The 51,863-nt window shown below is 62.4% G+C and carries 55 protein-coding genes and 1 tRNA gene; 24 read left to right on the top strand and 32 right to left on the bottom strand.

From position 1 onward, the window contains the following. Positions 1-141: 141 nt before the first annotated feature. Complete coding sequence (locus AC0L2Y_RS29025; protein ID WP_236376965.1) at positions 142-429, bottom strand: GIY-YIG nuclease family protein; 288 nt, start codon at positions 427-429, stop codon at positions 142-144. 232 nt (positions 430-661) lie between these two features. Beyond that, positions 662-1,393, bottom strand: coding sequence for a hypothetical protein (locus tag AC0L2Y_RS29020; protein WP_473561202.1), 732 nt, complete (start codon positions 1,391-1,393; stop codon positions 662-664). A gap of 120 nt (positions 1,394-1,513) precedes the next feature. Here AC0L2Y_RS29020 and AC0L2Y_RS29015 point away from each other — a divergent pair, with 120 nt between their 5' ends. Together AC0L2Y_RS29015 and AC0L2Y_RS29010 are read left to right on the top strand one after the other, a co-directional pair. Continuing rightward, the gene (locus AC0L2Y_RS29015; RefSeq protein WP_352668269.1) at positions 1,514-1,858 is read left to right on the top strand and encodes a DUF6949 family protein; all 345 of its coding nucleotides are present in this window, start codon (positions 1,514-1,516) and stop codon (positions 1,856-1,858) included. Between the two features lie 18 nt (positions 1,859-1,876). Then, complete coding sequence (locus tag AC0L2Y_RS29010; RefSeq protein ID WP_352492550.1) at positions 1,877-2,404, top strand: gamma carbonic anhydrase family protein; 528 nt, start codon at positions 1,877-1,879, stop codon at positions 2,402-2,404. 57 nt (positions 2,405-2,461) lie between these two features. On the opposite strand, the gene AC0L2Y_RS29005 is transcribed toward AC0L2Y_RS29010, so the two are convergent. Next, a complete protein-coding gene (locus tag AC0L2Y_RS29005) occupies positions 2,462-3,208 on the bottom strand; it encodes an SDR family oxidoreductase (protein ID WP_473561201.1) in 747 nt (248 codons plus the stop codon). A gap of 30 nt (positions 3,209-3,238) precedes the next feature. Next, on the bottom strand, positions 3,239-4,426 hold the full coding sequence (locus tag AC0L2Y_RS29000; RefSeq protein ID WP_473561199.1) for an MFS transporter: 1,188 nt from the start codon (positions 4,424-4,426) through the stop codon (positions 3,239-3,241). A 96-nt stretch (positions 4,427-4,522) separates the two neighbouring features. Between AC0L2Y_RS29000 and AC0L2Y_RS28995 the strand changes: the two genes are divergently transcribed. Continuing rightward, positions 4,523-5,419: a LysR family transcriptional regulator gene (locus AC0L2Y_RS28995; protein WP_473561198.1), complete on the top strand. Its 897-nt coding sequence runs from the start codon at positions 4,523-4,525 to the stop codon at positions 5,417-5,419. A 213-nt stretch (positions 5,420-5,632) separates the two neighbouring features. Here AC0L2Y_RS28995 and AC0L2Y_RS28990 read toward each other — a convergent pair whose 3' ends face one another. From AC0L2Y_RS28990 to AC0L2Y_RS28980, 3 genes are all read right to left on the bottom strand, one after another. Further along, positions 5,633-6,232, bottom strand: coding sequence for a transglutaminase-like cysteine peptidase (locus tag AC0L2Y_RS28990; RefSeq protein WP_352492566.1), 600 nt, complete (start codon positions 6,230-6,232; stop codon positions 5,633-5,635). Positions 6,233-6,491: 259 nt separating this feature from the next. Then, the gene (locus AC0L2Y_RS28985; protein WP_473561205.1) at positions 6,492-7,109 is read right to left on the bottom strand and encodes a PilZ domain-containing protein; all 618 of its coding nucleotides are present in this window, start codon (positions 7,107-7,109) and stop codon (positions 6,492-6,494) included. A gap of 117 nt (positions 7,110-7,226) precedes the next feature. Then, positions 7,227-7,865 carry a PAS domain-containing protein gene (locus AC0L2Y_RS28980; RefSeq protein ID WP_352492545.1) on the bottom strand — a complete coding sequence of 213 codons (639 nt, stop codon included), beginning with the start codon at positions 7,863-7,865 and terminating at the stop codon, positions 7,227-7,229. Between the two features lie 392 nt (positions 7,866-8,257). Here AC0L2Y_RS28980 and AC0L2Y_RS28975 point away from each other — a divergent pair, with 392 nt between their 5' ends. From AC0L2Y_RS28975 to AC0L2Y_RS28960, 4 genes are all read left to right on the top strand, one after another. Beyond that, on the top strand, positions 8,258-9,028 hold the full coding sequence (locus AC0L2Y_RS28975; RefSeq protein ID WP_473561197.1) for a rhomboid family intramembrane serine protease: 771 nt from the start codon (positions 8,258-8,260) through the stop codon (positions 9,026-9,028). A 101-nt stretch (positions 9,029-9,129) separates the two neighbouring features. Beyond that, positions 9,130-9,561, top strand: a complete 432-nt coding sequence (locus AC0L2Y_RS28970) for a CBS domain-containing protein (RefSeq protein ID WP_473561196.1) — start codon at positions 9,130-9,132, stop codon at positions 9,559-9,561. Positions 9,562-9,752: 191 nt separating this feature from the next. Next, positions 9,753-11,252: an Asp-tRNA(Asn)/Glu-tRNA(Gln) amidotransferase subunit GatB gene (gene gatB / locus AC0L2Y_RS28965; RefSeq protein ID WP_473561195.1), complete on the top strand. Its 1,500-nt coding sequence runs from the start codon at positions 9,753-9,755 to the stop codon at positions 11,250-11,252. A gap of 1 nt (position 11,253) precedes the next feature. Beyond that, positions 11,254-11,742 (top strand): GNAT family N-acetyltransferase, encoded by a 489-nt coding sequence (locus AC0L2Y_RS28960; protein WP_473561194.1) that lies wholly within the window; start codon positions 11,254-11,256, stop codon positions 11,740-11,742. A gap of 16 nt (positions 11,743-11,758) precedes the next feature. Here the strand turns inward: AC0L2Y_RS28960 and AC0L2Y_RS28955 are convergent, their stop codons facing one another. From AC0L2Y_RS28955 to AC0L2Y_RS28935, 5 genes are all read right to left on the bottom strand, one after another. Next, the gene (locus tag AC0L2Y_RS28955) at positions 11,759-12,100 is read right to left on the bottom strand and encodes a hypothetical protein (protein ID WP_473561193.1); all 342 of its coding nucleotides are present in this window, start codon (positions 12,098-12,100) and stop codon (positions 11,759-11,761) included. Positions 12,101-12,251: 151 nt separating this feature from the next. Then, positions 12,252-13,460: a hypothetical protein gene (locus AC0L2Y_RS28950; RefSeq protein WP_473561192.1), complete on the bottom strand. Its 1,209-nt coding sequence runs from the start codon at positions 13,458-13,460 to the stop codon at positions 12,252-12,254. A gap of 148 nt (positions 13,461-13,608) precedes the next feature. Beyond that, positions 13,609-13,908: a hypothetical protein gene (locus AC0L2Y_RS28945; protein ID WP_352484548.1), complete on the bottom strand. Its 300-nt coding sequence runs from the start codon at positions 13,906-13,908 to the stop codon at positions 13,609-13,611. Between the two features lie 94 nt (positions 13,909-14,002). Then, positions 14,003-15,403 (bottom strand): ArnT family glycosyltransferase, encoded by a 1,401-nt coding sequence (locus AC0L2Y_RS28940; RefSeq protein WP_473561191.1) that lies wholly within the window; start codon positions 15,401-15,403, stop codon positions 14,003-14,005. 211 nt (positions 15,404-15,614) lie between these two features. Then, the gene (locus tag AC0L2Y_RS28935) at positions 15,615-16,775 is read right to left on the bottom strand and encodes a helix-turn-helix transcriptional regulator (protein WP_352492537.1); all 1,161 of its coding nucleotides are present in this window, start codon (positions 16,773-16,775) and stop codon (positions 15,615-15,617) included. A 255-nt stretch (positions 16,776-17,030) separates the two neighbouring features. Between AC0L2Y_RS28935 and AC0L2Y_RS28930 the strand changes: the two genes are divergently transcribed. The 3 genes from AC0L2Y_RS28930 (at position 17,031) to AC0L2Y_RS28920 (ending at position 18,504) form a co-directional block, all read left to right on the top strand. Further along, positions 17,031-17,429 carry an NADH:ubiquinone oxidoreductase subunit NDUFA12 gene (locus AC0L2Y_RS28930; protein ID WP_023674818.1) on the top strand — a complete coding sequence of 133 codons (399 nt, stop codon included), beginning with the start codon at positions 17,031-17,033 and terminating at the stop codon, positions 17,427-17,429. 153 nt (positions 17,430-17,582) lie between these two features. Next, a complete protein-coding gene (locus tag AC0L2Y_RS28925) occupies positions 17,583-18,065 on the top strand; it encodes a DUF2155 domain-containing protein (protein WP_473561190.1) in 483 nt (160 codons plus the stop codon). Positions 18,066-18,153: 88 nt separating this feature from the next. Continuing rightward, positions 18,154-18,504: a hypothetical protein gene (locus AC0L2Y_RS28920; protein ID WP_473561204.1), complete on the top strand. Its 351-nt coding sequence runs from the start codon at positions 18,154-18,156 to the stop codon at positions 18,502-18,504. A 100-nt stretch (positions 18,505-18,604) separates the two neighbouring features. Here the strand turns inward: AC0L2Y_RS28920 and aat are convergent, their stop codons facing one another. The 6 genes from aat to AC0L2Y_RS28890 form a co-directional block, all read right to left on the bottom strand. Beyond that, the gene (gene aat / locus AC0L2Y_RS28915) at positions 18,605-19,222 is read right to left on the bottom strand and encodes a leucyl/phenylalanyl-tRNA--protein transferase (protein ID WP_352668240.1); all 618 of its coding nucleotides are present in this window, start codon (positions 19,220-19,222) and stop codon (positions 18,605-18,607) included. Positions 19,223-19,237: 15 nt separating this feature from the next. After that, positions 19,238-20,581: an acetyl-CoA carboxylase biotin carboxylase subunit gene (accC, locus tag AC0L2Y_RS28910; protein ID WP_352492533.1), complete on the bottom strand. Its 1,344-nt coding sequence runs from the start codon at positions 20,579-20,581 to the stop codon at positions 19,238-19,240. A 19-nt stretch (positions 20,582-20,600) separates the two neighbouring features. Then, a complete protein-coding gene (gene accB, locus AC0L2Y_RS28905) occupies positions 20,601-21,047 on the bottom strand; it encodes an acetyl-CoA carboxylase biotin carboxyl carrier protein (RefSeq protein ID WP_473561188.1) in 447 nt (148 codons plus the stop codon). 26 nt (positions 21,048-21,073) lie between these two features. Next, positions 21,074-21,508, bottom strand: a complete 435-nt coding sequence (gene aroQ / locus AC0L2Y_RS28900; protein ID WP_031211260.1) for a type II 3-dehydroquinate dehydratase — start codon at positions 21,506-21,508, stop codon at positions 21,074-21,076. A 163-nt stretch (positions 21,509-21,671) separates the two neighbouring features. Continuing rightward, complete coding sequence (locus AC0L2Y_RS28895; protein ID WP_473561187.1) at positions 21,672-22,475, bottom strand: DsbA family protein; 804 nt, start codon at positions 22,473-22,475, stop codon at positions 21,672-21,674. A 70-nt stretch (positions 22,476-22,545) separates the two neighbouring features. Next, the gene (locus tag AC0L2Y_RS28890; protein WP_473561186.1) at positions 22,546-23,940 is read right to left on the bottom strand and encodes a M48 family metalloprotease; all 1,395 of its coding nucleotides are present in this window, start codon (positions 23,938-23,940) and stop codon (positions 22,546-22,548) included. Positions 23,941-24,085: 145 nt separating this feature from the next. Between AC0L2Y_RS28890 and AC0L2Y_RS28885 the strand changes: the two genes are divergently transcribed. Together AC0L2Y_RS28885 and AC0L2Y_RS28880 are read left to right on the top strand one after the other, a co-directional pair. After that, positions 24,086-25,234: a pyridoxal phosphate-dependent aminotransferase gene (locus tag AC0L2Y_RS28885; protein WP_352508565.1), complete on the top strand. Its 1,149-nt coding sequence runs from the start codon at positions 24,086-24,088 to the stop codon at positions 25,232-25,234. 11 nt (positions 25,235-25,245) lie between these two features. Beyond that, the gene (locus AC0L2Y_RS28880; protein ID WP_473561184.1) at positions 25,246-26,193 is read left to right on the top strand and encodes a glutaminase; all 948 of its coding nucleotides are present in this window, start codon (positions 25,246-25,248) and stop codon (positions 26,191-26,193) included. A 96-nt stretch (positions 26,194-26,289) separates the two neighbouring features. On the opposite strand, the gene AC0L2Y_RS28875 is transcribed toward AC0L2Y_RS28880, so the two are convergent. Further along, complete coding sequence (locus AC0L2Y_RS28875; protein ID WP_473561183.1) at positions 26,290-29,274, bottom strand: Rne/Rng family ribonuclease; 2,985 nt, start codon at positions 29,272-29,274, stop codon at positions 26,290-26,292. Positions 29,275-29,941: 667 nt separating this feature from the next. Here AC0L2Y_RS28875 and AC0L2Y_RS28870 point away from each other — a divergent pair. The 7 genes from AC0L2Y_RS28870 (at position 29,942) to AC0L2Y_RS28840 (ending at position 37,418) form a co-directional block, all read left to right on the top strand. Continuing rightward, positions 29,942-31,204: an N-acetylmuramoyl-L-alanine amidase gene (locus tag AC0L2Y_RS28870; protein ID WP_352668225.1), complete on the top strand. Its 1,263-nt coding sequence runs from the start codon at positions 29,942-29,944 to the stop codon at positions 31,202-31,204. Between the two features lie 214 nt (positions 31,205-31,418). Further along, a complete protein-coding gene (locus AC0L2Y_RS28865; RefSeq protein WP_473561181.1) occupies positions 31,419-33,875 on the top strand; it encodes a penicillin-binding protein 1A in 2,457 nt (818 codons plus the stop codon). A 167-nt stretch (positions 33,876-34,042) separates the two neighbouring features. Continuing rightward, positions 34,043-35,174, top strand: a protein-coding gene (gene prfB / locus AC0L2Y_RS28860) for a peptide chain release factor 2 (RefSeq protein ID WP_352451084.1) whose coding sequence is annotated in 2 segments (ribosomal slippage) — positions 34,043-34,108 and positions 34,110-35,174 — 1,131 coding nt in all. Because the reading frame shifts where the segments join, the coding sequence is not laid out codon by codon here. 81 nt (positions 35,175-35,255) lie between these two features. Next, positions 35,256-35,567, top strand: coding sequence for a hypothetical protein (locus AC0L2Y_RS28855; RefSeq protein ID WP_352492522.1), 312 nt, complete (start codon positions 35,256-35,258; stop codon positions 35,565-35,567). 77 nt (positions 35,568-35,644) lie between these two features. Next, positions 35,645-36,031, top strand: a complete 387-nt coding sequence (locus AC0L2Y_RS28850) for a hypothetical protein (RefSeq protein WP_031212810.1) — start codon at positions 35,645-35,647, stop codon at positions 36,029-36,031. Between the two features lie 196 nt (positions 36,032-36,227). Next, complete coding sequence (locus AC0L2Y_RS28845) at positions 36,228-36,596, top strand: GFA family protein (protein ID WP_023679923.1); 369 nt, start codon at positions 36,228-36,230, stop codon at positions 36,594-36,596. 174 nt (positions 36,597-36,770) lie between these two features. Beyond that, the gene (locus AC0L2Y_RS28840; RefSeq protein WP_254817106.1) at positions 36,771-37,418 is read left to right on the top strand and encodes a YiaD family glycine zipper/OmpA-like lipoprotein; all 648 of its coding nucleotides are present in this window, start codon (positions 36,771-36,773) and stop codon (positions 37,416-37,418) included. Between the two features lie 82 nt (positions 37,419-37,500). Here the strand turns inward: AC0L2Y_RS28840 and AC0L2Y_RS28835 are convergent, their stop codons facing one another. Together AC0L2Y_RS28835 and AC0L2Y_RS28830 are read right to left on the bottom strand one after the other, a co-directional pair. Next, the gene (locus AC0L2Y_RS28835; protein WP_473561180.1) at positions 37,501-37,773 is read right to left on the bottom strand and encodes a DUF2798 domain-containing protein; all 273 of its coding nucleotides are present in this window, start codon (positions 37,771-37,773) and stop codon (positions 37,501-37,503) included. Between the two features lie 44 nt (positions 37,774-37,817). Beyond that, positions 37,818-38,702 (bottom strand): NmrA family NAD(P)-binding protein, encoded by an 885-nt coding sequence (locus tag AC0L2Y_RS28830; RefSeq protein ID WP_473561178.1) that lies wholly within the window; start codon positions 38,700-38,702, stop codon positions 37,818-37,820. Positions 38,703-38,823: 121 nt separating this feature from the next. Here AC0L2Y_RS28830 and AC0L2Y_RS28825 point away from each other — a divergent pair, with 121 nt between their 5' ends. Next, the gene (locus AC0L2Y_RS28825) at positions 38,824-39,717 is read left to right on the top strand and encodes a LysR family transcriptional regulator (RefSeq protein ID WP_473561176.1); all 894 of its coding nucleotides are present in this window, start codon (positions 38,824-38,826) and stop codon (positions 39,715-39,717) included. 89 nt (positions 39,718-39,806) lie between these two features. On the opposite strand, the gene AC0L2Y_RS28820 is transcribed toward AC0L2Y_RS28825, so the two are convergent. From AC0L2Y_RS28820 to AC0L2Y_RS28790, 7 genes are all read right to left on the bottom strand, one after another. Continuing rightward, positions 39,807-41,378 (bottom strand): DEAD/DEAH box helicase, encoded by a 1,572-nt coding sequence (locus AC0L2Y_RS28820; protein ID WP_473561174.1) that lies wholly within the window; start codon positions 41,376-41,378, stop codon positions 39,807-39,809. A 190-nt stretch (positions 41,379-41,568) separates the two neighbouring features. Next, positions 41,569-42,342 (bottom strand): NAD kinase, encoded by a 774-nt coding sequence (locus tag AC0L2Y_RS28815; protein WP_023679915.1) that lies wholly within the window; start codon positions 42,340-42,342, stop codon positions 41,569-41,571. 461 nt (positions 42,343-42,803) lie between these two features. Next, positions 42,804-43,562, bottom strand: coding sequence for an MBL fold metallo-hydrolase (locus tag AC0L2Y_RS28810; RefSeq protein ID WP_473561173.1), 759 nt, complete (start codon positions 43,560-43,562; stop codon positions 42,804-42,806). Between the two features lie 2 nt (positions 43,563-43,564). Then, on the bottom strand, positions 43,565-44,629 hold the full coding sequence (locus AC0L2Y_RS28805; protein WP_473561172.1) for an ABC transporter ATP-binding protein: 1,065 nt from the start codon (positions 44,627-44,629) through the stop codon (positions 43,565-43,567). Next, positions 44,626-45,408, bottom strand: a complete 783-nt coding sequence (locus AC0L2Y_RS28800) for an ABC transporter permease (protein WP_352492513.1) — start codon at positions 45,406-45,408, stop codon at positions 44,626-44,628. The genes AC0L2Y_RS28805 and AC0L2Y_RS28800 overlap by 4 nt, the downstream gene beginning before the upstream one ends. A 2-nt stretch (positions 45,409-45,410) precedes the next feature. Then, a complete protein-coding gene (locus tag AC0L2Y_RS28795) occupies positions 45,411-46,256 on the bottom strand; it encodes an ABC transporter permease (RefSeq protein ID WP_473561170.1) in 846 nt (281 codons plus the stop codon). 13 nt (positions 46,257-46,269) lie between these two features. Further along, complete coding sequence (locus tag AC0L2Y_RS28790; RefSeq protein ID WP_473561168.1) at positions 46,270-47,376, bottom strand: polyamine ABC transporter substrate-binding protein; 1,107 nt, start codon at positions 47,374-47,376, stop codon at positions 46,270-46,272. A gap of 91 nt (positions 47,377-47,467) precedes the next feature. Between AC0L2Y_RS28790 and AC0L2Y_RS28785 the strand changes: the two genes are divergently transcribed. Next, positions 47,468-48,082 carry a TetR/AcrR family transcriptional regulator gene (locus tag AC0L2Y_RS28785; protein WP_473561167.1) on the top strand — a complete coding sequence of 205 codons (615 nt, stop codon included), beginning with the start codon at positions 47,468-47,470 and terminating at the stop codon, positions 48,080-48,082. A gap of 50 nt (positions 48,083-48,132) precedes the next feature. Here AC0L2Y_RS28785 and AC0L2Y_RS28780 read toward each other — a convergent pair whose 3' ends face one another. After that, a complete protein-coding gene (locus AC0L2Y_RS28780) occupies positions 48,133-48,333 on the bottom strand; it encodes a DUF2905 domain-containing protein (protein ID WP_023679908.1) in 201 nt (66 codons plus the stop codon). Positions 48,334-48,473: 140 nt separating this feature from the next. Here AC0L2Y_RS28780 and AC0L2Y_RS28775 point away from each other — a divergent pair, with 140 nt between their 5' ends. Then, positions 48,474-49,040 carry a DUF2569 family protein gene (locus tag AC0L2Y_RS28775; protein WP_473561166.1) on the top strand — a complete coding sequence of 189 codons (567 nt, stop codon included), beginning with the start codon at positions 48,474-48,476 and terminating at the stop codon, positions 49,038-49,040. 64 nt (positions 49,041-49,104) lie between these two features. On the opposite strand, the gene AC0L2Y_RS28770 is transcribed toward AC0L2Y_RS28775, so the two are convergent. The 3 genes from AC0L2Y_RS28770 to AC0L2Y_RS28760 form a co-directional block, all read right to left on the bottom strand. Next, the gene (locus AC0L2Y_RS28770; protein ID WP_473561165.1) at positions 49,105-49,743 is read right to left on the bottom strand and encodes a cupin domain-containing protein; all 639 of its coding nucleotides are present in this window, start codon (positions 49,741-49,743) and stop codon (positions 49,105-49,107) included. A gap of 133 nt (positions 49,744-49,876) precedes the next feature. Then, the gene (locus tag AC0L2Y_RS28765) at positions 49,877-50,074 is read right to left on the bottom strand and encodes a hypothetical protein (RefSeq protein ID WP_352492506.1); all 198 of its coding nucleotides are present in this window, start codon (positions 50,072-50,074) and stop codon (positions 49,877-49,879) included. 676 nt (positions 50,075-50,750) lie between these two features. Next, positions 50,751-50,826 (bottom strand) — tRNA-Thr (locus AC0L2Y_RS28760). Positions 50,827-50,984: 158 nt separating this feature from the next. Between AC0L2Y_RS28760 and AC0L2Y_RS28755 the strand changes: the two genes are divergently transcribed. Together AC0L2Y_RS28755 and AC0L2Y_RS28750 are read left to right on the top strand one after the other, a co-directional pair. After that, positions 50,985-51,152, top strand: a complete 168-nt coding sequence (locus AC0L2Y_RS28755) for a hypothetical protein (protein ID WP_352492505.1) — start codon at positions 50,985-50,987, stop codon at positions 51,150-51,152. A 189-nt stretch (positions 51,153-51,341) separates the two neighbouring features. Beyond that, entirely contained in the window at positions 51,342-51,641 is a 300-nt protein-coding gene (locus tag AC0L2Y_RS28750; RefSeq protein WP_473561163.1) for a BA14K family protein, read from the top strand. Positions 51,642-51,863 lie beyond the last annotated feature (222 nt).

The following is a 51,863-nucleotide window of genomic DNA, read 5'->3' as shown; positions in this document are numbered from 1 at the left end:
CCTTCGATTGAAGTTCTATACGACCTCAATCTGGCACATCGATGCCGCTTCGGGGGCCGTCCACCCCATCATGCCGTTACCCCGCGGCAGTGCTCCGCTCTGACCAGAATCGAATGCTTCTTGGCACCGGCTGGGCGTCCTCTACCAACCTGTTCCGCGAAAAAGTTCGAACCACTCAGGGTTGGTCTTCTCGATCAGTTCGATCTTCCACTGGCGTGGCCAGCGCTTCAGCGACTTCTCGCGCTGGATGGCGTCGCGAATGTCGAAATGTTCCTCGTACCAGACCAGACGCTGTACGCCGTAGCGGCTGGTGAAGCGCGAGCCTTCGCCAGATTTGTGCTCCGGCATGCGGCGGCCGAGGTCGTTGGTGACACCGATGTAGATCGTGCCGCGCTTCTGGCTTGCAGTCATGTAGGCATAGCCGGTCATGGTTGAAGGGTAGCTTGCGCCGGCGCCGACGCAAGTGCCGTTCTGAACCGCTGCATTCCTCGGCTGAGGTAACGGCATGGATCCTAGGGTCTCCGCGACGTCGCTTCGCTCCTGCTCCGCCCTAGGATGACGAAGGCGTGGTGGGCCTACAGCTAATCGCAAACCCTGGAGATTGATAGCCCGATTGGCGGGGCTCCAGCCCACAGCCCTTCAGGCCGGTCAAAGGATCAAGCTACCCCCCAGTCTTCAGCACACGCGCCGCCTCGCCCGAAATCGCCGCGTCGAGCACCTGCCAGTCGCCGAGGAATTCCCGGGGGAAGCGGTAGGTGAGGCTGAGATTGTCGCCGACCAGGATGTCGCGTTCGCAGGGCGCTAGCGATTCGTCCGCGCTCGGGCCGCTCAGGCAGCGTGCAACGAACGGATCCTTGCCGGGGCGGTTTGCGACCGCCAGCACTTCGTTGAGATAGCCTGATTTTTCGCTGAAGGCGTAAAGCAGCATGCCGCCAGGGCCGGGCGTACCCGGCTTGGCGATCAGCGCGCTGTAAATCGGCGCGAAGCGGCCGCTCATATCGCGCGACATCATCTGCGGCTCGAACGACAGGAAGACGATGTCCTTGCTGGGTCCGGTGTGGTTGAAGTCGTTGCGGGCAGCCTCGCTGTAGCCGTCCATCTCGGGATAGCGCAGATAGAGGTCGAGCCGCGAGGCGATGCCGTCGCGCCGGGCCTGGGCAAAGCGGATGACATTGGCCGGCACGGCGATGATGTTGTTGCCGATGACGACCTCGTGGACCGTGGTGTCGTCGGTGTATCCGGCCATGGCGATCGAGCGGCCGAACCATTTGCCGCCGAGGCTGATCGCCACCGAAAGCAGCGCCAGCGTCGCGAACGCATAAAACACCCGCTTCATCAGCGTCGAATCGACGACGCTGAGTTGCGGGCCCTCTGTGGCGGCTGCCTGCTTCATCGTGACCCTCGTTTACCGTCCCGTCGGGTGTACCTGAGCGGCACATCTCGGCACGGCACGGCTCTTGCTTCGCAGCTTTTGCAGGCGACTGTGCGATTTCATGGTAAACGGAGGGTAAAGATGGGTCCGGTCGAACAAATCATATTCAGTTTCATGGCTGGGCTGACGGCTTGCGGCCTGGTCGGATCGGCGATGGAGCTGGTCGCCGGCCGCAAGCTTGCCTTCGTCCAGCCCTATGTGTCGTCGAAGCACATGCTGCGCTCGCTCGCCGCGACGGCTTGCGCCGGGCCGCTGATGTTCGCCAACGAGGCGCTGGACGCTTGGCGCGAGCGTCGCATCTCGGTGCTGGGGCTGATCTCCTGCGGTTGTACGGCGACCATCTGGGCGCTGGCGCTGGGCATGGTGGTGATCGCCATTGCGTCCTGGGCGGCTTCGCTTCTAGGGTCTGGCAGCTTGTCGGTGTGAGACGATCTGGAGACAGCAATGCCGATCTACGCGATTGACGGAAAAGCGCCCGCCTTCGAGGACGCCGACAGCAATTGGATCGCGCCCGACGCCACCCTGATCGGCAATATCAGGATCGGCCGCAATGCCGGCTTCTGGTTCGGCGTCGTTGTCCGCTGCGACGACGAGCCGATCGTCATCGGCGCCGACACCAACGTGCAGGAGCACACAATCATGCACACCGATGCCGGCTTTCCGCTGACCGTCGGCCAAGGCTGCACGATCGGCCACCGTGCCCTGCTGCATGGCTGCACGATCGGCGACAACAGCCTGATCGGCATGGGCGCCATCGTGCTGAACGGCGCGAAGATCGGCAACAACTCGCTGGTCGGCGCCGGTGCGCTGGTCACCGAAGGCAAGAAATTTCCCGACAATTCGCTGATCGTCGGCTCGCCCGCGCGCGTCGTCAGGATGCTCGACGAGGCCGCAATCGCCAGGCTGCGCGCCTCGGCCGCGCATTATGTGGCCAACGGCAGGCGGTTCAGGGCGGGGCTGAAGAAGGTCTAGCCGACCCAGAATGGTGGAGCCGGGCCTTAGGATACCGAAAGCATAGCTCCTTCCAAGTCAAACCGGCTGGGCGGTAGGACGGAACAAGATCTCGTTGATATCGACGTCGTCGGGCTCGTTGATCGCGAAGGCGACCGTGCGGGCAAACGTATCTGGCCCCACGGCGATCTTGCTCACGAAGTCCCTGGTGCCCTGCTGGATATCCTGCTCGCTGATATGCTCGAGCAATTCTGTGCTGACAGCGCCCGGCGAGATCACGGTGGTGCGGATATTGTAGGGTTTGACCTCTTTCCGCAGACCCTCGGACAGCGCACGCACGGCGAACTTGGTGGCGCAATAGACCGCGGCACCCGGGTCGACCACATGGCCGTATACGGACGAGACATTGATGATGTGCCCCGATCGCTGCTCCTTCATGTACGGAAGCGCGGCCGCGATGCCGTAAAGGACGCCCTTGATGTTGACGTCGATCATCCGGTCCCATTCGTCGACCTTGAGCCGTTCGAGCGGGGCCAACGGCATGAGGCCCGCATTGTTCAGCATCACGTCGATGCGGCCGAATTCCCGGGCCGCTGTGTTCACCAGGTTCTGGACCTGGCCGGCGTCGGTGACGTCCGTAGTGACGGCCTTGGCTTTGAACCCAGCGGCGGTCAGTTCCTGGACAAGCGCGTCGATGCGGTGTGACCGGCGTGCACCCAGGACCACTGAAGCGCCTCGTGCGGCAAGATGGCGTGCCGTCGCTTCACCGAGGCCACTGCTGGCACCGGTGATGACGACGACCTTGTTTTCGATTCCTTCGGACATGAGATTCTCCTAGACAAGAATTGAAAGAGTTCAGGTGCGGGGCCCGGCCGAGGCGGCGAGCAAGGCCGAGCCCGTGAGCAGGACGGCGGCGAGAAGGAAGGCGCTCCACCAGCCGGCCACGTCGAACAGCAGGCCTCCTGCGATAGCGCCGCCCGCGATCGCGAACTGGATCAGGGCGACCTGCAGTCCGCCGCCGGCCTCCAGGTCTTCGGGGATAAGGGTGGTCATCCAGGTGTTCCACGCCACCGGGATCGGGGTCGCGAACGTTCCCCAAAGAACCAGCAGGCCGGCTGTGGCGCGTGCAAACGGTCCAAAGGCAATCAGCAGTAGAGCGAAGACCGCGAGTGCACTCGGCAGCCCGATCAGCACGGCTGTGAGGTGCCGCCGGAGTATGAGGCCGATGACCGACAGTCCCGCCACGCCACCGAGGCCGACGCCCAACAGAGCCATTGAGAGGGTGTTGACCTCGAGGCCCGTCACGTTTTCCAGAAACGGCCGCAGATAGATCGAGAGCGCGTTCTGCCCGATGAAAGCGAGCCCGGTCGCGCCCATGCCGATGGCGAATCTGCGATTCCGCAGCAGGCCGAACATGCTCGACACCGAGGCGGCCTCCATCGGCGGCATCTTCGGGAGAACGGCCAACTGCCACACGAGCGCCGCAAGGCCGATGGGGACAGTGACGAAAAAGGTTGCCCGCCATCCGATCAGCGATCCGAGGAAGCTGCCGACGGGCGCGGCGATCACCAATGCGAAGGCAGTGCCGCCCTGGAGCAAGGCAATGGCCTTGGGCAGGTCGGGTCCCGCGGCCAGGCGGGCCAGAATGGCCGTCGACAGTGACCAGAAACCACCGATCGCGATGCCGACCAGCGCCCGCCCGGCCAGGAAGACCAGGAAGTTGGGAGCAAGCGCCACCGCCAGGCTCGATGCGGCCAGCACTGCCGTATAGAGCAGAACCACCGTCCGTCGATCGACGTTTCGCAACAGCGAGTTGCCGAAGAGGCTGGTAACCACGGCGAAGAATCCGGATACCGCGATTGCCTGGCCGGCCTGACCCTCGGAGGCGGCCAGATCCTGAGCGATCGGGGTGAGCAGGCTCACCGGCAGGAACTCCAGTCCGACCAAAAGGAAGGTCAGCAGCGACAGGCAGACCACCGCAGACCATGGGGTCGTCGTGCTGTCAGCAGCGGCGGCTTCGTTCAGCGCGAGTTCAATGGTCATAAGGCAGTCTCCTGTCCGTTGCCGAACTAAGTAGTCGGGTTGGCCAAATGCGACTAGCGGGTATAATTTTGATGTGGTTGTGAATGAGGCTCATCAATGCCACGCGACGAGTTCGCCGAAATGCGCGCGTTCCTGGAGATCACCCGGACGCGGAGCTTCACCCGAGCAGCCGCCAAGCTCGGCGTCACTCCTTCGGCTCTTAGCCACACCATCAAGTCGCTGGAGTCGCGGCTTGGCGTTCGTCTTCTGTCTCGCACCACGCGCGACGTCGCCCCGACGGCGGCCGGTCAACGCCTCAAGGAAGGCATCGAACCGCACTTCGAAGGCATTGCGGCTGAGGTCAGCGCTCTCGGCGTCCTTCGCGACAGGCCGTCCGGCAACATTCGCCTGGTGTGCACCGACGATTCGGTCGACATTGTCTTCCGCGCCCGGCTGCCAAAGTTCCTGAGCGACTTCCCCGATATCAATGTCGAGCTGGTGGTCGACAACGCCTTCACCAACATCGTCGAGCGCCAGTTCGACGCCGGTGTGCGGCTGGGCGAGTCCATTGCCCGGGATATGGTAGCCGTGCGCATCGGAGCCGACGTGACCTACACTGTGGTCGGCTCACCCCGTTACTTCGCCCACCGGTCACCGCCTGAGACACCGCAGGAGCTGACCGACCATAACTGCATCAACTACCGGCTGCCGACGTCAGGATCGGTCTATGCCTGGGAATTGCGGGAAGGAGCGCGCGAGTTCAGTGCTCGGGTCGAGGGGCAACTGACGCTTAACAACATGGGGCCGGCGATCCAGGCCGCGCTTGACGGTGTGGGTTTGGCCTATCTGCCGCGCGAACTCGTCCTTCCACACATTGAGAGTGGCCTTCTCCAGGAAGTCCTGACCAAATGGTGCCCGACGTTCCAGGGTTACCACCTGTACTATCCAAGCCGACGGCATCCCTCTCCGGCGTTTTCCGCCTTTGTCGACGCGTTCCGTGTCAGGGGCAAGTAACGGCGTTTCGGCGACGAACGGCAGCTCGTATCCCACAAACGATCGTGAGACAGCTTGGATGACGAGGCGCAATTGGAGACAAAGCGGAGATAACTGTACCGAGATGTGTTCCGCCGGAAATGGTGGAGCCGGCCCGGGGACGGGGCCGGCTCCTTAAACCCGGTCGTTGGGGACGGGGAGGGTGGGGACTCGACCGGGTTTTGCGTCGCGTCCTCAGCGGACGCTGGCGACCGCGTCGGAGCGGCCGTCGTTGATGGTCACCCAGGCACCGGAATTCCGCTCGGACTGGCGCTTCAGGTAGGTGTAGCCGGTATTGGTCCAGGACAGCACCTTGGGCTGGAGATTGTCGAGGATGAACTCGCCAAGGCTGGTGCGCACGGTCAGCACCGCATGGCCGTCGCCATTGCGCTGGCGCACCACCGTCATCAGCAGATCGCCGGCCGGCACGCCGATGCTCATCAGCTCGCGGCGCTTTTCCAGCGCATAGTCCTCGCAGTCGCCGAAGCCGCTATTGGGAAAGGACCAGACTTCCTCCTTGCCCCACATTTCCATGTCGGTGCGCGGCGCGACCTTGCTGTTGACCGAATTGTTGATCCTGACGATCGTCGCCCACAGCTTGCGGGTGAGCTCGACGGGTGCCCGGCCAGGCGTCCTCTGATTGCATTCCTGCGGAAGCTGCTGGCACAATTCGTAGTGACCGACCGGCTGCGTGGTGCGGCCGCCGGTGTGCATGAAGGCCGGCTCCGCCGCGTTTACAGTCCCCCAGCCGAAAAGCTGCATCGCTATTGCCGCCAGCAACAGCTTGCCCCTCATCCTGTTCATTATTCAGTCTCCCCGTTTGAGGAGACAATGACACGGCTGGATTTATTTGACGCAAAAGCGCGAAGTAGACATTAAGTAAAACGCCCATAGAATAAACATAAAATTTGACGCAATTGAGTATAGAATTGTTTAAGGATTCTAGCCGGGTGCGTTCCCATGCTTCGTCGCGCCGTTCGAACAGCTAGGATGGTAGGACAGAGGGGGCGCGAAGGATCGCAAGCCTCTTCCCGATGGCGCTAAGGCTTCTGCGTCAGCCGCGCGGTGAGCTGAATTCGGTATCGAGCGTTTCCGGCCGCTGGATGACGGCGAACTCGATGGCGACGCCATCTTCGAAATGACGCACTATCTGGCCGCGCATGGTGCCCAGCGTCACCTGGACGCCGATGGCCGGCTTGATGTCGATCTCGATCGCCGCGCCCGACAGCGACAGGTCGATGATGCGGCACTGGTACTGGCGTCCGTCGGCAAGCTGCAGCACGCTCGTCGGGTTGCGCGGTGCGACGCGTTCATGGCGGCGGTCTTCCGGCAGGTCGAGCTCGTGCTTGTTGGCAAGCCAGGTCAGTTGCGCGGCGAGCTTGTCCCTCTTGCGGTCGGACGCGATGACGGTCATCGCAAAGCCATCCTGCAGGGTGCGGGTGATGACGCCTTCGATGCGGCCGATGTGATCGATATAGGCAATGACCTTTTCGCCAGCCAGGCCGGCGCGCTCGGTGCGCAGCGCAACGTTGCCGGGCGACATGTCGACCACCTGGCAGGGATGTTCGGTGCGGTCTTCCAGCATGAAGCGTCCGTAAATTTTCACGCGGACGCGCTGAAAGTTACGCCTTTCAGCTTGGGACGGCGCATGGTCGACCGCCGCTGACCTCATCACTGCCATACCCCATTCGGCATTCCGCGCATGGATGCGGGGAATTTCAGCGGAAAACTACAACAAAGCAGGTTAACAAAGGGGAAAGCCCGGCGCTGTTGCTTTAAGCTTTGGGCATCATTCCTCGCGTCCGCCGTCGAAGACGACCAGGTGACGGATGCGGCGGGCCTGGCCGAGCGCCGAAATCGTCTCGGGCGGGTCGAATTCCGACGGGGCGAGCGAGGGAACCTCTATCGCCGGCCGGTTCTTCAGGAACATCGGCTCCTTGTCGGGATCGACGACACGGATCGAATCGATCAACGCGTCGAGAACCGGGTCGGCACCCAGCCAGAAGGGTTTTTCGACGGCGCTTATCACGCCGAGGCAGCGCGGGCTCTCGACCCCGCCGTCGAGCGGCAGCGCGAGCAGCTCGAACCTGTTGGACCGGCCGTTGCGGCTGAAACCCTCATAGGTGATGAGCATCACCGATTTCAGGTCGAAGACGCCGTCGGTCAGCTTCGAGATCAGCCGCTGGTCCTTCTCGCGCCACAGCGAAGGGAATGAAAACCCCTTGAGTTCGCGACCATAGACCGCGCAGAGCCTGGTGCCGGCCAGCCGGAACACCGCTTCGCCGCGCGTGTCCTTTTCCAGGATGAACGTGTCGGCCAGCAGCGACTTGATATCCGCGGGTTCGACTTCCGAGCGCTTCGGGGCAGGGCGTCCGTCACGCAACCGGTTCCAATAATGGAACAGCGTGATCGATCCGGTCTGGTTCATGCTAATGCTGCTCCGCGCATTCTGTCTTCTGATGTCCCATCGGTGAACAGAAGGGCGCCCTCCGAAGACCTACATGCGTTGCGGAGCAGGATGCGTGCCAGCGTCGTTAATACTTGTTCACGGGTCGGGGCGGTTAAGGTTAACAACTGGTTTACGTTGCGCGCCTGCCAGCCCTGTGGCACACCAAAACCACTCCAGAAGCGGTCGTTTTGCGACGATCGGCAGCACTTCAGTCAAGAGTTCAGGGGGAGCAAGGGGGCTCGACCAGCCGTTCAAGGGAAACCTTGGACGGCTTCTTTTTTGATTCGGGCCTGCTGATTCGCCGTTTGTGATTCGGTTGGCCGTGATCTACATGCTCGCGAAGTCCAATCCAGCGACTGAGTGCAAGCCATATGAGCGACCCAGAAAGCCCACCGGAGATCGAGCAGGGCGAGGGCGGGCCTGTCGCCCGCGAGCCGGAGCAGCGCCGCGAGCCGGTGTTCAACCTGCCGCCCGTGGTGCTGGCGGTGATCGGCATCTGCGTCGCGGTTCATCTGATCCGGGTCTATTGGCTGACTGACGACCAGGACTTCGAACTGCTTGTCAGGGCTGCCTTTGTGCCGATCCGCTATTCCGGCCGCTTCGACCTGGATTTCTTTGCGTTTTCAAGCCCTTTCACCTACGCCTTCCTGCATGGCGGCTTTGCCCATCTTGCCATCAACATGGTGTGGCTCGCGGCCTTCGGCTCACCGCTGGCGAACCGCTTCGGCGCGCTGCGCTTCAGCCTGTTCTTCGCCGCGACCGGACTGGCGGCGGTGGCATTGTTCTGGGCCATGCATCCGCTTGGCGAGGCGCCGCTGGTCGGCGCGTCCGGCGCGATTTCCGGCATGATGGGCGCGGCGGCACGCTACGGCTTCCGCATCGATCGCTCGTCGGGCAAGGCCGCCTTCACCGGCCAGCCTTTGCCGATGGCGGCGGTGCTGCGCTCGCGCGGTGTCGTCACCTTTCTCGCCATGTGGATGGTGATCAACCTCGCGACCGGCCTCTTCGGCCTGGCGCCCGGCATTGACGGCCAGATCGCCTGGGAAGCCCATATTGGCGGCTTTCTTGCCGGCTTCTTCGGCCTGCGGTTTTTTGATCGGCGAGAGCAGGCACCCCGGCAGGTGGACGAGCCGGAGACCTGAGACCTCCGCACTTGAAAAGCAACCGATCGCGGCGCACCATGTTCATCCCAGGGAAAGCCGGCCAGGGCAGGAGCCGGCAAGGAAATGCAGAGGAGGACGCCATGACTGTTAAGGCAATTCTCGAGGCAAAAGGCCACGACGTGGTGACGCTCGGGCCGAACGAAAAGCTCAGCGAAGCCATCCGCATGCTTTCCGAACACAGGATCGGCGCGCTGGTCATCACCAACGGCGATCACAAGATCGTCGGCATTCTTTCCGAGCGCGATGTGGTGCGGGTCCTCGCCAAAGAGGGGGCCGCGGCGCTCGACCTCGCCATCCGCTCGGCGATGACGCCCAAGGTGAAGATCTGCAATGAGAGCCACACCGTCAACGAGGTCATGGAGATCATGACCAAGGGCCGCTTCCGCCATCTGCCGGTGGAAAAGAACGGGCTGCTCGACGGCATCGTGTCGATCGGCGACGTAGTCAAGCGGCGCATCGAGGATGTCGAGCGCGAGGCCGAGGAGATCAGGGCCTACATCGCCACGGCATGAGGCGACGGCGGCCGGGTTGCCGGCCATTGAATTTTTTCAAGCCGCTATAGCAGTCCATCGCGGCAGGTGCGGGCCTGTGCCGCGTCGGCGCCTGCGGCTTTGCGCTTGTCTCTTTTGGCGGTTTGCACTAGCGAAGTTGCACATCAAAATATGCGTTCTCGCATATCCGCAATTTCAATATGCAGGCCCTTATGAGCATCATCGATACCCGCACGCCCGACGCCAAGCGCCTGGTTCCCGGCGCCACCGGCGACTGGGAGATCATCATTGGCCTCGAGGTCCACGCGCAGGTGACCTCACAGGCAAAGCTGTTTTCCGGCGCCTCGACCATTTTCGGCGCCGCGCCCAATGCCAATGTCAGCCTGGTCGACGCGGCGATGCCCGGCATGCTGCCGGTCATCAACGAGGAATGTGTCAAGCAGGCGATCCGTACCGGGCTGGGCCTGAAGGCTGAGATCAACCACAAATCGGTCTTCGACAGGAAAAACTATTTCTATCCCGACCTGCCGCAGGGCTACCAGATCTCGCAGTTCAAGCAGCCGATCGTCGGCGAGGGCAAGGTGATCGTCTCGGTCGGCCCTGACCGGCAGGGCGAGTTCGAGGACATCGAGGTCGGCATCGAGCGCCTGCACCTTGAGCAGGACGCCGGCAAGTCGATGCACGACCAGCATGCGACGATGTCCTATGTCGATCTCAACCGCTCCGGCGTGGCGCTGATGGAGATCGTCTCCAAGCCGGATATGCGCTCCGCCGATGAAGCCAAGGCCTATGTCACCAAGCTGCGCACTATCGTGCGCTATCTCGGTACGTGCGACGGCAATATGGACGAAGGCTCGCTGCGCGCAGACGTCAACGTCTCGGTGCGCCGGCCCGGCGGCGAATTCGGCACGCGCTGCGAGATCAAGAACGTCAACTCGATCCGTTTCATCGGCCAGGCCATCGACTATGAGGCGCGCCGCCAGATTGCAATCCTCGAGGACGGCGGCAGGATCGAGCAGGAAACGCGGCTGTTCGACCCCAACAAGGGCGAGACGCGCTCGATGCGCTCCAAGGAAGAAGCGCACGACTATCGCTATTTCCCCGATCCCGACCTTCTGCCGCTGGAATTCGACCAGGCCTATGTCGACGCGCTGGCAAAGGACCTGCCGGAACTTCCGGACGCCAAGAAGGCGCGGCTGATCACCTCGCTCGGCCTGTCGACCTACGATGCCTCGATCCTGGTTTCTGAAAAGGCGATTGCCGATTATTTCGAGAAGGTGGCGGCCGGGCGCGACGGCAAGCTCGCCGCCAACTGGGTCATCAACGACCTCCTGGGGGCCTTGAACAAAGCCGGCAAGGATATTGAAAATGCTCCTGTTTCGCCAGACCAGCTTGGCGCGGTCATCGACCTGATCAAGGAAGGCACCATCTCCGGCAAGATCGCCAAGGATCTGTTCGAGATCGTCTGGAACGAGGGCGGCGATCCGCGCCAGCTGGTCGAAAGCCGCGGCATGAAGCAGGTCACCGATACCGGCGCCATTGAAAAGGCGGTGGACGAGGTGGTCGCGGCCAACCCGGACAAGGTCGAGCAGGCGCGCGCCAAGCCGACCATGGCCGGCTGGTTCGTCGGCCAGGTGATGAAGGCGACCGGCGGCAAGGCCAATCCGCAGGCGGTCAACGAGCTGGTCAAGGCCAGGCTCGGGATCGAGTAGGATGTTCGTCCGTACCGCCAGCGAGCGCGATCTTGCGGCGGTGCGCGCATTGCTGGTCGAGACATGGCATGCCACCTATGACGCCATCTACGGCGCGGTGCGGGTCACTGAAATCACCGATGAATGGCATTCGATCGCCGCGCTCAAAGCACGGCTGACGCGGCCGAATTCGGAGTTCCTGCTCGCCGACGACGGCAAGAGCATCGGCGGCATGGCCTTCGCCGCCGCCACCACGGATCCCGGGATCGTCATGCTGAACCAGCTTTACGTGCATCCGGCCTGGCAGAGACAAGGCATCGGCCAAGCCCTGCTGGACGAGATCGAGGCCAGCTTTCCGGAGGCCCGGACGCTGCGCGTCGAGGTCGAGGAAGCGAATGCTCCGGCCATCGCCTTTTACCGCTCGAGAGGTTTCTTGCCCGCCGGCAACACGGCCGATTGCGGCGGCGCGTCAGGATTGCCGGCGCTGGTTTTGGAGAAGGCGATCGGCTAGCTCGTTCGCCTGGCGCTCAGTTGCGTTTCACGGGCAGGTTGGAGCAGCCGGCAGCGAGAAACTCGCACGGCAGGCTGCCGCCGCCACCCGACGTGTGCGGGGGCGTGGCGGCTTCGATCTTTTCGACCTCGTAATATTTCGAGGTGACGCCCCATTTTTTGATGCCCTGGCACGTCGAGCGCACGCCAACCTCCGTCGCCTTTGCCGCCGTCTTGTAATAGGTGGTGATCCGGCAGGATTGGCTGACCGGCAGCGCGTTCGCCGGGCTCGTGACCGGCGGCAGGAAGTTCGGGAAGGCAAGCAGCGAGATTGCCGCAATGATCCGGACGGCGGGCATGGTTTGGGGAAGGTGCAGCATCGTTCGTCTCTATCGATGGCGTCGCTCGCTAGTGGCGCAGCGGCGCGTTTGTTCCCGCAAGATCAGGCCATGAAGCCGGCGCTGCCGCATCGGCCGCGCGGGGGATGGCGGCAGCGGTCTGAACCGCCGCCGTCATCCGCAAGCGGCCGCGTCAGGGCGTTTTCGGCTTGATGAGCGTCTTTATCGGAACGCCTACTTTTGGAGGCCGGACCGTGCTGGTTCCACCATCGACTGCCAGCCCACCGCTGTTGAGATAGCGTACCGTATAGTGCAGCTCATAGCCGGGAACTCGGATCCATGTAGGCTTGGGATTGAACTGGTCCGGAGGCCTCGAATACCACTTCGGGATCTGCATGATCTTGGAACCGGCACCGAATCCCGCAGTCTTGGCCGCTACTGCGAAGGCGCTGTCTCTGGGATCGTTCGGCGGCTGGTCGACATTGCCGATGACGACCAGCGAATCGTATTTTCGCGCGTCGAGCCTGAGTGCGGGAAGGTTCAGCGCAGCCATGTCGCCTTCGCGCATCGTCAGCGCCTTCTGAAGGCCGTCCTCATTGGCGTAGACGTTGAGGTTTATGGCCTCGGATTCCGCGTAGACGACATTGTTGTGGAAGTCGCGGGCTGCCAGACGTGTGAGGCTGTCGAAGGTCACTTCAACCGTCGGCTTGGCTATAGCGTCCGTCACTATCAGGTTGCGCCGCGGCACCGTCCAGAAGATGAGATCATCGCCGGTGGCCTGCGTGCCGGCATCGGAGCCGTCCATGGCCGAGCATTTCGAATTTGGAACGGGCGTCGTCACCGGCAGAGGTGCCGAAAACGAGCTGCGTACCTGGGCGTCGATGTAATTGCCGACGTTGAAAACGTCTTCGAGGATGTTGCCGCCCTCGAAGCTCGCCGGGCCGGGTTGCGAGCGGATGATGACCTGGCTGGAATCGGTCTGCCAGCCGCTGCAGAAGACGTTGACGTCTATGGGAATGCCGATGTGGCGGTCGGAGGTCACCGGGATCGAGACTTTGATGGTCAGGATGTAAGGAACCTTGACGAACCAGCTGTTCGGCTGGTTCAGCATCTGCGTCGCAAAGCGCGACGGCCGCCATTGCTTCAGCGATTCGATCGATGCGCGTGACGATCGTCCCTGGGCGGCGAGCTGTGCGTTGGTGGCGTCGACCTTGGCTTGCGCCAGGTTGCGGACGGTGTTGGTGATCAGGAACACGCCGAGTTCGGCTTTGCAGGGCCTGTTCGATTGTACGGGGTTGCATAGGGCAAGTGCCGCACTGGGAACCGGCGGCCCCGAAGGCGGCGGCTGGGCGGCCGCGGTGGCCGCCATCAGGCAGAAGAACAGCATCGTGCAGGTTTTCAACATGGTATCCTCGCTCTGTCGCTGGAAACCACCCTCCGGCTAGACAGCAGCATTTCTTCGATGGCGGTTCATCGCCCGCACGGGGGATGAACCGCGAAACATCGGGCGGGCCTAGCGCGTCAAGCCGCCGTCCTTTCCGATTGGATGGCTATTGCTTCACGACGCCTTTGGTTGTCGCCTTCGGCGCGACGACCTTGGGCTTGGGGGTTTTCGGACCGGGGTCGACTACCAATGCGGCCGTGCAGGAGCATTTGCCCGAACCGCAGTTCAGGTCGCCCTTGCACATTTTGGAATGCCGCATGTCGGTGCAGTCGGCGGTCCCTGAGCAGGAGCAACTGCCTTGCCCGATCGTTCCGGACTGACATTTGAAGCTCCATGCCGGATCGGCGGCAAGGCCGGCCACAGCGAGCGATAAGACGAAAAGCGTCGTCGAGATAAGCTTGCGCATGAATACCTCCCGGTTCTATCGAGCGATGGAACCACGAAGCAGCAACGCCTTCATCTCCCGTGCGGGGGACGAACTCGCGTACCGGTGACGATCGTCAATGCTGTCCCTTCAGCACGACGAGATAACCGCGTTCGACGCGGAGCCGGAACGCGATTTGCCCTGCAGTGCCCGGATCCTTGGAAACCTTGTCGATGACATAGCCGCTGGGATGCGAGCCAAGCCATTCTTCCGGTTTGTCGGTGGTTTCGAATGGCTTTTGCAGCCGGGCCAGGAAGCCGACTTCGCCTTGATAGTCGAAAGCCACGGCCCAGTCCGCATCCTTTCGCTCGTCGATGAAGTTAGCGAGCGGCGTCAGGTCATAGCGTTTGAACGCGGTTGCCGATGCCACCGCGTGGCCGATGCCGAAAATGACAAGCATGACAATGGCCGAGCTCTTCAGCCTGGCGAGCGGGATCTCCGCCATGAAATAGCCGAACAGGATGACCACGAACGGCAACATCGGCACGACGTAGTGGGGCTGTTTGCCGGATATCGCGCTGAACACCAGAAACACGGCAACGAACGAGAACGATAGCAGGCGCAAGGCGCGCAGGTCCGGCGACTTCGTCTCGATCAGGCTGCGTATCCGCGTGCGCAGCTTCAACCGCCAGACCTCGGGTATGAAGATCCACGGTATGAACATGACGGGCAGCAGCAGCAGATAGAAATAGAATGGCCGGCCGTGCGAATTGCGCAAATTGCCGGTGACACGCCCCGCCGACTGGTTCCAGACGAGATCATAGACGAAATTGCCTTTTGTCAGGATGGTCGCCGGCACCAGCCAGATCGCCACCGGAATCAGCGCGGCGAGCACTGCCAGGCCCACTCCAGCGAGGAAGTTCGGTGTCGTCAGTCCCGCCCGCCGGTCGCGCCAGAACGGGTAGAACAGGATGGGCGCGCCGATATGGATCAGCATCACCGGGCCTTTCGTCAGCACGCCCATGCCGATGAACAGCCCGGCCAGAACGGCCTGCCAGCGGTTGCCGCTGCGGCCAAAGGCAATCAGCGACAACAGCGCGGCGAGCACGAAGACCGTCAGCAACAAGTCGAACAGGATCAGCGTCGAATAGATGACGAACACGCTGCTTCCGGCGACCAGCCAGGGGATGCGCCGGGCGATGTCGTCGCGGCCCGGAAATAGGGTCTTTGCCAACGCCGTCGTCAGCCAGATGACGAGCGAGGAGGCGGCGAAGATGACCAGCATCGCCGCCGGCCGGCTGGCGCCGAAAACGGTCCAGACAAGGTCGATAAGCCAAAACAGCAGTGGCGGCTTTTGCAGATAGGGCGCGAAATTCATCGTCGGGACGAAGATCTGTCCGCTCAGATACATTTCCCAGGTGACGCTTAGATATCGCGTTTCGTCGACGGGCAGCAGTGGCCGGAAAGCGACCGCGATTGCGATCAGCCCAAGCAGAAAGAGGTAGGGGAGCAGCCGCTCGGTAGATGTCGGTGTCAAAGATTGAGATCCGCGCCAGAAACCATTTTCATTCCAGCCGAGCGTAGTGCCGCGTTTCTGGACCGCGAACGACCGCACCATGATTTTGGCCGAATTGCAACGATGCCGGTTTCGTTTCGCAGATTTTGCGGACGATGGTCTCAAGGGCTTGGAAAAAACTTGCCGGCCGAGTCTTTTGGACCGCTGCCGGTCCGGGAAACCCCGCGCAAAATCAACTGGAGCGCAAGGGCGGCGACAATTCGCGCATCAAAAGTTCGAGCTCGCGTTGATCGCCGGTACCTGTCTTGTCGAAGATCGTCGCCAACTGCGACTTGACGGTGCCGTCGGAGACGCCGCCGGCGGCGGCGATTTCCTTTCGCGTTAGGCCGGCGGCAACGTGACCGGCGACGCGCCTTTCTGCCGCGGTCAGTCCGAACAGCGCCGCAATGGCGTCAAGCGCCGGGATTGGTGCCGAACCGGCCGCCGCGATGAAGATCGCTGCGGCGGCGCGCTGCGCGATGCGCGCCGAGATTTCACGCCGCGCCAGCGGCATCACATGGGCCACCGCCGGAACGGCCGTCTTGGCCAGGGGAATATTGATGCCGCAAGGTCCGAGCGCGAATTCGTCGCGCGTGCCGAGCTGGACGGCGCGGCCGATCGCGGCATTGGCATTGGCGTAGGTGAAGGAAAGCTGGCCGCGCACGCAAGCGACCGAAATGTTTTCGGCGAGCAACGCTTCGGCTGACGGATTGGCGAAGATGATGGTCATGTCTTCGGCGACGATCAGCACCGGATGGTCGAGGCTTTCGATGATGGAGCGAAAGATTTCGGCCTTGCGCCGCTCGGCCTCGAACAGGTCGCCGATGGTCACCGCGCGCCGCACATGCGGGGCCAGCAGGCCGACAAGATCGAGATCCTCGCGGGAAATCTGGCGCCTGTCCTTGTCGGTGACCACCATCAACGTGCCGATCCGGGTCGGCCGCTTCATCAACGCCACCCAGAAGAAATCGTCCAGCCGGTTGGGTTGTACCCATTCGCGCACGATGCGGCTTTCGAGCCATCTCTGTCGCGTATCCGGGCCTTGCAGGGCGTAGATCGAATCGACGGTGAACGGCACGTCGATCTCCATCTTGGGAACCGCCGCATAGAACGGCACTTGCGAGCCATAGTCATGCTTCAACGGCTCAAGAACTGCGGGATCGCCGCAGGACACCGAAAACCGCGCGGAGCTGCTGATCGTGTCGATGACGGCGAGCATGGCAAGCTGGCCTTCCGCCAGGTTGCAGATGGCCTCGAGTGTCGCCTGCCAGCGGTCGACGTCGGCAATCGAATCGTAGATCGCCTCAACGACCTGCGGCAATGCGCGACCGGCCGTGCCCGCCAGCGATGACATGAGCCCCTCTCATTTGCCGTCCTTGAGGCAACGAAGCTTCAACTCTTAGAATAACGCTGCGTAAGGTTGCCAACAACCCATTTCATCTGCTTCGGGCGGACGCGAAAATCGCATGATCGTTTCGCTTTCCCGCCAGCCATTTGCTCGCCGGTTGCGGCAAGACGCTTGCCTTCGCAATGCCGTGACGCCATAAGCAGGAACAGGCGCCGCAGCCGCCGCGAGGACTTGCTTCAAGGACTTGCCACGAGGATTTGGATGAAAACTTTCCTTCTGCAGTTTTTCACCTGGTGGAACAGCCAGACATTGGGAACGCGCTTCCACACCTGGCGGCACGGCAAGAAGGTCGGGCAGGACGAGGTCGGCAACGTCTACTATGAGGGCGGCGTCGATTCGGAAGGCCGCACCCGCCGCTGGGTCATCTACCGCGACTATTCGGAAGCCTCGGCGATTCCGCCCGGCTGGCATGGCTGGATCCATCACCGTGTCGACGTTGCGCCGCCAAGCGAAGACTACAAGCCACGCGACTGGCAAAAGCCGCATGTGCCGAACCTCACCGGCAGCCCCGCGGCCTATCGGCCGAAGGGCTCGGTGCTAACCAACCAGCATCGTCCGCAGGTGACGGGCGACTACGACGCCTGGACGCCTGGTTCGTGATCGATCGCTGCGACACGCGCGGTCTCCACTGGCGCGGTCCCCACGGGGCGGTCCTTTGTCGCCACAATTGCTGTTTAGCTGTTTGCTGATCCGACAGCAGCAACTAGCCTTGGCGTTAAGAGAATCACCCGGGCGCAAACCACCGGACCTTGCATGAGCATGTTCAGCCGATTTTTGACGGGCGGATTAACCGCGGTCGTTCTCGCTTCTATGGTGGCGCTTGCTGCTGCGCAGGAGTTGGCGCCGCCTGCGCCGGACGCGTCGGTGGCGCCTGCAGCACCCGCACTATCCGAGCGCATCACCAATCCCGTCGCTGAATTCGCCGGCATCGACAAGATCACCGGCCGTATCATCACCTTCGATGTCTATATCGACGAGACGGTGCAGTTCGGCGCTTTGCAGGTGACGCCGCGCATCTGCTATTCACGGCCCGAAAACGAAGAGCCGAAGACGGATTCGTTCGTCGAGGTCGACGAGATCACGCTCGACCGGAAAATACGCCGTATCTTCACCGGCTGGATGTTTGCTGAAAGCCCCGGGATCAACGCCGTCGAGCATGCCGTCTATGATATCTGGCTGAAGGGCTGCAAGCAGAAGTCCGACGTGCCGGCACCCGCCGCCCCCAAAACCAACTAGAATCTGTCAGCGTGCGGCGGATACCGCGTCTTGCGGAACCGCCGTGTTGCCCGAGCGTTGGTGCCACTCTACGGAGGAGGTTGCCATGATGACGGCCAACAAGAACGAACTTCTCGACATCGAAAGGGGATTCTGGAGCGGCGGCGCCGACTATTTCAAGGCCAATGCCGATAGCGAATGCCTGGTGGCCTTCCCGCAGATGGCGCGGGTGATGAGCAATGCCGATCTGGCCGCAACTGCCACGGACCCGAACCGCTGGCGCGATCTCGACATCGACCTCAAGGGCATCATCGAGCCGGGCAGCGACATCGTCATGCTGACCTACGAGGCGCGTGCGACCCGGCAAGATGGCGAAGCCTATGCGGCGCTGGTCAGCACCGGCTATGTCCACCGCGTCAATGGCTGGAAGATGATGTTCCACGCACAGACGCCGCTGTGACGGCAGCAAAACGCTGACCGGCCGCTAGAGCAATTTCAGGAAAAGTGTGAACGGTTTCCGTCCGGGATTGCGTTTCTTCGAAACGATGAACCATTCCAGTTTATGGAAAAAACACGGCCTCGCCCTTCAGCGCCTCGGCCAACATCTTCTCGTACTTGCCGCGCGGCACGTCGATTGCGCCGAAGCGTTTGAGATGCTCGGTGGTGAACTGCGTATCGAGCAGTGCAAAGCCGCGCGCCTTCAGGCGGTCGACGAGGTGAACCAGGCAGGCCTTTGACGCGTCGGTCTCCCTGGCGAACATGCTCTCGCCGAAAAACACGCGGCCGAGCGATACGCCGTAGAGCCCCCCGACCAACCGGTCGTTGTGCCAGGCCTCGACCGAATGGCAATGGCCCATCCGATGCAGCTCGATATAGGCTTCGCGGATCGGCGCGTTGATCCAGGTCGACCGACGTTCCTCGCGCCTCTCGGCACAGGCCTCGATCGTCGCCTCGAAGTCGAAATCGATGCGGAACTCGAACAGGTTCTTGCGGATCGTCTTTCTCAGGCTTTTCGGTATGTGGAACCCGTCGAGCGGAATGATGCCGCGCGTCTCCGGCCGCACCCAGAACACTTCGGGGTCATTGGCGCTCTCGGCCATCGGGAAGACGCCGGAGGCATAGGCTTTGAGCAAAAGGTCCGTCGGGATGCGATAACCGGGTGCGTAGGGACGGGTCATCGCTTCGCCCCTGTATCACTCGCCTTCGGCCAGGTATTTTTCCAGCCAGTGGATATCGTAGTCGCCATTGGCGATGTCGGCGTTGCCGACGAGGTCTCGAAACAGCGGTAGCGTCGTCTTGATGCCGTCGACGACGAATTCGTCGAGCGCGCGCCGCAGCCGCATCATGCATTCGACGCGGTTGCGGCCGTGCACGATCAGCTTGCCGATCAGGCTGTCGTAGTAGGGCGGGATCTTGTAGCCCGAATAGACACCGGAATCGACACGGATGCCGAGGCCGCCCGGCGTGTGGAAGTGGGTGATGGTGCCCGGCGAGGGGGTGAAGGTGCGCGGATCCTCGGCGTTGATACGGCATTCGATGGCATGGCCATGGAAGCGGATATCTTCCTGGCGCACCGAAAGCCCGCCGCCCGAGGCGACGCGGATCTGCTCGTGCACGAGATCGATGCCGGTGATCGCCTCGGTGACCGGATGTTCGACCTGCAGGCGCGTGTTCATCTCGATGAAATAGAACTGGCCGTCCTCATAGAGGAATTCGATCGTGCCGGCGCCGGAATAGCCGAGATCGGCGATCGCCCTGGCGCAGACGCCGCCAATATGCGCGCGCTCCTCGGCATTGAGAGCCGGCGAGGGCGCTTCTTCCCAGACTTTCTGGTGGCGGCGCTGCAGCGAGCAGTCGCGCTCGCCGAAATGCACGCCGCGCCCGGCGCCGTCGCCGAACACCTGCACTTCGATATGGCGCGGCTTCTGCAGATATTTCTCGATATAGACTGCGTCGTCGCCGAAGGCCGCACCCGCCTCCGAGCGTGCCGTCTGCAGCGCCACCTCAAGGTCGGCCTCGCTACGCGCCACTTTCATGCCGCGCCCGCCGCCGCCCGCCGACGCCTTGATGATGACGGGGTAGCCGATCGCGGCGGCAATGCGCTTGGCTTCCTTGTCCTCGGTGACCGCGCCGTCGGAGCCGGGCACCACGGGAATGCCGAGGCGTTTTGCGGTACGCTTGGCCTCGATCTTGTCGCCCATGATGCGGATATGGTCGCCGGTCGGGCCGATGAAGGTGATGTTGTGCGCGGCGAGGATGTCGGCGAACTTGGCGTTCTCCGACAGAAAACCGTAGCCAGGATGCACCGCGTCGGCGCCGGTGATCTCGCAGGCGGCGACGATCTGGTGGATGTTGAGATAGCTGTCGCGCGACGGCGGCGGGCCGATGCAGACGCTCTCGTCGGCGAGACGCACATGCATGGCGTCGGCGTCGGCGGTCGAATGCACCACCACCGTCTGGATGCCAAGCTCCTTGCAGGCGCGCAGCACCCTGAGGGCGATTTCGCCGCGATTGGCGATGAGGATTTTCTGGAACATCTTTCGCCTGTTCCCGGCTCTACTCGATCACGACGAGCGGCATGCCATATTCGACCGGCTGTGCATCTTCAAACAGGATCGCCGTCACCGTGCCGGCGCGCGGCGAGGGGATCTGGTTCATCGTCTTCATTGCTTCGATGATCAGCAGCGTCTGGCCTTCCTTGACCTTCTGGCCGATTTCGATGAACGGCCTGGCGTCGGGCGACGGTGCCAGATAGGCGGTGCCGACCATTGGCGAGGCGACGGCGTTCTTCGACACGTCGGGCGTCGCCGGCGCGGTCGCTGCCGCAGGCTGCGCGGCTGCCGGCGGAGCTGCGGCGACCGCATGGACGGCCGGCGCCTGCCGCGAGACGCGCACCTTCAGATCGCCCAGCTCGACCTCGATCTCGGTCAGGTTGGTGTCGTTCAGTATGCCCGCCAGATCGCGGATCAGCTGCTGGTCAACACCGTTCTTCTTTATCGACATTTTCGAGCCTTCTGTTTGTTGGCCGGTCATAGGCGTGCAGCCAGCGCCTGCAGCGCCAGCGTGTAGCCGAGCGGCCCGAACCCGCAGATCATGCCGACGGCGACCGGCGCGACCATGGAAACGTGGCGGAATGGTTCCCGCGCGTGGATGTTGGAGAGATGCACCTCAGCGACCGGCAGCGGCGCGACAGCGCGGATGGCATCGTGAATGGCGATCGAGGTATGGCCGTAGGCGCCCGGATTGATGACGATTGCGGCGGCCTTGTCGGCGGCCTCCTGGATCCAGTCGACGAGGTCGCCCTCATGGTTCGACTGGCGGAAATCGATCTCCAGCCCCAGTGCAGCACCTGCCTGCTTGCAGTCGTCGGCGATCGCGGCAAGCGTCTTACCGCCATAGATGCCCGGCTCGCGCTTGCCGAGCGCGTTGAGATTGGGGCCGTTCAGGACGAAAACCGTTTTCAAAAAATGCCGACCTTTCCCGGCGCGGCTCAGCCGGCGCGCCGGACCCTCTATAATGGGCATAGACGCTGGCGAAAAGAGCGCAAGTGCGTTCTTTCGCCGTCCACAACAGCCGGAAAACGGCCCGTGCCGGAAACCCGCAGCCTAATCGAAACCCGAAAGCTGATCAGAGCGCCGCCTTCGCCGCCTCGATCTTTTCGGCCAGTACTTCCTGGCCAAGCGCGCCGAACACCACCTCGTTGCCGACGACATAGGACGGCGTTCCGGTGATGGCGAGCTTGGTGGCGAGGTCATAGGTCTTGGAGAAGGCCTCGGTGATGCTCGGATCCTTCATCTTTTCGCGCAGCGCCGCCTCGTCGGCGCCGAGCGACAGCGCCACCTTGATTGCCGCCGCCTCGGTGGCGCGCCCCTGGCCGCCGAGCAGCGCATTGTGGAATTCGCCGTATTTCTCCGGCTTCATCAAATGGAAAGCCATCGAGACGACGCTCGCCTTCTGCGAATCCGGGCCGAGGATCGGGAACTCCTTGAGCACGAAACGCAGGTCCGGATCGGCCTTGGTCAGCGCGCGCATGTCGTCGATGGCACGTTTGCAGTAGCCGCAATTGTAATCATAGAACTCGACAATGGTGATTTTGCCGTTCGGATTGCCGACAACACCGTCGAAGGAGGAATTGAAGATCTGGTCCTTGGCGTCTTTGATGACGCCGAGACTAGCGACGCGCTGTTCTTCCTTCTGCTTGGCCTCGAGTGCCTGCTGGGCCTCCAGAAGCACTTCCGGGTTCTTCAGGAGATAGTCGCGGACGATGCCTTCGACTTCGGTTCGGTCGAGCTTGGTTTCCGAGGATGCCATCTGGACAAGCTGCGCCGTGCCGGCCTTCGCGGTCTGCGGATTTCCGGCGACGAAGCCGAACGCCAGCATGGCGAGGGCCGCTGCCACTCCGGTAGTGCCCAGCAGAATTGCCTTGGTCATGATCCTCGATCCTCTTGCCTGTGTTCGGGTCCGCTCGGTTTGGCTGTGTCGCAGCGTGCTTCCGAAAGGTTCACTTCTTCTTACCTGATGGTGCGTAGTTTATAATGTCCTGCGCGCGAAGCCAGCCCGGCTCGCCCCGCTTCATGGTCTGCTGCGCCCGCATGGCGAAGATTTTCGCATTCTTGTAGTCGCCGGAATAGAAATGCCCTTCGGCGGTTGCAAGCTCGGCGGCCGGGATGTTGCCGAGTTCCCCGTAGGCCTGTGCCAGATAGCGGTATCCGTCGGCGTTTTCGCGATCCCGTCCGAGGCCGGTGTTGATCTGCGTCACCGCCTTCTTCAGTGAATCCTGCGTGCCGATGGCCATCAGCGCTTGGCCGTAAGAGACCGGCAGCAGCCCGGATCGCGCCGGATCGAGGCTGACCGACTTGGCATAGGCGTCAGCAGCATCCTTCGGCCTGTTCGCCTTCATCAGGATGTCGCCGCGCAATTCCTGGAAATAGGGATTTTTCGGCTGTTCCTTGATCAACGCGTTGGTTTTGGTGAGCGCCGAGGCCAGATTGCCGAAAAGATAGGTCATCTGCGCGTCGCCATAGCGCGAGGCGAGACTGCCGGGATTCTTGCGCATCAATCGCGACGCCGCGGCCTGGCCCTGCATATAGGCGGCGATCTTGATGCGCATCATATCGTGGCGCTGCTGCAGTGCCGGCGGGTCGACCTTGTCGACGTAAGGGCTCTGCTTCACCAGCACTTCGAGATTGGCGATACGCTCCTGCGGCATCGGATGGCTGATCCTGTAGGGATCGACTTGCGCGCCCGAGAGCGACAATGCGTTCTGGAAGCGGCCAAACGTCTTCAACATGCCCATGCCGGACTGGCCCGTTGCATTGAGATAGGTGATCGCCGAGCGGTCGGCAGTCATCTCCTCAGTGCGCTGATAGGCGAGGATGCTGCGTTGCGCCATCTCGCCGCCGCCGGCCACAACGCCCATGCCGGCCCCGGCGAGGCCGCGGCTGTTGCTGGTGGCGCCGGCCACCATGGCGCCGGCGCCAAGCAGCGTCGCCAGGATCGCCATCGTCTTGGCGCGCTCGAGCTGTTCGCGCAACTTTTGCTGGTGTCCGCCGGCGATATGGCCGGCCTCGTGGGCGATGACGCCGATGATCTCGTTGGGCGTTTCGGCCGTCATCAGCGCGCCGGTGTTGATGAACAGGCGACGGCCGGCAACGAAGGCGTTGAAGCTCTGGTCGTTGACCAGCACGATGTTGATGGCGTCGCCCGACAAGCCCGCCGCCTTGAAGATCGGCCGCGCGTAATCGCGTACCAGCGCCTCGATCTCGGCATCGCGCACCACCGGCACATTCTGCGCAAACGCGTTGACCGAGCCGGCCATGGCGACCACCGCGGCAAGCGAAAGCGTCGCGATGGCGCGCGCTGTCCTGGCGATCGTCGATCTGGGTCGGCTCAACATGGCAGGTCCACTGGTAGACGAGTGGGCGAAGGATGAAAAGTCGGCAGCCTAAACTTACCGAACTTGTGATCCCCACACCAATCGGGCATTTGTGCGGCGCGGCCAGCATGGCCGGCACGTGCGGACAAGTGTGGTGGATTGAAAAATGGTTGTTTCGCTTTCGCGCCGCGGCGCGGTCGAACCGTTCCACGCCATGGACATCCTGGCCGAGGCGAATCGGCTGAAAGCCAAGGGCCTGCCGGTCGTTTCCATGGCCGTCGGCCAGCCTTCCGATCCGGCGCCGGCCGGGGTTCGTGAAGCGGCGGCCAACGCCTTGAAAGCTGGCCGCATCGGCTATACCGACGCGCTGGGCCTCGCCGGTCTGCGCAAGGCGATCGCGGCGCATTATGGCGAGCATTACGGGCTTGACGTTTCGCCCGAGCGGATAGCTGTCACCACCGGATCGTCGGCTGCCTTCAACCTCGCTTTCCTGGCAATGTTCGATCCGGGCGACCGCGTCGCCATCGCTGCGCCCGGCTATCCTGCCTATCGCAACATCATGGCCGCGCTTGGCATCGACATCGCCGAGATCGAGCTCGACGGCGCTGCCTATCTCCATGCCGAGCACCTGCAAGCCGCGCATCGCGAAAAACCGTTGAAGGGCGTGCTGTTCGCCAGCCCGGCCAACCCGACCGGCGCGGTCATTCCCGCCGGCGATCTCGAGGCGCTGGTCAAGACGGCGCAAGAGCTCGGCATCGCGGTGATCTCAGACGAAATCTATCACCGGCTGGCCTATGCGGCACCCGACACGACCGCGCTTTCTTTCGGCGCGGATGTGACGGTGATCAATTCCTTCTCGAAATATTATTGCATGACCGGCTGGCGCATCGGCTGGATGGTGCTCCCGCAGGAACTGGTGCGGCCGGTCGAGCGCATCGCCCAGAGCCTCTACATCTCGCCGCCCGAGCTGTCCCAGATTGCCGCGATCGAGGCATTCAAGGCGACGCCAGAACTGGAAGCGGTGAAGGCGCGCTATGCCTGGAACCGCGAGCTCCTGATGCAGCGCCTGCCGGAGCTCGGCTTTGCTTTGGCCGCGCCCATGGACGGCGCGTTCTACGCCTTCTGCGACGTCACCAGGCACACCAATGACAGCATGGCGTTTGCGCGCCGGATGCTGGCCGAGGCGCATGTGGCGGCGACGCCGGGCCGCGATTTCGATCCGCTGCAAGGCCATCGCACGATGCGCTTTTCCTACGCCGGCAGCCACGACGACATGGTCGAGGCGATGGCGCGTATCGAACGCTGGCTGAAGTAGCGGGGGCGACGATGCCGGAGCTTGAACAGGCGCCGCAACTCGAACATGCATTGCGCGAGGTCGCTGCCGAAATGGCGGAGCGTACCGATCGCGGCGACGTCGCCAGCTATATTCCCCAGCTCGGCAAGATCGATCCGAAAAAATTCGGCATTGCCGCGGTGACCAATGACGGCCGCGTGCTGACCGCGGGCGATGCCGACGAGGCGTTTTCGATCCAGAGCATCTCAAAGGTGTTCACGCTGACGCTGGCGCTCGGCAATGTCGGCGACGCGCTGTGGCAGCGGGTCGGGCGCGAACCTTCGGGCAATCCGTTCAACTCGATCGTCCAGCTCGAGCACGAGAACGGCATTCCGCGCAATCCATTCATCAATGCCGGCGCCATCGTGGTCTCAGATATCCTGCTTGCCGGCCATCAGCCGCGCGAGGCGATCGGCGAGATCCTGCGCTTCATCCAGTTCCTGGCCGATGACGACACGATCATCATCGACCGCGAGGTCGCCGCGTCCGAACGCGCCACCGGCTTTCGCAATTTCGCGCTTGCCAATTACATGAAATCGTTCGGCAATCTCCACCATGCGCCGGAACTGGCGCTGGGCGTCTATTTCCACCATTGCGCTATCGCCATGAGCTGCCGGCAACTGGCGCTGGCCGGCCGCTTCCTCGCCAATGGCGGCAAGAACCCGGCGACCGGGCATTCCGTCGTGTCGGCCGAGCGCGCCCGCCGCATCGGTGCGATGATGCTGACCTGCGGCCACTATGACGGCTCCGGCGACTTCGCTTTCCGCGTCGGCATTCCCGGCAAGAGCGGCGTTGGCGGCGGCATATTGGGGATCGTGCCGGGTGTTGCCTCGCTTGCCGTGTGGTCGCCCGGCCTCAACGCCAACGGCAATTCCAGGCTGGGCTCGATCGCGCTGGAAAAACTGGCGAAGACGATGAACTGGTCGATCTTCGCGCCATAGCGCCTGTCGCCTGGAATTCGGACAAAAAATCCCGCGCAGCCGATCGGCAACGCGGGATTTTTTTAATCAGAAAGTCTGGCTAATGCACGGAAAGGCTTAGAAAAAGCCCTTCCGTTGCCACCAGCCGGCACGCTTTGGCTTGTCCTCGGCCTTTGCTTCCTCGGTCTTTGCCTCTTCGGGAACGATCGAGGAGACGACCGGCACGACCGGAGCATCCACCGGTGCGGGCTTGCGCCGCGACGGCCGGACCTTCGGCGTTTCCTCGGCAGCCGCCACTTCGGTCTCCTGCGGAACCGGCGCGGCGGTCTCGCCGGAAGCCACGGAGGCGGCCTCGGCAGCCGATGTCTCGGCGCCCGCAATCTCGGCAACTGCTTCCGCCGCAACCTTCTTCGGCTTGGCGGCGCGGCGCGGCTTCTTCGGCTTTTCGGCGCTCGGCATGTCGTCGTTCGCCGGAGCAAGCACCGCAAGCTCTTCGGCCGGCGGCGCACCTTCCGGGTCGCCGGTCACGGGCTCTGCTTCCGACACGGCACCTTCCGTCATGGCGGCTGGCTCGCCGGTGCTGGCTTCGACGCCGTCCTCGCCGTCCTCACGGCGATTGCGCTTGCCGCCGCGCTTGCCGCGCCGGCGCTTCTTGCCGTGACCGTCGTCCGCCGCTTCCGCCGTTTCGGCAACACCGGCCGGCGCTTCACGTTCCGCTTCGGCGGCTTGGTCGGCCGCGGCTACGAAGGCGTCGTCCGTCGGCGCCGAAACGGAGGCACCTTCAACGGCAGCGCCATGCTCGCGGTCCGCGTGTTCGCGATCGCCATGTTCGCGTTCCCCGTGTTCACGATCCTTGCCGCCGCGCCGTCTGCGGCGCTTGCGGCGCTTGCGATCGCGGCCTTCGCCGTCCTCGCCGGACCTTGGCTGCTGCGGCTGCTGGACAGGATGTGGCTGCTCGGCCTGCACCGGTGCCTCGTCTTCCTCCTCGATGACGATCTCGTCCTCGGGTTCTTCCGGCTCGACATAGGCCGGGAACGTGCGGGCCTCGACAAAGCCTTCAGGCTTTTCGGCCAGCGCACCGCGGAAGATGGCATAGTGTTGTGCACCGACCGCATCGTCGGCTTCGATGGTGATGGTCACGCCGAAGCGGTGCTCGAATTCCACCAGCGTGCCGCGCTTGTGATTGAGCACATAGAGCGCGGTCGCTGCCGGCGTCCGCACCGTAATGTGGCTGCGCGAATCCTTGAGCAGGAATTCCTCGATTGCCCGCACCACCATCAGCGCGACCGACGAATCGGAGCGCACATGGCCGGTGCCGCCGCAATGCGGGCAAGGCTTCATCGTCGATTCCAGCACGCTGGCACGGATGCGCTGGCGCGACATCTCCATCAGGCCGAAATGCGAGATGCGGCCGACCTGGATGCGGGCACGATCGTTCTTGAGGTGATCCTTCAGCCGCTTCTCGACGGAGCGGTTGTTGCGGTTCTCCTCCATGTCGATGAAGTCGATGACGATGAGGCCGGCGAGATCGCGCAGCCTCAATTGCCGGGCGACTTCCTCGGCGGCTTCCAGATTGGTGTGAAGTGCGGTGTCCTCTATCGAGTGCTCCTTGGTGGAACGGCCCGAATTGACGTCGATCGCGACCAGCGCTTCCGTCTGGTTGATGATGATGTAGCCGCCGCTCTTCAGCGTCACCTGCGGCTGCAGCATGCGGTCGAGCTGCGCTTCGATGCCGTTGCGCACAAAGATCGGCGTCGTGTCGCGGAACGGCTGAACCACCTTGGCGTGGCTCGGCATCAGCATGCGCATGAAATCCTTGGCCTCGCGGTAGCCTTCTTCGCCGGAAACCAGGATCTCGTCGATATCCTTGTTGTAAAGGTCGCGCACCGAGCGCTTGATCAGGCTGCCTTCCTCGTAAACCAGGGCAGGGGCCGTGGATTGCAGCGTCAGATTGCGGACGTTTTCCCAAAGCCGCATCAAATACTCGTAGTCGCGCTTGATCTCTGCCTTTGTGCGGCTTTCACCGGCCGTACGCAGGATGACACCCATGCCCTGCGGCACTTCGAGATCGGCGACCACTTCCTTCAGCCGCTTGCGGTCCTGCGCATTGGTGATCTTGCGCGAAATACCGCCGCCGCGCGCCGTGTTCGGCATCAGCACCGAATAGCGGCCGGCCAGCGACAGATAGGTGGTCAGCGCTGCACCCTTGTTTCCGCGCTCTTCCTTGACGACCTGCACCAGCAAGATCTGCCGGCGCTTGATCACTTCCTGGATCTTGTACTGGCGGCGCACCGGCTTGCGGCGGTTGCGCACTTCTTCAAGCGCGTCCTCGGCACCGACCGATTCGACCTCGTGATCGTCCGGATGCGAGGATTGCACCTCTTCCAGCATGCCGCGATCATTGTCTTCGGAGGTTGCTTCGCCGCTTGTCTCGGCCCCGCCTTTCTCGGGCCCGCTTAGCTCGACTTGCGGGACGGCTTCCGAGATTACGTCGGCATCGACGCTGGCAGCGATGGAACTGGAACCGCCTTCGGACGGCTCGGTCTCACCGCGATCGGCGACTTCATCGCTCTGTCCGGCAGCATCCTCGCTCTGTCCGGCAATGTCGGACATGGTGTTGTCGGCAGCGGAATCCAGGTTTTCTGCGACGGCATCTTCGCCGTTCTCGCTATTCTCACCGTCGGAGGCGCCTGCCTCGCGCCTGTGCTCGCCGCGGTCGCGGCTCTTGCCGCCGCGCCGGCGTCCGCGCTTGCCACGGTCGCGGCTCTGGCGGTCCTCGCCTTCGGCGGCTTCCTCGTCCTCTTCGTCCTGAGCTTCCTGTGCTTCCGCACGCAGCAGCGCCTGACGGTCGGCGACCGGAATCTGGTAGTAGTCGGGGTGTATTTCACTGAAGGCGAGGAAACCGTGACGGTTGCCGCCATATTCGACAAAGGCTGCCTGGAGGGAAGGTTCGACGCGCGTTACGCGGGCGAGATAGATGTTTCCTTTGAGCTGCTTCTTGTCCTGGGATTCAAAGTCGAATTCTTCAATACGGTTACCGCGAACGACGACAACGCGTGTTTCCTCCGGGTGGGAGGCGTCTATCAGCATTTTGTTGGGCATTATTTCGTTTCCTCCCGGCAGCCGTCGGCCGCAGCTTGCAGGACAATGCCCGCTGCCGTGGACCTGGAACATGGGTGCCGGACAATTGAACGTCCGCCGGCCGCTGCCTGAGCGCCATGGCGGTGCCGCCCGCAGCCGTAGTGGCGCGGTTTGTTGCGGACCTTTCCATGATTGCGCTTGAAGCCATCGTCACCAGCAGAACCTTTTGAACCAAAGCCCGGGAAAAACCGGACCAGCTTGTTTGCTCATACAGAGCCGGCACGGGACAATCCCGGCCGTTTTGCTCACGCAGGCGATTCCCCCGCCACGGGAGCACGCCTGCGAAAATCGTCGCGATCACCGATGCCTTCTTCGCCTGAAGCGAAAGGAGCCGTCTTGCGTCTGACCTGTAGCAGGAAGCTGCGGAGGAGGACGGTTCCAGGATTGCAGTGATCCACCATCGCTTTTATGATTTGGCGGGTTGGAAGGCAACCCCGATTCCCGATGCCGGCAAAAAGCCGTTCCGCAGCGGAAGCCCCGGTCCCAAGCCTTCCATGAAAAGGCTTGGTTAACCTTCTCTGGATACCAATCGTTAATCGAGTTCGCGGCCTGCCAGAACTTTGACAAGCAATAAGGCACTTCGACAAGCGATCGGGCATGACGCCAAACGGGAGCGACTGGTAGAAAGATGGGACTGGCAGGCTTCGCAGACAAGGGCCGTCATCATGGAGGCCGGTTCTTCCGCACCGCCTGCCTGCTGCCGCTGATCCTGGCTTGCCTGGTCTTTTCGCCGCTTTCGCGTGCTGCCGACGCACCGCTCGGTGCCACAAGCTACAAGATGGCCGGCGATGCCACCAAGATGCGCATCGTCATCAATTTCGACCGCGAGCCCGACATCAAATGGTTCCTGCTGCGCGGCCCCAATCGTCTGGTCATCGATCTGCCGGCCACGAGATTCGCCCTCAATGCCAAGGATGTGAAGCCGCGCGGGCTTGTCCGCGCCGTGCGTTACGGCGAACTCGGCGAGAGGAAATCGCGGCTGATTCTCACCGGCAAGGGACCGTTCGCCGTCGACAATCTCGACGTGCTCAAGAACGATGACGGCAAGGGCTACCGCATCGCCATCGACATGTCGGCGGCGTCGCAGCGGGAATTCGATGCGGCGCTCGCCAATCAGGCGCTGACCACCGGCTCGACGGTCTCCGCCGACAAGGCCGGCAGGGTCGGTACCGGGCCGGTCTCCAATCCGGGCCATCGTTTCACCGTCGTCATCGATCCCGGCCATGGCGGCATCGACGGCGGTGCCGAGGGCCTGAACGGTACGGTCGAGAAGAACGTGACGCTCGCCTTCGCCATGGAACTGCGCGACAAGCTCGCCGCCGGCGGCAAATACGACGTGTTCCTGACGCGTGAGACCGATGTGTTCCTGCGGCTCGACGACCGCGTGCGCATTGCCCGCCAGCATGAGGCCGACCTGCTCATCTCGATCCATGCCGACACGATCAGCCTCAAGGGCATCCGCGGCGCTACCGTCTACACCGTGTCCGACAAGGCTTCCGATCCCGAGGCGCAAGCGCTTGCCGACCGTGAAAATCTTTCCGACCAGTTCGCCGGCATGGAGATCAAGGACGACAGCAAGGAAGTGACCGATATCCTGATCGACCTGATCCGCCGCGAGACGCATAATTTTTCGATGAGCTTTGCCCATACTCTCGTCGGCCAGCTTTCCACCAGCGTCGGCCTGATCAACAACCCGCAGCGTTCTGCCGGCTTCAAGGTGCTGAAGGCGCCGGATGTTCCATCCGTGCTGGTCGAACTCGGCTATCTGTCAAATGCCAAGGACGAAGCACAGTTGCTCAGCGCCGATTGGCGCAACAAGGCGACCCAGAGCATAACCAACGCCGTTGCACTGTTTGCTTCGGCCAAGAGCGGAACGGGGGCCGGAGGCTGAAATGCCCGCCGGCGCCCACAACCTGAAGCAGCGTTGCACGGCGACAACACCCTGTGCTTTTATTTCCGGCATTCGAAACCGAAATTCCATGCTGCCGTATTTTGCCCACATGGTCGCGACATGGGTTTTGCGATTACGGTTTGGGATCGTCCCGAAAGCTTGCGTGAAGGGCGGCTTCGTTTAGGAAATTCCCGAACCAAGGACTGGAGCGGGTATGATTCGTCTCATTGGCTATTTCTTCGGCATCGGCACGACGCTGGCCCTTTTGGTCGCGGCGGGCGTGGCGATCTATATCGGCCATTTGTCGAAGGACCTGCCCGATTACGAGGTGCTGGCCAAATACGAGCCGCCGGTGACGACCCGCATCCACGCGTCGGATGGCGCGCTGATGGCCGAATATGCGCGTGAGCGGCGGCTTTATCTGCCGATTCAGGCGATCCCGGATCGAGTCAAGGCGGCCTTCCTGTCGGCCGAGGACAAGAACTTCTACAATCATCCCGGCATCGACGTGACCGGCCTTGGCCGCGCCATTGTCGTCAACCTGCAGAATGTTGGCTCGGGAAAGCGCCAGGTCGGCGCCTCGACGATCACCCAGCAGGTGGCGAAAAACTTCCTGTTGTCTTCAGACCAGACCTACGAGCGCAAGATCAAGGAGATGATCCTGGCCTTCCGCATCGAGCAGGCCTATTCCAAGGATCGCATTCTCGAGCTCTATCTCAACGAGATTTTCTTCGGCTTCGGCGCCTATGGCGTCGCCGGTGCTGCGCTCACCTATTTCGATAAATCGGTGAACGAGCTCACCGTGGCCGAGGCCGCCTATCTCGCCTCTCTGCCGAAGGGTCCGAACAACTATCATCCCTTCAAGCATGCCGATCGCGCCTTGGAGCGCCGCAACTGGGTCATCGACCAGATGGTCGAGAACGGCTACGTCACACATGAAGAAGGCGAGAAGGCCAAGGCCGAGCCGCTCGGCGTCACGCCGCGCCGCACCGGCAATTATCTCTTCGCCGGGGAGTATTTCACCGAGGAAGTGCGTCGCCAGATCATCGCGCGCTATGGCGAGAATGCGCTCTACGAAGGCGGCCTTTCCGTCCGCACGACGCTCGATCCGAAGATGCAGCTGATTGCCCGCAAGGCCATGCAGAACGGTCTCATGAAGTTCGACACGCTGCGCGGCTACCGCGGGCCGGTCACGAGCATCGACATTTCCGGCGACTGGGGCGTGCCGCTGGGCAACGTCAAGCGATTGGAGGACGTGCCGGAATGGTCGCTCGCCGTCGTGCTCGACAGCTCGGCCACCGGCCTGTCCATCGGCCTGCAGCCGACGCGCCAGATCTCCGGCGAAATCGTCAAGGACCGCGTCGAAGGCACTGTCAGCAAGGAAGACATGAGTTTCGCCATGCGCCACGTGGTCGACGGCAGGACAGTCAAGGCGAAGTCGCCGGCCGACGTGCTGAAGCCGGGCGACGTGATTTTCGTGCAGAAGAACGAAGGCTCGGACAACAGCTACAGCTTGCGCCAGGTTCCCGAAGTGGAGGGCGGCCTGATCGCCATGGATCCGCATACCGGACGCGTCCTGGCCATGGTCGGCGGTTTCTCCTACGCGCAATCGGAGTTCAACCGGGCGACGCAGGCCATGCGCCAGCCCGGATCGTCGTTCAAGCCGATCGTCTATTCGGCCGCCCTCGACAATGGCTATACGCCTGCCTCGGTGATCATGGACGGGCCGATCACCATCCAGAGCGGCAACACGACCTGGACGCCCAAGAATTACGACGGAACGGTGGCCGGCCCGGCGACCTTGCGCTCCGGTATCGAGAAATCGCGCAACCTGATGACGGTGCGGCTTGCCAACGACATGGGCATGAAGCTGGTCGTGGAATATGCCGAGCGTTTCGGTGTCTACGACCATCTGGCGCCGTATCTGCCGATGGCGCTGGGATCCGGCGAGACGACGGTGATGCGCATGGTGTCGGCTTATTCGATCATGGCCAATGGCGGCAAGTCGATCAAGCCGTCGCTGATCGACCGCATCCAGGACCGCTACGGCAAGACCGTCTTTAGGCAGGACGAACGCGGCTGCTCGAACTGCAACGCCGCCGAGTGGCAGAACCAGCCAGAGCCGGAGCTGGTCGACAACTCCGAGCAGGTGCTCGATCCGATGACCGCCTACCAGATCACATCGATGATGGAGGGCGTCGTGCAACGCGGTACCGGCGCCACCATCAACGAACTCGGCCGCCACATCGCCGGCAAGACCGGAACGACCAACGACGAAAAGGATGCCTGGTTCATCGGCTTTACGCCGAACCTCGTTGTCGGCCTCTACATGGGCTACGATCAGCCGAAAGGTCTTGGCAAGGGCGCGACCGGCGGCGGCCTTGCCGCGCCGATCTTCAAGGACTTCATGCGCGTGGCGCTGGACGGCACGCCCAATGTCGACTTCAAGGTTCCGGAAGGCATGAAGCTGATTGCGATCAATCGCAAGACCGGCATGCGGGCCAACGCGGGCGACGCCGGAGCCTTCATCGAAGCCTTCAAGCCGGGTACAGGTCCCGCCGACAGCTATTGGGTGATCGGCATGGGTGCGGACGGCTCCAACGCCACCGGCGGGGCGCTGTCGCCGCAGGCCAACCAGGCCATCCAGTCGGGCGGCGGCGGGCTCTACTGACAATCGCTACATCGGGTCGGGCCGGCTTGACGATCTTGGTCGAGCCGGTTCATTCCGCTTTACAGGGGCCGGTACATTACAGGGGCCGGCGCTTTACAGGAGACCGTGCCGTCCCTATGTATCGCGCCACCAAACCGCCATCCAGCAACAGGACAGAACAGCCAGCCATGCGCGCGGAAACGCAAAATATTGTCGACGAGATCAGGCAGGCGATCACCCTGCTGAGGAGGCATCTTTGACTGGGACCAAGCCATAAAGCGGCTTGAGTACTTGAACGTCCGCGCCGAGGATTCCAGCCTCTGGAACGAGCCGCTGGAAGCGCAAAAGCTGATGCGCGAGCGTCAGGGCCTCGAGGAAGGCATTGCCGCGGTCAAAGGCCTCACCCAGGCCCTGGAAGACAATATCGGCCTGATCGAGCTTGGCGAGGAAGAGGGCGACGAGGGCGTCATCGCGGAGGCCGAAGCGGCGATCCGCTCGATGCGCGGCGAGGCCAAGGCGCGCCAGATCGAAACGCTGCTGTCGGGCGAGGCTGATGCCAACGATAGCTATCTGGAAGTCCATGCCGGCGCCGGCGGCACCGAAAGCCAGGACTGGGCCTCGATGCTTCTGCGCATGTATACGCGCTGGGCCGAGCGCCGCCGCTTCAAGGTCGAGGTGCTGGAAGTGCATGACGGCGAAGAAGCCGGCATCAAGTCCGCCACGCTGCTGATCAAGGGCCACAACGCCTATGGCTGGCTGAAGACGGAATCCGGCGTGCATCGTCTCGTGCGGATTTCGCCCTATGACAGCAATGCGCGCCGCCACACCTCCTTCGCCAGCGTCTGGGTCTATCCCGTCATCGACGATACGATCGACATCGACGTTTCCGAATCCGACGTCCGTATCGACACTTACCGTTCTTCGGGATCGGGCGGCCAGCACGTCAACACTACCGACTCGGCGGTGCGCATAACCCATCTCGCCACCGGCATCGCGGTCGCCTGCCAGGCGGAGCGCTCCCAGCACAAGAACAAGGCGAAGGCCTGGGAAATGCTGCGCTCGCGGCTTTACGAGGAAGAGCTGAAGAAACGCGAAGCGGTGGCGAACGCCACGGAAGCGTCGAAGAGCGATATCGGCTGGGGCCACCAGATACGTTCCTACGTGCTGCAGCCCTATCAACTGGTGAAGGATCTGCGCACCGGTGTCGAGAGCACCAGCCCGTCGAGCGTGCTCGACGGCGACCTCGACGATTTCATGGAAGCCTCACTGTCGCAGCGGATCGAGGGTGGCGCTGGTGAAACGGTGGCCGATATCGACTGAGGCTGGCGGCACCAGTCCGGCAGTACCTGGTTTCATCACGCGAGAGTTACGGCCGTCGCGCGAGAGTGACGAGCTCTCAATTTGAACTTACCTGTCGTTCTACAACTTTGTTTTTCATCGAATTTTTCAAAATCGATTTACGCTTTTGACGCGGATGCCTCGGGCCTGCCGGTGCCAAGCCTGGAACCAGCGCGAGCCGATCCCGTTATTGGCGATCCCACTGCCGGGGTTGACCAGGTTTCGTCGATCAGGACGGCAGGTTGGTTCCGGTTGCAGAGGTCGGCGTTCGGTTGCGACAGCAATTACTTGCGCCAACCAAGGAATCAGCCCAGCATTCATGCGCTGGGGAGGAAAAAAGCATTTATGGCCGGACGCGGCGTATCTGCGACCTGACGATCCGGCCACTGGGAAGACACGTTCCGGGAACGGGCAAGCGAGATGCTTGACAACCGTTGATAGGAACTGCGCTCATGCCTGCTCTCACAACCAGACCGGCCCCAGTCGCCCGCACGGCGCGCCGACTCCTGAATTCACTTGTCGCGGCAGTGGTTTTGATAGCTGCCGCCATTCCATTTGCAGCGCCTGCTCTGGCGCATGATGCCAAGCCGACCGCGGCCATGCCGCAAGGCTGGAGCTATCCGTTCTCCTGCTGCTCGGGCTATGATTGCCGCGAGGTCTCTCAGACATCGATCAGCGAACGTCCCGAGGGCTATGTCATCAAAGGGACCGGGGAAGTCGTGGCCTATAGCGACAAGCGGATCAAGAATTCGCCCGACGGCGAATATCATTGGTGCTCCGTTGCCGGTGCTAATGACGGAAAGACCATCTGCCTGTTCGTGCCCCCCTCGTCCTATTAGCGCATGGCGCCCAAAAGCTTGCCCACGGCGTGACACCGAGGGCGTGCAGCGGTTTCGTATCGATGGGCCTTCGATCGGCAACCCAGCACTTTTAACCTGTGCATCGCAGGCTCGCAGGTCGCTGACAGGCAGTTGTCAGGAGCGTTTCTTTATGCTGCCTTTGCTTACGGGCGGTGGCATTGTGAGGGACTAATCCATGACCATCAAGGCAAGCTGCCACTGCAAGGCGACGACATTCGAGGTTTCGCAAGCGCCGCAGACAGTGACGCGATGCACCTGTTCCTTCTGTTCGAAACGCGGTTCGTTGTGGGCCTATTACACCCCATCGCAATTCAGACTCACCAGCCCGCCGGAGAATGTTTCGTTCTACCAGTGGGGATCGAAAACCATAAAACACGGTTTTTGCGCCACCTGCGGCTGCGGCACCTTCACCGAGACGCCGGACTGGTCGACAGGCGAGCCGAATTTCGACAATCCGAAGATCAGCGTGAACTCGCGGCTGTTCGACGATTTCGATCTCGACAAGGTCGAAGTGGTGGTCATCGACGGCAAGAATCTCTGGTAGCAGGTTGAATTGCGGTGGTCGCGCGAGCCGCTGCAGGCGTGTGGAATTGAGCCGGGGAAAGCCGCGGCAGCGGCTTTTGCTGGTCCGCTTTTCGCCGCATTTCATGTTACAAGTCGCTGGAAGGGCTGATGCGGTGCGCCGTTGCGTGGCCGTGGAATGGAGAGGGACCACCGTATGAAAAAGATTGTGCTCGCCGTCGTGGCGACGGCTGTGCTCGTGAGCGCATGCACCACCGATCCCTACACCGGGGAGCAGAAGGTTTCCAACACCGCTGCCGGCGCCGGTCTCGGCGCTTTGGCGGGTGCCGGGCTCGGCATGCTTGCCGGCGGCAACGACCGCCGCAACGCGCTGATCGGCGCGGGCATCGGCGCGCTTGCCGGCGGTGCCATCGGTGCCACCATGGACCAGAACGAGGCCGAACTGCGCCGGCAGCTTCAGGGCACCGGCGTCAGCGTCACCCGCACCGGCGACCAGATCATCCTCAATATGCCGTCCGACATCACTTTCAACGTCGACCAGGATGCGGTGAAGGCCGGTTTCTATCCGGTGCTGAATTCAGTGGCCCTTGTGCTGAAAAAGTTCCGCCAGACCACGGTCGACGTGTTCGGCCACACCGACTCGACCGGCAGCGACGAGCACAATTTCGACCTGTCGCAGCGGCGCGCATTGGCGGTCGCCAACTATCTGTCTGGACAGGGCGTCGATTCCCGCCGCTTCGCCGTCACCGGCTTCGGCAAGACGCGTCCGATCGCCTCCAACGCGACCGCTGCCGGCCGGGCTCAGAACCGCCGCGTCGAAATCCAGCTGTCGCCGCTTACCTGAGGCAAGCGTACGAACCTGGAGCGGCCTCGCAAGGGCCGCTCCAATGGCTATGCCGGACCGCCGGCCCCCTTCGTTCGTGATGTCAGGACCGGGCCGGCTGATCGACAATCGCGGCAACGATCCGGCGCACAATTGGAAGCACAATCAGCAGACTGGGAAACGCGACAAGCCATGAAGCGCCCCATGCACAGCTCCAGGCCGCAATAAACCCGTTCGTCCAGCCTGCGCCGATTGCCGTCGAGACCGCCGAGACAATCGAGGACATCAGAATCGAAAGAACCAACGGCATCACCACCGCGCCGTAGGAGGGTGGCAGCTTTCTCAATTTGAAGGCTCGGTTCGATGATGCATGCATCGAAATCTCCCAATCAGAAATGTGCGTAAGCGTTGTGAGGACGATCAGGCGGCATATGCCGTCTGCAGCGCCAATTCCCGAATGAAGCTTCGCAGCGAACGCGGCTCGCGGCCAAGCGCGGCGCGCAACGTCAGGCTGTTCCCGCCGAGGCCGTATTTGGCGTAGTGGCTGTGTACTTTGGCCAGCATCTGCAACTGGCGGTCGGTATAGGGAAGGCGGACCTTCGCCGCCCAGTCCTGAAATGTCGGCTCGCCCGCCGAAACCGGCCGGCCAAGCGCTTGGCTCATCATGGCGACGACCTCTTCGCGGCTGTGCATACCGTCGGCGCACAGTTCGAGGGTCGCATAGGACAAACGCGCTTCGGTCAGTGCGATCGCTGCCACTTCAGCCACGTCGCGGTAGTCGACGCGGGCGAGCTTCGCCGTCTTTGGAAACGGCTCGGCGAAAACGCCGTGCTCGACGACGGACGGCCAGGCGGCCGCGATATTTTGCATGAAATTGGCCGGGTGCAGAATGGTGTATTCCATGTTCGTCGAATAGAGGGCAGCTTCGACGGGTATCTTGCTTGCATGGTTTTCCAGCCTCGTGTTGGTGGGCTGGATCACCGACGAAAAGACGAACTTCCGAACGCCCGCTCGCGCCGCCGCCTCAACCATGGCAACCCCCATGGCGGCTTCGTCGGGAGCAAAGGCCGGTCCGATGTGAAAGACACCGTCGACACCTTTCACTGCCTGATCAAGGCTCTGATGGTTGCGCAGATCTCCGATCGCGATCTCGGATGCACCGGCTTTCCGGGCTTTTTCGGCAGCCGCCGCGTCACGAACAAGCGCTCGAACCCTGGCAGTGCGGCGGACGAGTTCAGGCACAACCAAACCGGCAACGCGGCCTGCGGCGCCTACGACCAGGACAGTTGGACTGGGTGTTCGCATGACGATCTCCTTCCCTCGAGTCTGCCTTTTCGGCCTATGCAGGGAAGATAAAATCTGGCGAACTGCGTTACAATTCATCGATTTTGCGATAGTTTCTCCCGAGTTTCGGGAGAAATACGCGATGAGCCGGATAGATGATTTCGAAGCCTTCATTGCCATTGTCGAGCATGGCAGCCTGACGGCTGCCGCACGCCGGCTAAACCGATCGCTGCAGTCGGTCAGCCGGTCCCTGGCGACATTGGAGGAATCAATCGGGGTCGAGCTTCTGCACAGGACGACACGCCGCTCTATGCCGAGCGAAGCCGGAGCGGCCTTTTTCCAGCGCATCAAACCCGCCGTCGAGGAAATTAACGAAGCCAGGCTTCAAGCGGCCAATCGACGGTCGGAGCCATCGGGCATCCTGCGCGTGAGTGCGCCGGTTCTGTTCGGCCCGGACTTCCTCGTGCCGGCAATCGCCGACTATATGCGGACATATCCCCGGGTCGAGGTTGACCTCCAGCTTTCCGATGAATTTGTCGATCTCGATGCAGAGGGTCTCGATCTGGCGGTAAGGATCGGCAATTTGCCGGATTCCAACTTACGTGCGAAGCGCCTGGGGGCGCTGCGGCGCGTGGTGTTCGGCGCGCCTGCCTACTTCCAGCAACACGGCCGACCGGCCCATCCGCTCGAACTGCGCGAGCATGAATGCATCGTACGAACCGTTGACGGCCGCCGAGGCGAATGGATGTTTCAGATTGAAGGCAAGCCCCGGCCGGTGAAGGTCGCGGGCACCTTCCGGTCGAATTTGATGATATCGATCTATGCGGCCGCGGTTCACGGATTGGGTTTGGGCTACTCGCCGCTTTGGCAGGTAAAACACCTGGTGGACGATGGCCGCCTGGAACTGGTTCTGACCGAATTTGAGCCGGTGCTAGTGCCGATACACGCCGTATGGCCGGAAGGCAGATCATCCTCGGCCAAAGTCCGCGCTTTTCTGGATCTGCTGGCATCCCGCCTGGAACTCAAGAACCTTTAGGACAAAGCGATCCAAGCCCTGGAAATGTGCCACGGAAGGGTGTCATTTGGAAGGAACTGCGCGGCCATGGGACGCGCGCGAGCGCCGTATCAGACCTTGGCGACTATACGCATAAAGGCCGGCATGTCGTCGCCGAAGCCGACGGTCGCGTCGTTGTCTTCCTGGCGCTGGCGGGCAGGGCGCTCGCGCTGCGGCCTGGTGTCGCCGCGTTCCGGCGCGCGCCGTTCGTTGCGATCGGGCGAAGCTTTGCGTTCGGTGTTTTCGGAGCGGATCGCGTCCTTGCGGGTACGCCGCTCGCCGATGTCGGCGACTTCGGCCACGACCGGCTGTTCCTCGCTGACCGCTTCCGGCGCCGCTTCTTCGCTGCGCTTGGCGTGGCGTTCACGCGGCTTGCGCTCGCCCCTGTCCTTGGCGTCGTCCTTGCGGCCGGCGCGGCGTGGCGCACCTCGGCCACGGCGCGGGGCCTCATCCTCGCCGCTCTCGCTGGCGACGACCGTCGACAAATCGCCGTCATGCCACTCGATCTTGGTGCCGATCAGCCGCTCGATGGCGTCGATGTATTTGGTGTCCGACTTGGTCGCGATGGTGAAGGATTTGCCGGAGCGTCCGGCGCGGCCGGTACGGCCGATGCGGTGGACGTAATCCTCGGCGTGGATCGGCACGTCGTAATTGAAGACATGGCTGACATCGGGAATGTCGAGGCCGCGCGCCGCGACGTCCGAAGCAACGAGGTAGCGCAGCTTGCCGTCGCGGAAATTGGCCAGCATCTGCATGCGCGCGCGCTGGTCCATGTCGCCGTGCAGAGCGCCGGCGTCGAAATCATATTTCAAGAGCGAGCGGAACAGCTCCGATACTTCGATCTTGCGGTTGCAGAAGATGATGGCGTTCTTCAGCTCGGCATCCTCGGCCTTCATCAGATTGCGCAGCGTCTCGCGCTTGTCCCAGGGTTTCGGCCCGGATTTCACCAGCCGCTGGATGATGTTGGTGGCGGCCGATGCTGCCTTCGACACTTCGACGCGCACCGGCGCGTGAAGGAATTTCTCGGTGAGCTTGGTGATTTCCGGCGGCATCGTCGCCGAGAAGAACAGCGTCTGCCTGGTGAACGGGATCATCTCGCAGATACGCTCGATGTCGGGGATGAAGCCCATGTCGAGCATGCGGTCGGCCTCGTCGATGACGAGGATCTCGACGCCGTTGAGCAGGAGCTTGCCGCGCTCGCGATGGTCGAGCAGGCGGCCGGGAGTCGCGATCAGCACGTCGGCGCCGCGCTCGAGCTTCTTGTCCTGCTCGTCGAAGGACACGCCGCCGATCAGCAGCGCGATGTTGAGCTTGTGGTTCTTGCCGTATTTGACGAAGTTTTCCTCGACCTGCGCGGCGAGCTCGCGCGTCGGCTCGAGGATCAGCGTGCGCGGCATGCGGGCGCGGGCGCGGCCCTTTTCCAGCCGGGTGAGCATCGGCAGGACGAAGGACGCCGTCTTGCCGGTGCCGGTCTGGGCAATGCCCAGCACGTCCTTGCCGAGCAAGGCGTGAGGGATGGCGCCAGCCTGGATCGGCGTCGGCTCGGTGTAGCCGGCATCGGTAACTGCGGAAAGGACCTTCGGCGACAGGCCGAGGTCTGCGAAGGTCAACGCTTCTTGAGCGATCTGGGTGTCTGAGGACAAGTTTGGCTGTCTTTGGCTGGTTCGGGGGCGCAACATAAGCAGTCGCGGCAAGCGCCGCGCGCCTGCAAGATTGGTATTGCAGGTAGGCGCAAGCCCACGATTTGTCAACACAAACGGGCGGCATTGGCGCGATTGTGAAGTCGTAACCTTAATCGCGATGCTTAATTTGCGCAGTGGCTGCCGCGCCGCCTCAATACCTGAACTGTTCGGCGAGAATGCGCTCGTTCCACGAATGGTTGGGATCGAACAGCAGCGTCGCCGTTGCCGTCGGCGATTCCCTCACCGTGACCGTCGTCACCGCCTTGACTTCGGTGTGGTCGGCGGCGGCATTCACCGGCCGCTTTTCCGGCTCCAGAATGTCGAAACGCACGATCGCCTTGTTGGACAGCAGCGCGCCGCGCCAGCGCCGCGGACGAAACGGGCTGACCGGGGTCAGCGCCAGCAGCGGAGCGTCGAGCGGAAGGATCGGCCCGTGCGCCGACAGATTATACGCGGTCGAGCCGGCCGGCGTCGCAATCATCACGCCGTCGCAGTGCAATTCCTCCAGCCGCTCTTGCCCATCCACGGTGATGCGGATCTTGGCGGTCTGGTAGGACTGGCGCCAAAGCGCGACCTCGTTGATCGCCAGCGCCGAAATCGTCTCGCCCTCCGCCGTCACTGCCTGCATCTCCAGCGGACGGATGGTTTCGGCAACGGCCGCCGCAATGCGCCCGGTCAAGCCGCTGGCGCGGTATTCGTTCATCAGGAAACCGATGGTGCCACGGTTCATGCCGTAGACCTTCTTTCCCGTGCTCATCGTCTCGCGCAGCGTCTGCAGCAGAAAGCCGTCGCCGCCGAGCGCCACGACGATCCCGGCCTCTTCGACGGATGCCTGGCCGTAGCGCGCAGAAAGGCTTTCCAGCGCCGCATTGGCGTCGGCTGTACCGGATGAGACGAAGGCGAAACGGCTGGCGGTTTTGCTCATGGCTCTCAACGACAACCGATTGGCGACGACCGTCTGGCGACCGATTGGCGGCGACCGGTTGCTGGGCCGCGCCAGCGCCGGGTTAGCATGGGTGGGCATTTCTGCAAAGGGAGGGAGGTGCCTGGAGATGGCGGCCAAATAAGACGCACTCGCGCATCATGTCGCGGGACAAAATGATGTGATGGTTAAGATCCGCCTTAAACTCTCGTAAAGCCGGATCGATCATGTTAGCCGGCAGCGGACGGGCGGCGTGGGGGCTAACCAGTCGAGGCCGATCTATTGCCGCTGGCACGCTTGATTATTGTCTTCCTGATGCTGGCAAGTTTTGCCCTGGCTTTCGCGGAACTGGTGCGCCAGTCGGAGGAAAAGAGTTTTAGACCCGAGCCCACGGCCTCACGCTGCGGCGACGCGGTGGGGACACCCTGTCCGCAAAGGGCGCTTTGACGCAATAACCCTAGTCCTTATCGGGCGAGCAGATGGCAGCCGGCCTGGCGCTTTTGCGCGAGATACTCGTCGACAAGCTGGCGATAGCGGACTTTGCCGAAGCTCGGGAAATGGCCGCCATGCACGACCGAGACATCGAGGTTGCGCATGCGCAGCAGCGTTTCCACATAATCGTCGATATCGGAGTGATAGACGTCGTCGATCAGCGGGCCGTCATAGACGATGTCGCCGGAAAACAGGATGCCCGTCCTGTTTTCGTAGAGCGCAATGCCGCCGGGTGAATGACCGGGCGTGTGGATCACCTCGAAGGCACGGTCGCCGAGATCGACGATATCGCCTTGCTCGAGCAACTGGCCGGCTGGTGCGGGCAGGATCCGGTAGTGCTTCGCATCCCAGCCTTGCGGCATGCCGTCGAACATCTCGTCGGTGGCATAGCGGTCGGCAACCGTCCATTCGTTGCGCGGATCGGCGAGGATCTCGGCCTCGGCCGGGTGGACGCAGCGGTCGGGAAATTCGTGATGGCAGCCGATATGATCGAAATGCGTGTGGCTGGCCACGCAGGTGAGCTTGCGTTCCGTCACCAGCGGCACATGGCGCCGCAGGCTGAAATGGCCGAGGCCGGTGTCGAACAGAAGATCGCGGTCGCTCCCGCGCACATGCCAGATGTTGCAGCGGAAGAACGGCTTGATCCACGGCTCGTGGATCAGCGTCACGCCATCGCCCATGCGGATGGTTTCGTACCAGTGGCCGGCGTCGATGGTTGGAAGCGTGCTCATGTTCAGTCCGCAAGCAGGATGATGTCGCCAGCATCGCACGATACCGCGACCACGTCGCCCGGCTGGACGGCCGATACGGCCGAGACCTTGGCGATGAAGTGCAGCGCCGGGTCGGTCGTGGAGGTCCCCAGCACGCGCTTGAAGCTGCCCTGAAAGACGACATCGTTCACCTTGATCATGCCAAGTGCCACAGCACCGCCGGCAGCGCCGAGGACAAGATGCTCAGGCCGGATGGCCAGCGCAACGGTCGAGCCGACCGGCAATGTGCCGGCCAGCGAGAGCTGCCCAAGCTTCGTGGTGACGGTGATTTTGCCGCTCTTCGCCTCCGTCACCGTTCCCGATATCAGCGTGCTTTCGCCCATGAAAGTCGCGGAAAAGCGCGTCGCCGGCCGTGCATAGACGCGCTCGGGCGGTCCTTCGTCCTCGATGCGCCCGTCATTCATCACCACGCAATGATCGGCCAGCGCCATCGCTTCTTCCTGGTCGTGGGTGACGTGGATGAAGGCGGTGCCGACGCGTTTCTGGATCGCCTTCAGTTCGTCCTGCATCTGCCGGCGCAATTTCAGGTCGAGCGCGCCGAGCGGCTCGTCGAGCAACAGCACCGCCGGCTCGACCACCAGGGCGCGCGCCAGGGCCACGCGCTGCCGCTGACCGCCGGAAAGCTGGTGCGGCTTCTTGTCGAAGGCGGTGGCCAGCCCAACCAGCGCTAGCGCCTCGCGCGCCCTTGTTGCCCGGGTTGCGCCATCGACACCCTGCATGCGCAGGCCGAAGCCGACATTGCTGCCGACGCTCATATGCGGGAACAGCGCATAGTCCTGGAACACGGTCGTCGTCGGCCGCTTCGCCGGTGGGACGGCGGTGCAGTCCTCGCCGCGGATCAGCACCTTGCCTTCGCTCGGCGTGACGAAGCCGCCGAGGATGGACAGAAGCGTCGTCTTGCCGGAGCCGGACGGCCCGAGCAGGATCGTGTAGCTGCCCGGCTCGATCGTCAGCGAGACGTTCTTCAGCACCGTGTGCTGGCCGAAGCGATGCGAGACGGAGCTTATATCGACCAGTGGCGCACTCATGCCGGCTTCCTCCGCAACAGCATCAGCTCGAACAATACCACCAGTACGATGGAGACGGCGAAGACCAGCGAGCCGACGGCGTTGGTCTTGGGATTGAGGCCGGAGCGCAGCAGGTTCCAGATCTCGACCGGCAGCGTCGTGTCGAAGCGCGTCAACAGGAACGAGATCACGAATTCGTCCCAGGAGAAGGTCATCGACAGGAAGAAACCAGCGAAGATAGCCGGCGCCATGACAGGCACCGTGATCAAAAGCAGCACCTTCCATTCGGGCGCGCCGAGGTCGCGCGCCGCGCGCTCGATATTGATCTGGTGGTCGCCCATCTGGCTGTAGACGATGGCAAAGCAGAGCGGCAGGTTGATCACCACATGGCCGATGCCGGCGGCAGTGAGCGACTTCGGCACGCCGGCCCAGTTGAACAGCACCAGCAACCCCATGCCGATGATCAGATAGCTGACGGTCAATGGCAGCGTGATCAGCCCGCGCATCAGGCCCGAGCCCGGCAAGGCGAAGCGCGCAAAACCCCAGGCGGAGAGGAAGCCGAGCGTGACGGCGGCAGCCGAGGAGACGACCGCCACCAGCAGCGAATTGACCAGCGCCGAGGTCAGCCGCGTGTCGGCAAGCACGGCCTCGTACCAGCGCAGCGACGGCCCGGTGAAGGGCGGGATCGGAAACGACGTCGCCTGCAGCGAAAACAGCACCAGCACCACCACCGGCAGGAAGATGAAGCCATAGATGGCGAGGGCGTAAAGGCCGGAGACGAGGCGGATGAAAGCGCGCATGGTCAGGCCCGCTCGATCTTCAGCCAGCGGGCGCAGGCGAGATAGGCGATGGTGACCACCGCCATCAGGATGATCGACAGCGCCGAAGCGAGCGGAAAGTCGCCGCGCCGGCCGATCTGCATCATGACGAGTTGCGGCATCAACAGCTCGTTGTTGCCGCCGAGGATCTGCGGCGTGATGTAGTCGCCGATGCACAGCACAAAGGTGAGGAAGGCGCCGACCATGATGCCGGGCAGCGTCAGCGGCAGAACGACATGCAGGAATGTGCGCACCGGCCCGGCGCCGAGGTCGGCGGCGGCCTTGCGGTAGCTTGGGCTGAGCTGCTTCAGATTGGCGAAGATCGTCAGCGTCAGTAGCATGACGAAGAAATGCACGAAGCCGGTGACGGTCGCTAGCCGCGTATTGGCGAGCTGCAGCGGTTCGCCGAACAGGCCGGAGCCGGTCAGCACGCGGTTGACGACGCCGTTCTGCGCCAGCACCAGCAGCCACGAATAAGAGCGCACGACATAGGAGGTCCAGAACGGCAGCACCGCCAGCATCAGCGCCAGCCGCTGCCAGCGCTCCGGCACCTGCTCGGCCAGAATCCAGGCAAAGGGATAGGCAAGCAACACGGAGATCACGGTAACGATGGCGGTGACCTGCAGCGAGTTCACCATCGCCTGCCAGTAAGATGGATTGGCAAAGAACTGGCTGTAGTTGGACAGCGTGAAGCCGCCGCCTTCATGCGCCGTCAGGCTGGATACGGCCATGGCGACGAAGGGCAGCACGAAGAACAGCAACGTCCAGCCGAGCGCCGGCGTGACCAGCGCCCAGGGCAGGGCACGTTCACTCTTTGTGGCAGCGCTCACGACCGGCAGCCGGTCATTGCGCCTGTAGCATTTCGGTCCAGACGTCCTGCATCTTCTTGTCGAGATCGGCGTTCGGCGCCGGATAGGACTGGGCGCGGGCGAGGAACTCCGGCTGCTCGTCGAAGCGCAGGATCTTCTTCTGCTCGTCGCTCAACGCCGCCTTGCTGTTCGCCGGCATGCCCCAATAGCAGGACGAGGTGGCGAGCCGCGCCTGGCCTTCGGGGCTCATAATGTACTGGATGAATTTAAGCGCCAGCTCCTTGTTCTTGGAATCCTTGAACATTGCCAGCGACTGCGACCACAGCACGGCGCCTTCCTTCGGAATTGAGAAGTCCAGCGCAGGGTTTTCCTTGGCCAGCCCCGCCGTCACCCATTCGCCGCCGCCGACCAGTATGTCGACCTCGCCGGTCGCCAGCGCCGTCTGGCTGGCGGTCACTTCGCCGACCAGCTTGGCGTTGGCCTTCATTTTGAGCAGCTCTTCCTTGATGGCGGGAAGGTCGGCTTCGGTCAGTTGCGCCGTCTTCTTGCCGATCGCCAGTGCGGCCATGCCGATGACCGGCAGGTAATAATCGTAGATGGCGATCTTGCCCTTGTATTTGTCACCGGTCAGCGCGGCAAGCGACTGCATGTCGGCCGGGTCGACCTTGGTCTTGTTGTAGCCGATCGTGTTGTAGCCGAACTTTTCGGTGATGCCGTAGCGCTTGCCGTCGACGACAGTGGAGCTATCCATCTTCACCTGCGGAAACAGATCGGACAGCGGCAGCTTGTCTTCCGGCAGCGGCTCGAACAGACCCTTTTCGACGCCGCGCGGTACGTCGATGCTGTCGATCACCATCACGTCCCAGTCGCCGGGCTGCGACTGGTCGACGATGGCCAGGCCGGCGCCGGTGCCTTCGAATTCCTTGACATTGACCTTGACGCCGTTCGCCTCCTCGAACGGCTGCAACAGCGCCGGATCGGCGTGATCGCACCAGATCAGCGCGTTGAGGTCCTGCGCCTGAGCGAGGCTGCCCGCCGCCAGCAGCAGTGCTGCCGCGGCACAGGCGCCCTGGAGATGGCTCCTCAGAACGGAAAGTGGATTCCTGACGGTTGGATTGGGGGTCTTTGGATTGACGGACATCGAGTGTTCTCCCTTGCCTTTTTGGCTTGTCGCAAAAAATTGAACCAATTCTAAAATTGAGTCAATTCTGTTTTTGTGGCAAACAGCCGCTATGAGCGGATTGCGGGCAAGGCAGAAGGCGGATCGGCACCGCCGTATCATCGAGGCAGCGGCGGCGCTTTTCCGCGACGCCGGCTATGAAGGCGCCAAGATCGAGACCATCGCCGCGCAGGCCGAAGTCTCGGTCGGCACGATCTACAACTACTACCAGAACAAGGGCGACATCCTCGGCGCCATCGTTTCGATGGAGGTCAACGAGGTGCTCAATGCCGGGCGCGGCGTCGTCGCCAACCCGCCGGCCAATGTCGGCGACGCGCTAGACACGCTGCTCGGCATCTATATCGAGCACTCGCTGCATTACCTCAGCAAGGAGATGTGGCGGCAGGCGATGGCGATCTCGACGCAACTGCCGGACAGCCCGTTCGGCCAGGCCTACACCGCGCTAGACCGCGCACTGACCGAGCAGATACGTGCGCTTATCGCCCGCCTGCAGGCATTCGGCCTGGTGCGCCGCGACATCGACGGGACGGCGCTCGGCGAACTCATCTTCAACAACATGAACATGATGTTCATCGAGTTCGTGAAGCGCGAGGAAGCGAGGATTGCAGAGTTGCGCACGGCGATACGGCGGCAGAACCGGATATTGGTGGCAGCGATCGGAGTGTAAGAAGATCAAGAGCGAGTAGGGCCTGCAACACAAATCGCCCGGAGCATCGCCTAACGGTTGATCAGCCATAGAATGGCCGAGAGCACGATGCTGACAAGTATCCCCGTGGTGATGGGGACATAAAGCCTGAAGTTCTCACGCTCGATCACGATATCGCCGGGCAGCCTGCCAAGGCCGGTCCGGGCCAACCAAGGCCACAGCAGGCCTATGGCAACTATGCTGAGGCCAACGACGATCAGAGTTCGCGACATGGCAGCATCCTGCCGGAAATAGCATCGTGCCAGAAATATAGTGTTGCCGGGTCTTGCAAGCAGCGCTTCCTTTCGATGTTGCCTCTTGAGTTGAGGTTGAAATCTGATACAACCTAAAAGGGCATCAAGGGAGGGATTGGATGCAGATTTCCATCTGGCATTGGGCAATACTGCTGCTGCTGATCGGCGTGCCTGTCTTTTTTGCTGTCCGATCTGCGACAAAGCCCTCAGGGAATCCAGCAGCCCCTGTGGGAATTGGCGGCTGGCTTATGCTGCTGGCGATCCTTCAGGCTCTCTCCCCGCTACGCACGCTCGTCTCATTGGGCTCATCGAGTGAAGGCTACCGACAGCTCAGGACGCTCCCGAATGGCACTTTGGCGGTCTACGGCGAGATTGCCCTCTTGCTGGCGTTTATGGTGTTCCAGGTGGTTGTGCTCTTTGCGATGCTGCTGCGGAGTTACCGCTTCAAGCAGCTGTTCCTGTATCAGTGGTTCGCGATACCAACCGTGTTTATTCTGGACGCGGTATGGATCTCTGTGGTTATGAGCGCTCCTGTGAGCTTGGTGCTTGCAGGGGATGCACTGGTAATGCCGGCAGTTTCTTTTGTCCTGACCGGCATCTGGGTCGCCTACGTCTACAAGTCGGTCAGGGTGAGAAACACGTTCGACAGGGCCGCGATTTCCGGTCAGGTCGCGAGTGCGTCATAGAGCTTGCCGCGAGTCCTATGCATGGCTGCCGACAAAAATGCTGGGCGCCCAATTTGGACCCGGATCATCCGGCTACTAGGCCTGCTCTCGCGAGGATTTCAGGAGCCGGCGTGACATGCCCGTGCGGCTTGCAGTAGTCCGGGTCGATCGCGCGATAGCCGAGCAGATGGCCGAGTGGCGCCAGGATCGCCAGCGCCACTCGCTGAATCGCAGGTGGCGGGTGCGTGAAGACGATTACGTCGGCAAATTCCCTGGCGATGACTGCCGCCTGAAGCGGCGAAGGCCTGCCTTTTCTGTCCACCTTGCCGGCATTGGCCAAGCCGAAGAGCATGCCGATCAGCAGCTCGAAACGGTTCGGGTCGACATTGTCCGCACCTGGCGCCCGGTCGACTTCGACCAGGACATGCGCTTCTTCGGTTTTGCTGCTGTTCCACCAATCATGTGCGACGCCTGCTTCGACCGTGGCGGATTGGCCAGGCCCCAGGGACAAAGTCTTCCCGGCGATGCAAGCGTCGAGCCGGCCACGGAGGACGGTAAACCGTTCCGTCAGGTTCGGGTGGAAGTGCTCGCCCACCACGGCGGCTCCCGGCCGGGCGGTCAGATGAGCGATACCCGGTCCCTGGCCGCGGTCTTCGGTGCCACGCAGGATGACTGCATATTCGCCGGTCACCTTGTTCTCGTAGACATCTCCACAGCGTGACATAGATCAGCTCCGGGTTTCAGAGCACCAGGGCCTGGCAATTTATCGTCAAAGGGTCGGTCGTTCAACGACGCTTGAACGGGCGATTGCGGAAACACCAGCCGCCGGCTCCTCGTCAATGCGGGCGATCAGCGCTCTACCGAATATGCTTGGGCGGCCGCGCTCGTGGAAACGGCACGACCGTCAGTGGCGCCTTGCGGAATTCCGCGATGGCTATTTCTTCAATCAGCGCGTCGAGGGCCTCGTTGACGCGTCGGCTCGTTTCATCCGCGCCGCAGAGGCGGTTTTGTGTGCACTCCAAAAGCTCGCGCGCCGCGGCGAAATCACTCCGCATGACAACACCCGTTGGTTTTGGCCCGCCGCACGAACATTGTCGGCGCGCTTAATTGAGCGAGTGCTAATATACACAGGGGTAATTTAATCGAATGCTGTTAAAATGGCCCGGAACCCGGAGAGAGGCCGAAATGACGGCCCTATAAGGGCGAGACACGAATAGGTTTGGCGTCTCCTAGTATGGGACGCCAAAACGCAATCTGGCGTCAGATTAAGCCGGCAATCTCAGGCAAAGTTTGTGGCTCCCCGACGGGGACGGAACGCGCGGGCCTAGTAGGTTCTTGGGCGGCTTAGAAATTCTCGGGCGGCGGCAATCTGGCGTCGATGCTCGCGAAGGAATGCCGCGCCGAAACAAATGGCGAATGCCAGTACCGAAAGGCTTGTCGTTGCTCTTGATGCAGGATCGGGATCGGGACTTATCAGGAAACGGAAGCCGAACGCGAAGGCGAAGACGACAACGCCACCAAACATGCCGCTGACGAAGGGGGCGGTCGTGCGTCTCTGCTCCAACGAAGACTCCTATGGTTTCCCCTGGGGTTTTTCCGCTAGGGAACTATGGTTTCCGCTAGGGAATATATGCGTTGAAGCTGATGTGCCACCGATCCTGACGGCCCCGGCCTGTGGATATCGGGGATGAGCAGATATCAGGCGCCCCGGAGGTCTCAAGCAGCCCGTACTGGTGCCCCCGGACGGGATCGAACCGCCGACCTTCGGTTTACAAAACCGCTGCTCTACCAGCTGAGCTACAAGGGCACGGCGCTCCGGTTAGCATATTTGCTGCGCCAGTAAAGACAAAACTCCGTTTTTCGGTTCCCGGCGAACGCGCCGGTTCTGCCGCCGGGGCGTCCTGAAAACGGCCAATTCGCTTCCTATATTGATCGAAGGTGCAATCGCATCAGCGAGGCAGTCGCATGATCAGGTTTGTCATCATTCTCCCGCTCGTCGTCGTGGCCTGGGTTCTCCTGGTGAAACTCATCAAGGACCTGAAGCGCGCCAATATCGACTGGACCGGCGTCACCACCATCATCGGCTTTATCGCGCTCGCCTTCTGGCTTCGCCATATCACCGGCATGGGCTGAGGCCTGCCGGTTGTTCCGGTGAACTGTCGAACAGCGCGACCGTTCGTGGTCGCGTGGCTGACAGCATCGGACCGGGCGATTTCCCTTTTTCTAGAAAAAATCCAAAAAAGATCTTCGAACCTTTTTCCTTGTCGGGACGACTGATGGTCAAGAGGCGGTTGGATCGCCTCCCGCAACAAGGAGATCGTCATGTTCAAGCGCACCATCGTTTCCGGCCTCGTCGCCACCACTGTCGCCGCCGCCATGCTGGTCGGCACGGTTCAGCCTTCGGCCGCCCATCACAAGCACAAGCACCTCGGCATCGGTATTGCCGCAGGCGTCGGCGGCTTCCTGCTCGGCAGCGCGCTGGCCCAGCCGCGCACCGTCTATATCGAGGACGACGGCGGCTCCTGGCACGTCCGGCGCTGCCTCGACCGCTACCAGAGCTACGACCCGTACTCGGACACCTATGTCGGCTACGACGGCTATCGCCATCGCTGCCGGCTTTGAGAGCCCAGCTTGAGAGGAGGTGACCGTTTCAGGCAACAGGAAGAAGGGGCACCCCACTGCCCCTTTTTCTGTGTGTCTGAGTGGCAAGGCTGAGGGATTGTTCCTCCGACTTCTTAGGACCTGGGTTCCTCGCCCGCCGCGAAGCGGGGGAGAGGTGGGCGCGCAGCGGCCGCCGGGGGGGGGGGGGGGGGCGCACCCCACTACCGTGCGCGCGCGACCCGG

The sequence above is a fragment of the Mesorhizobium sp. WSM4830 genome (assembly GCF_055811495.1).
Note: the sequence above shows the minus strand (reverse complement) of the source record. Positions and strands in the feature narration are given on the sequence as shown.

Excerpts from the sequence above, each read along its gene's own strand:
- AC0L2Y_RS28890 (WP_473561186.1), bottom strand. The coding sequence starts at position 23,940 with ATGTTGAGCCGACCCAGATCGACGATCGCCAGGACAGCGCGCGCCATC.
- AC0L2Y_RS28920 (WP_473561204.1), top strand. The coding sequence starts at position 18,154 with ATGACGGCCAACAAGAACGAACTTCTCGACATCGAAAGGGGATTCTGG.
- accB (WP_473561188.1), bottom strand. The coding sequence starts at position 21,047 with ATGTCGATAAAGAAGAACGGTGTTGACCAGCAGCTGATCCGCGATCTG.
- AC0L2Y_RS28790 (WP_473561168.1), bottom strand. The coding sequence starts at position 47,376 with ATGTCCGTCAATCCAAAGACCCCCAATCCAACCGTCAGGAATCCACTT.
- AC0L2Y_RS28970 (WP_473561196.1), top strand. The coding sequence starts at position 9,130 with ATGACTGTTAAGGCAATTCTCGAGGCAAAAGGCCACGACGTGGTGACG.
- AC0L2Y_RS28805 (WP_473561172.1), bottom strand. The coding sequence starts at position 44,629 with ATGAGTGCGCCACTGGTCGATATAAGCTCCGTCTCGCATCGCTTCGGC.
- AC0L2Y_RS28850 (WP_031212810.1), top strand. The coding sequence starts at position 35,645 with ATGCCTGCTCTCACAACCAGACCGGCCCCAGTCGCCCGCACGGCGCGC.
- AC0L2Y_RS28845 (WP_023679923.1), top strand. The coding sequence starts at position 36,228 with ATGACCATCAAGGCAAGCTGCCACTGCAAGGCGACGACATTCGAGGTT.
- AC0L2Y_RS28770 (WP_473561165.1), bottom strand. The coding sequence starts at position 49,743 with ATGTCACGCTGTGGAGATGTCTACGAGAACAAGGTGACCGGCGAATAT.
- AC0L2Y_RS28750 (WP_473561163.1), top strand. The coding sequence starts at position 51,342 with ATGTTCAAGCGCACCATCGTTTCCGGCCTCGTCGCCACCACTGTCGCC.
- AC0L2Y_RS28955 (WP_473561193.1), bottom strand. The coding sequence starts at position 12,100 with ATGCTGCACCTTCCCCAAACCATGCCCGCCGTCCGGATCATTGCGGCA.
- AC0L2Y_RS28780 (WP_023679908.1), bottom strand. The coding sequence starts at position 48,333 with ATGTCGCGAACTCTGATCGTCGTTGGCCTCAGCATAGTTGCCATAGGC.
- AC0L2Y_RS28930 (WP_023674818.1), top strand. The coding sequence starts at position 17,031 with ATGAAAACTTTCCTTCTGCAGTTTTTCACCTGGTGGAACAGCCAGACA.
- AC0L2Y_RS28800 (WP_352492513.1), bottom strand. The coding sequence starts at position 45,408 with ATGCGCGCTTTCATCCGCCTCGTCTCCGGCCTTTACGCCCTCGCCATC.
- accC (WP_352492533.1), bottom strand. The coding sequence starts at position 20,581 with ATGTTCCAGAAAATCCTCATCGCCAATCGCGGCGAAATCGCCCTCAGG.
- AC0L2Y_RS28865 (WP_473561181.1), top strand. The coding sequence starts at position 31,419 with ATGATTCGTCTCATTGGCTATTTCTTCGGCATCGGCACGACGCTGGCC.
- AC0L2Y_RS29025 (WP_236376965.1), bottom strand. The coding sequence starts at position 429 with ATGACCGGCTATGCCTACATGACTGCAAGCCAGAAGCGCGGCACGATC.
- AC0L2Y_RS28830 (WP_473561178.1), bottom strand. The coding sequence starts at position 38,702 with ATGCGAACACCCAGTCCAACTGTCCTGGTCGTAGGCGCCGCAGGCCGC.
- AC0L2Y_RS29015 (WP_352668269.1), top strand. The coding sequence starts at position 1,514 with ATGGGTCCGGTCGAACAAATCATATTCAGTTTCATGGCTGGGCTGACG.
- AC0L2Y_RS28765 (WP_352492506.1), bottom strand. The coding sequence starts at position 50,074 with ATGCGGAGTGATTTCGCCGCGGCGCGCGAGCTTTTGGAGTGCACACAA.
- AC0L2Y_RS29000 (WP_473561199.1), bottom strand. The coding sequence starts at position 4,426 with ATGACCATTGAACTCGCGCTGAACGAAGCCGCCGCTGCTGACAGCACG.
- AC0L2Y_RS28815 (WP_023679915.1), bottom strand. The coding sequence starts at position 42,342 with ATGAGCAAAACCGCCAGCCGTTTCGCCTTCGTCTCATCCGGTACAGCC.
- aat (WP_352668240.1), bottom strand. The coding sequence starts at position 19,222 with ATGACCCGTCCCTACGCACCCGGTTATCGCATCCCGACGGACCTTTTG.
- AC0L2Y_RS28960 (WP_473561194.1), top strand. The coding sequence starts at position 11,254 with ATGTTCGTCCGTACCGCCAGCGAGCGCGATCTTGCGGCGGTGCGCGCA.
- AC0L2Y_RS28885 (WP_352508565.1), top strand. The coding sequence starts at position 24,086 with ATGGTTGTTTCGCTTTCGCGCCGCGGCGCGGTCGAACCGTTCCACGCC.
- AC0L2Y_RS28990 (WP_352492566.1), bottom strand. The coding sequence starts at position 6,232 with ATGAGGGGCAAGCTGTTGCTGGCGGCAATAGCGATGCAGCTTTTCGGC.
- AC0L2Y_RS28870 (WP_352668225.1), top strand. The coding sequence starts at position 29,942 with ATGGGACTGGCAGGCTTCGCAGACAAGGGCCGTCATCATGGAGGCCGG.
- AC0L2Y_RS28755 (WP_352492505.1), top strand. The coding sequence starts at position 50,985 with ATGATCAGGTTTGTCATCATTCTCCCGCTCGTCGTCGTGGCCTGGGTT.
- AC0L2Y_RS28985 (WP_473561205.1), bottom strand. The coding sequence starts at position 7,109 with ATGAGGTCAGCGGCGGTCGACCATGCGCCGTCCCAAGCTGAAAGGCGT.
- gatB (WP_473561195.1), top strand. The coding sequence starts at position 9,753 with ATGAGCATCATCGATACCCGCACGCCCGACGCCAAGCGCCTGGTTCCC.
- AC0L2Y_RS28810 (WP_473561173.1), bottom strand. The coding sequence starts at position 43,562 with ATGAGCACGCTTCCAACCATCGACGCCGGCCACTGGTACGAAACCATC.
- AC0L2Y_RS28980 (WP_352492545.1), bottom strand. The coding sequence starts at position 7,865 with ATGAACCAGACCGGATCGATCACGCTGTTCCATTATTGGAACCGGTTG.
- AC0L2Y_RS28925 (WP_473561190.1), top strand. The coding sequence starts at position 17,583 with ATGAGCATGTTCAGCCGATTTTTGACGGGCGGATTAACCGCGGTCGTT.
- AC0L2Y_RS28840 (WP_254817106.1), top strand. The coding sequence starts at position 36,771 with ATGAAAAAGATTGTGCTCGCCGTCGTGGCGACGGCTGTGCTCGTGAGC.
- AC0L2Y_RS29005 (WP_473561201.1), bottom strand. The coding sequence starts at position 3,208 with ATGTCCGAAGGAATCGAAAACAAGGTCGTCGTCATCACCGGTGCCAGC.
- AC0L2Y_RS29010 (WP_352492550.1), top strand. The coding sequence starts at position 1,877 with ATGCCGATCTACGCGATTGACGGAAAAGCGCCCGCCTTCGAGGACGCC.
- AC0L2Y_RS28825 (WP_473561176.1), top strand. The coding sequence starts at position 38,824 with ATGAGCCGGATAGATGATTTCGAAGCCTTCATTGCCATTGTCGAGCAT.
- AC0L2Y_RS28880 (WP_473561184.1), top strand. The coding sequence starts at position 25,246 with ATGCCGGAGCTTGAACAGGCGCCGCAACTCGAACATGCATTGCGCGAG.
- AC0L2Y_RS28875 (WP_473561183.1), bottom strand. The coding sequence starts at position 29,274 with ATGCCCAACAAAATGCTGATAGACGCCTCCCACCCGGAGGAAACACGC.
- AC0L2Y_RS28895 (WP_473561187.1), bottom strand. The coding sequence starts at position 22,475 with ATGACCAAGGCAATTCTGCTGGGCACTACCGGAGTGGCAGCGGCCCTC.
- AC0L2Y_RS29020 (WP_473561202.1), bottom strand. The coding sequence starts at position 1,393 with ATGAAGCAGGCAGCCGCCACAGAGGGCCCGCAACTCAGCGTCGTCGAT.
- AC0L2Y_RS28935 (WP_352492537.1), bottom strand. The coding sequence starts at position 16,775 with ATGTCATCGCTGGCGGGCACGGCCGGTCGCGCATTGCCGCAGGTCGTT.
- AC0L2Y_RS28945 (WP_352484548.1), bottom strand. The coding sequence starts at position 13,908 with ATGCGCAAGCTTATCTCGACGACGCTTTTCGTCTTATCGCTCGCTGTG.
- AC0L2Y_RS28835 (WP_473561180.1), bottom strand. The coding sequence starts at position 37,773 with ATGCATGCATCATCGAACCGAGCCTTCAAATTGAGAAAGCTGCCACCC.
- AC0L2Y_RS28975 (WP_473561197.1), top strand. The coding sequence starts at position 8,258 with ATGAGCGACCCAGAAAGCCCACCGGAGATCGAGCAGGGCGAGGGCGGG.
- AC0L2Y_RS28785 (WP_473561167.1), top strand. The coding sequence starts at position 47,468 with ATGAGCGGATTGCGGGCAAGGCAGAAGGCGGATCGGCACCGCCGTATC.
- AC0L2Y_RS28775 (WP_473561166.1), top strand. The coding sequence starts at position 48,474 with ATGCAGATTTCCATCTGGCATTGGGCAATACTGCTGCTGCTGATCGGC.
- AC0L2Y_RS28995 (WP_473561198.1), top strand. The coding sequence starts at position 4,523 with ATGCCACGCGACGAGTTCGCCGAAATGCGCGCGTTCCTGGAGATCACC.